Genomic DNA, 57,183 nt, shown 5'->3' with positions numbered 1-57,183 from the left:
TCTTCGCGGTGTTTTTCAACATGGCCGAGTTCGAGACGGCGCTGGGCGCTCTCGGCCCCGGCCGCTACCGCCCGCAGGCGCTGATATCAGGCCGGATCGGCTTCAGCGACGTGCCCGAAACCTTCGAGGGCCTCAAGCGCCGGACCACGCAATGCAAGGTGCTTATCGCCGCCGATGCGGCCTGATCGATTGTACGAGGAGGATAACTCTATGGAATTTGAAACCCTGACCCATGACATCGACGGCGTACGTACGGTGGTGAAGGCGATTGGGCGTGGTCCCGCCGTGCTTGCGCTTCACGGCGCAGCGACGATCGAGGGCTATGACTGGGCGCGCGGCCTGGCAGATCGCTTTCGCGTCTATCTGCCTTTCCATCCCGGCTTCGGTGAAAGCGCGGAGGCGCCTCACATCACCGGGATGCAGGACTTGGTGGTCCACAACCTCCGTCTCATCAAGACGCTGGGCCTCGACCGGCCGCATCTCGTGGGTCACTCCATGGGCGGCTGGATGGCGGCCGAGATCGCCGCTGTCGCCGGCGAGCAATTCGCGAAACTGGTGCTGAACGCGCCGGCCGGCCTCAATCATCCCGATCATGTTGGCGCCGATCTCAGCAGGATCCCGCCGGAAGAGTTTCCCGCCTATCTCGCTCACAATGTCGGCGTCGCGGCGCGCTATTTCCCCGGCGGTTCGGAATGCCCTTCCGTGGAGGCCTTCGTGGCGGCGCGTGAGAAGGAAGGTCCGGCGCTCGGCAACATTCTCAAGGTGCACGGCATGGGCCACCCCAATCTCGGCCGCTGGCTGAGCCGGATCCCCAACGAGACACTCATCGTCTGGGGCGACAAGGACCGCATGATGCCGGCTTCGCAGGCGCCTGTCTGGCAGGAGCGCATTCCGAACGCCAAGACGCTGATCGTGAAGGACGTCGGCCACTTCGCGATGCAGGAAGATCCACACACTGTTACCGCCATCGGCGACTTCCTCGCCAAGTAAAACCACGCGCGGCGCCCACAGGCGAGCCGCATGACCAGGACTATCAAGGAGGAATTGTCATGAACGCACCAATCAAACACGCAGCAGGCTACTGGGGTACGAAGACGGACTTCGCGTCCCTCATGGCCCATGTCGAGAAGATCGGCCCGATCCTCGACAAGAATTCCGAGGACAATGAGAAGCTCGGCCGCCTCAACGAGGAGACGTTCGAAGCGCTCAAGCCGCTCAGGATGAGCCATGTCTTCGCCGGCGAGGATATCGGCGGCGCGCAGCTTTCACCGACGCAAGGGCTGCAGCTCATCGAGGCAATCACCTATCACAGCGGTGCCGCCGGCTGGATCTCGATGGTCCATACCTGCATCGGCGCGATGTCAGCGGCCTTCCTGCCGGACACCGCGATCGGCCGGCTGTTCGACGGCACGACCGACAATCGATTCTCCGGCCAGGGCACCCCGACCGGCATGCTGAAGAAGGTCGACGGTGGCTATCGCCTGAACGGCAAGTGGTCCTATGCCAGTGGCATCTACCACGCGACCTACACACACACCGCTGCCCTGCTCGACGACGGCAACGGCCAGCCGGCGAAGGACGAGAAGGGCGACGTGATCGTGCTCTGTGCCCATGCGCCGGTCGGCGACCACGAACTGCTCGGCAACTGGAACGTCCTCGGCCTCCAGGCCACCGGCAGCATCGACTATGCCGCCAACGATGTCTTCATCCCCGACGACATGGTGTTCCCGATCCTGACCGCCGAGCCGCAGCGCATGAAGGAATTCTTCAGCCTCGGCGTCGTCGGACTTGCCGCCATCGGCCATTCCGGCTGGGCGATCGGCGCATCGCGCCGCATGCTCGACGAAGCCGCGAAATATGCCAGGACCAAGACCGGCCGCGCCGGCCTGCTCGGCGAAAGCGACAAGTTCTGGTACGATTTCGGCCGGGCGGAAGCCCGCGTCCGTGCCGCCCGCGCCTTTCTATTCGAGGTGTGGCGAGAGGTCGAAGCCTCGATCGAGGCCGGCAACCGCATGACGACCCGTCAGATCAGCCTTGTGCATCTCGCCAAGTCGGAAGTGCACGAAGCCGGCGTCGACGCTTGCCATTTCGTCTATCGCGCGGTCGGTGGGGTCTCGCTGCGCTACGGCGTGATGCAGCGGATCTATCGCGAGATGCTGACGGCGGCCAACCATTTCACCATCAATCCGAACATCGTCGCTGCCGCGGGCCGCGACATTGCCGGTCTGTGGAATGATCGAGTCTGGCAGTTCTACGACCTGATCGAGAAGAAATGAGCGCGCTGGCAAAAGGCATGCCGGACAAGGTGGCGGCACCAGAAACGGGTGCCGCGGCCGGGGGCTCTGGTGTCACGGACGCCTTTCTCGCGGCGTTCCGACACCATCCCTCGGGTGTGGCAATCATCACGGCGGATGTCGGCGAAGGCCCTGTGGCGCTGACCGTGAGTTCGCTGATCTCAATCAGTGCGACGCCGCCTATGGTTGCCGTCTCGCTCTCGGCCTCATCCTCGAGCGCCCGGGTGGTGGAGCGCGCCCGGTCGGTCGTCATCCACTTCGTCCGCCGTGCCGACATGCAACTCGCCCGTCTCTGCGCGACATCAGGCAGTGATCGTTTCGGACCGGATGTGCGATGGGGACGCCTCGAAAGCGGCGAACCCTATTATCCGCAGGTGGACCTCTGGTTCCGGGCGGAGCTCCGCGGCCGGCTGGAAACGCCGGGCGCCTGTCTGGTCACGGCGGAACTGACATCCGTATCGCCTGGCGCCCATGCGACGCGGCAGGCGGAAGCCCTGGTCTATTCCAACCGCGCCTGGCACGGCCTCGGTCCTGTCGTCGATACGGTCTCGGCGCCGGTGATGCTCTGGCCGGACGATTCGGCGACCTTCTGACATTGGTCCGGCGGCGCCGCCGCCGGCCGCGAACTTACATTCCCCAGACCACGGATTGCTCGTGGCGCTTGATCAGATGTCTCAGGTTCTCAAAACTCTTGCGAATATGTGCCGAGAACGCCTCGATAGCCGGTGCGCCCAGGTCTCCTGTGCGTCGCAAAAGACCGAGCGCTCGCTCAGGATGGGGGATGTTCACCGGCAATGCGGTGATCGCCTTGTCATTGCGATAGGCGAAGACCACGCTGTGGGGCAGGATGGTCAGCGCATCGCTTTCCTTCATGTAATTGATCGCGCTCGTCAGGGAGCCGCCTGCGTAACGGATCTTGGTCTCCGTCGCGCCGAGCGACAGCACGAGGCTTCTCAGGTCGGCAAGCAGTGGACTGCCGGGCGGCGGTGCTATCCACGGATATTCGAGCAGGTCCGGCCCGTTCAGCTTGCGCTTGAGCAACAGCGGATGGGTAAGGCGACAGGCCACCACGTTCCGGCCCGGCAGCAATTCCTGGAAATGCATCCCCGATCCCTCGTCGAGCATGTCGATCGGGCAGATCGCGAGATCAATGCGGTCGGCGACGATGGCCGCGCGCAATTCGGCAAGATAGCCATAGCTTTGTTCGATGCGGACTTCGGGAAATGCGTTCTGGAAACCAGCGATCATGCCGGCGATCAACGCATCCATGAAGAACGGCGTGCCGCCAACGCGCACGAGCCCTGTCCGGCCGTGCCGGAAGCCTTCGACCAGAGCGGAGGCTTTGCGCGACGCCGTGAGCATTGCCTGCCCGTGGTCGGCCAGCGCGCGGCCGAGCGGTGTCGGCTGCAGTGGCCTTCGGCCCTTGATGAAAAGCGGCTCCCCGAGCCGCTTTTCCAGCATTGCAAGAGTACGGGACACCCCCGGCTGGCTAAGCCCCAGCAGCGTCGCGCCTTCGGTCACGCCCCCCGCTTGGACGACCGCCGCCAGCTGCACCAGATGTCGTTCGTCGATCTTCATAACAAATACGCATACAAATCGCGAAAAAAATTATCAAGCACTCAGTTTCGGCCTGCTAAGTTATCGTCATGGGAGGAGTCATGCCTGATATAACGTTCAGCGAGCGCAATTCTGCGCAGCTTGTGGCCGAGCGGCTCGACAAGCATGCAGAGGGGCCTTTGCAGTCCTTCATGGTTTCTTTCATAGAACACCTGCACAAGCTGATCCGCGAGACGCGTCCGACCCATGCGGACTGGCGGCGGACGATGGAGTTCCTCACCGAGGTCGGTCACGCCAGTGACGGCCGGCGGCAGGAATGGGTGCTGCTTTCGGATCTCCTGGGCGTGACCGCGCTTATCGAGGAGATCAATACCCGCCGGCCAAAGGGCGCGACACCCAACACAGTTCGCGGCCCCTTCTACCGGGCGGACGCGCCGCGCTTAGCGCTCGACGCCAATATCTCGCTCGATGGCGTCGGCCCCGCACTCGCGGTGACCGGCCATGTGCGGGATCTCGACGGGCAGCCTGTCCCGGGCGCCACGATCGAAACCTGGCAGGCCAACAACGAAGGCTTTTATGAGAACCAGCAGCCGGACCAGCAGCCCGAATTCAACCTTCGCGGCGTGTTCACTGCCGATGCCAAGGGCGATTTTCGCTACCGGACGGTGCGGCCGGGTGGCTATGCCGTGCCTTGCGACGGGCCGGTCGGCCAGATGCTCGGTGGCCTTGGTTTTCCGCTCAGGCGCCCGGCGCATCTCCACTTTCTGATCAAGGCCGATGGCTTCGAGACGATCAGCACACATGTCTATGATAGCGGCGATCCCGATCTCGGCCAGGACGCGCTGTTCGGCGTCAAGGAAGAACTGATCGGCGAGTTCAAGACATCGGGCAAGGGAGAGAGCTCGATGCTCGAGTTCACCTTCGTGATGGTGAGGGCCAAGAAGGGGCGCGCGTCGTCATGACACTGTCGTTCAGCTATCAGGGGAGCCCAGCGCGCATCGTCTTCGGCAACGGAGCGAGCGCAGATGTCGGCAAATGGGTCGAGGAACTGCAATGCCGGCGCGCCCTGGTGCTCTCGACCTCGCACCAAGCGGCGGATGCCCAAGACCTGTCGGCGCGGCTCGGATCCCTCTCGGTCGGCACCTTCACCGATGCGGCCATGCACACGCCGGTCGAGGTGACGGAGCGCGCTGTCGCCCGCGCCGCCGAGCTTGGCGCGGATTGCGTGGTGTCGCTCGGCGGCGGCTCGACCACCGGGCTCGGCAAGGCCATGGCCTATCGCACCGACATCCAGCAGATCGTCGTGCCCACGACTTATGCCGGTTCCGAAGTGACGCCGATCCTTGGCCAGACGGAGAATGGTGCCAAGACCACGGTGCGCAGCCCGAAGATCACGCCTGAAATCGTCATCTACGATCCGGAGCTCACGCTCGGCCTGCCTGTCGGCATGAGCATTACCAGCGGCCTGAACGCGATTGCGCATGCGGCGGAGGGGCTCTATGCGCCCGACCGCAATCCGATCGCCACGATGATGGCGATAGATGGGATGCGGGCGCTCAAGGACGCGTTGCCCGTTATCATCGAAAGCCCCCGCGCCAGTTCGGCCCGAGAGAAGGCACTTTATGGCGCTTGGCTTTGCGGCACCGTGCTCGGCCAGATCTCGATGTCGCTGCATCACAAGATCTGTCACACGCTGGGCGGCAGCTTCGACACGCCGCATGCGGAGACACATTCGATCATGCTGCCGCACACTGTCGGATTCAACGCATCCGCGGTGCCGGAGCTGATGACGCCGATCTCGGACATTTTCGGTGGCGGCACGCCTGGACAGGCGCTTTACGATTTCGCGAAGTCGATCGGCTCGCCGATGGCACTCAAGGACTTCGGCCTCAATGAGGCCGACCTCGACCGGGCCGCCGAGATCGCGACCAGGAATCCCTACTCGAACCCGCGGCCGATCGATCACGCATCGATCCGCGCGCTCTTGCAGGACGCATGGAGCGGTCAGCGACCGCAATATTGAATTCTTTGGGAGGAGGAAGGCATATGATTACGAGACGTGAACTGCTTAAGTCCGCAGCCGCCACAGGAGCCGTGGCAGCGACCTCAGGCCTGGCCATGCCGGCCATCGCGCAAGGCGCCCCGATCAAGCTGGGCTATGTCAGCCCGCAATCCGGTCCGCTCGCCGCTTTCGCGGAGGCCGACAAGTTCATCATCGACGGCTTCATGGCGGCCACCAAGGCGGCCGGACTGAACTACGAAGTCGTGGTGAAGGACAGCCAGTCCAACCCGAACCGGGCGGCAGAAGTCGCCAAGGAACTGATCGTCAACGACGAAGTCAACGCGGTGCTGGTCGCCTCGACGCCCGAGACGACCAATCCGGTGGCGACGACCTGCGAGGCAGAGGAAGTGCCCTGCATCTCAACCATGGCGCCGTGGCAGCCCTGGTTTATCGGCCAGCAGGCAAATCCTGGCGACCCGGCGTCGTGGAAACCGTTCAACAGCGCCTTCCACTTCTTCTGGGGTCTGGAAGACGTCATCGCTGTCTTCACCAACATGTGGGGCCAGCTGGAAACCAACAAGAAGGTCGGCGGCCTGTTCCCCAATGACGGTGACGGCAATGCCTGGGGCGACAAGGCAGTTGGCTTTCCACCTGTCCTGGACAAGCTTGGCTACACGATCAACGATCCGGGTCGCTACCAGAACCTGACCGACGATTTCTCGGCGCAGATCAACGCATTCAAGTCGGGCAGCTGCGAAATCATCACCGGCGTGATGATCCCACCGGATTTCACGACATTCTGGAATCAGGCACAGCAGCAGGGCTTCAAGCCGAAAATTGCTTCCATGGGCAAGGCGATCCTGTTTCCTCAGGCCGTCGAGGCGCTTGGCAAGAACGGTCACAACCTTTCCTCGGAAGTCTGGTGGTCGCCAAGCCATCCGTTCAAATCGTCGCTGACCGGCCAGGGCTCCAAGGACCTCGCCGACGGCTTTACGACGGCGACCGGCCGGCCCTGGACCCAGCCGATCGGCTTCATCCATGCGTTGTTCGAAGTCGCAGCCGATGTGATGAAGCGCGCCGATCCGACGGACAGCGCAGCCGTTATCTCCGCCATATCAGCCACGAACCTCGAGACAATCGTCGGCAAGGTGGCCTGGGACGGCGCCAATGTACCGCCCTTCGCGACCAAGAACATCGCCAAGACCCCGCTCGTCGGCGGCCAGTGGCGTCTAAAGGATGGCGGCGGCTACGATCTCGTCATCGTCGACAACCAGACCGCGCCGAACATCCCGACATCAGGCAAGATGGAAGCCATCGCCTGAGCCGCGGACGAACCGCGCGATATCGGCCCGGGGCTCGGCCCCGCGCCGTCCCTGCGGCCGACGCCCTAATACCGAGATCCTGATGCCCGTACTCGCCCTCAACCAGCTATCGAAGAGCTTCGGCGCCCTGATGGTGGCCGACAAGGTCTCGTTTGGGCTGGAACAGGGCGAGGCGCTCGGCGTGATCGGTCCCAACGGGGCCGGCAAGTCGACGCTCTTCAACCTGATCACTGGCAATATCCGGGCCGACGCCGGCTCCATCCAGTTCGATGGCGTCGACGTGACGCGGCAGCCGCCGATGGCGCGCTGTCTCGCCGGCATCGGCCGGACGTTCCAGATCCCGCAACCCTTCGAGAAGCTGACGGTGTTCGAGAACCTGCTCGTCGCTGCGGCCTTCGGCTCCAGCAAGACCGAGCGTGACGTCAGCGACCGGTGTGCGGACATTCTCGTCGAGACCGGGCTTTATCCGAAGGCAAACCAGTTGGCGGGAAGTCTCGGGCTTCTCCAGCGCAAACGCCTCGAGCTCGCCCGTGCGCTCGCCACCGATCCCAAGATCCTGCTGCTCGACGAGATCGCGGGCGGACTCATCGAGGGCGAATGCAGCGAGCTGGTGGAGACAATCCGCGCGATCCACCGGCGCGGTGTCTCGATCATCTGGGTCGAGCATGTGCTGCACGCGCTGACCTCGGTCGTCAGCCGCCTCGTCGTGCTGCATTTCGGCCGGGTGATCGGCATCGGCGATCCCGATACGATCATGGCCTCGAAGGAAGTGCGCGAAATCTATCTCGGGATCGAGGTCTGATGGCGCTGCTCGAGATACAGGGCCTGACAGCCTTCTATGGCGACTTCCAGGCGCTGTTCGGCGTCGATCTCGTGCTGAACGAGGGCGAGACGGTCGCCGTGATCGGCGCCAACGGGGCTGGCAAATCGACGCTGTTGCGCTCGATCTCCGGCCTCATCCGCAATGCGCCCGGGCATATCCGCTACGACAATGCCGAGATCGGCGCCCTGCCCGCCCCCGATGTGGTGCGACTCGGGATCGCCATGGTGCCCGAGGGCCGCCGACTGTTTCCGTCCCTGTCAGTCGAGGAGAATCTGCTGATCGGCAAATATGGGCGCACCGGCAACGGCACCTGGTCGCTTGATGCGATCTACGATCTCTTCCCCGTACTCAAGGAACGCCGTCACGGTCCCGGCACTGCCCTTTCCGGTGGCCAGCAACAGATGGTGGCAATCGGCCGGGGCCTGATGTCCAATCCGCGCGTCCTGCTGTGCGACGAGATCAGCCTCGGGCTGGCGCCCGTCGTGGTGAAGGACATCTACGCCGCCTTCCCGAAAATCCGCGCGACCGGTGCTGCAATCGTCATCGTCGAGCAGGATATCGGCCAGGCGCTGAAAGTGGCCGACAGGGTCTATTGCATGATGGAAGGACGGATAACGCTGACGGGCACGCCGGCGACGCTCAGCCGCGAGGACATACACGCCGCGTATTTCGGAGCGCACACGCGATGAGCTGGCTCGATACGATCATTCAGGGCATCCTGCTCGGCGGTCTCTACGCCCTGTTCGCGGCGGGGTTGAGCCTCGTCTTCGGCATCATGCGGCTGGTCAATCTCGCACATGGCGACCTGATCGTGCTCGCCGCCTTCCTGGTGCTGCTTCTCGTCTCGGCGCTCGGCCTCAATCCTTTCTTGGCAGCTGTGATCGCCCTGCCGGTCATGTTCGTTCTCGGCTGGGGGCTGCAATATGTCGTGCTCAACCGCACGCTGGGCGACGATATCCTGCCGCCACTGCTGGTAACCTTCGGTCTCTCGGTCGTCATCCAGAACGGCCTGCTCGAAGGGTTTTCAGCCGACAGCCGCCGCATCTCGGCCGGCGCACTGGAGACGGCGTCGCTGCAGATCGGTCCGATCAGCATCGGCACGATGCCGCTGCTTACCTTCGTTTCGGCGGTCGGCGTCATTGTCGCGCTCAACCTGCTGTTCTACCGCACCTCGCTCGGCCGGGCCTTCCGCGCCACGTCCGATGACAGCGCCACTGCCGGACTTATGGGGATTCGCGCTGAACGCATCTTCGCGACGGCCACGGGGATTGCCATGATGGTGGTGACGATCGCCGCGCTCTATCTCGGCACCCGCGCCAATTTCGATCCGACCATGGGGCCGGCGCGGCTGATCTATGCCTTCGAGGCTGTCATCATCGGCGGTCTGGGCTCGTTCTGGGGGACGCTGGCCGGCGGCATCATCATCGGCGTGGCGCAGACAATGGGTGCGGCGATCAATCCGGAATGGCAGATCCTGGCCGGCCACATCGCCTTCCTTCTGGTGCTGATCGTCAGGCCGCGCGGCCTCTTCCCTCGGGCGGTGGATTGAGATGACGGATCACGTTTCACCCAACTGGACCGTCTCGACCCGCGCCCGCGGTTCCTCCGTGTCGATCCTGCTGATCCTCGCGGTGGTCGTGGTCGCCATCGCCACGCCGCTTTTCGCATCGCGGGCGATCATCCAGGACCTGTTCTTCATCCTGACCATGCTGGTGCTGGCCCAGTGCTGGAACCTGCTAGCGGGTTATGCCGGCCTCGTCTCGGTCGGCCAGCAGGCTTTTGTCGGTTTCGGCGCCTATGCGATGTTCGCCGGTGTGAGCCTGCTCGGGCTCGACCCCCTCGCGGCCATCGCGCTGGGCGGGCTGGCGGCCCTGGCGCTGTCAGTGCCGACGGCCTTCTTCGTCTTCCGGCTACAGGGCGCCTATTTCGCGATCGGCACCTGGGTCATCGCCGAGGTCGTGCGGCTGTCGCTCGCGCAATGGAAGGCGCTGGGCGGCGGCACCGGCACGTCGCTGCCCTCGGGCGCCACCCGCGACATGGTCGGCGTCCGCCTCGTCGCCGACATGCTCGGGGTCCGCGGACCACAGGCCACCGACATCGTCTGCTATTGGCTGGCGTTGCTGCTGGCCGTCGTCACGATCGGGTCGATCTACAAGCTGCTGCGCTCGAAGCAGGGCCTCGGGCTGGCCGCCGTGCGCGACAACCGCGAGGCCGCCCGCTCGGTCGGCGTCGATCCGACCTGGACCAAGTCCTTCGTCTATCTGGTCGCGGCGCTGGCGACGGGCCTCACCGGTGCGCTGATTTATGTGCAGAAAGCCCGCATCTCGCCCGACGCGGCCTTCTCCGTTCCCGACTGGACGGCTTATGTTATCTTCATCGTTGTCATCGGTGGCATCGGCACGATCGAAGGACCGATCGTCGGCGTGATCGTGTTCTACATCCTGCAGAACCTGCTGGCCGACTTCGGCTCCTGGTATCTCCTGATCCTCGGGCTATCAGGCATTCTCATCATGCTGTTTGCGCCGCGGGGCCTCTGGGGCCTGTTCACCGACCGCACCGGAATCCAGCTTTTTCCCGTCCGCCGCATTTTGGCGGCCCAACCCACGACAAAGCCGACCGAAGGAGTGCCGCATGGCTGACATCGAAACCGACGTACTGATCATTGGCACCGGCCCGGCGGGCGCGGCCACAGCCGCACTGCTCGCGACCTACGGCGTCGAGAACATGGCGATCAACCGCTATCGCTGGCTTGCCAACACGCCACGCGCCCACATCACCAACCAGCGCACTATGGAAGTGCTGCGCGACCTCGGCGAAGAGATCGAGGCCGAGGCCTATCTCTATGCCAGCCCGCAGGAGATCATGGGCGAGAACGTGTTCTGCACCTCGCTATCAGGTGAGGAGCTCGGCCGCCTCAAAACCTGGGGCAACCATCCGAAATCGAAGGCGGAACATCTCCTGTCCTCGCCGACAGAGATGAACGACCTGCCGCAGACCTTCATGGAGCCGCTGCTGTTCAAAACCGCCTGCTCGCGCGGCACGCAGGCCCGCATGTCGACGGAATATGTCAGCCACGAGCAGGATGCCGAGGGCGTGACGACGACCTGCCGCGACCGGCTGACCGGCAAGGACATCACCATCCGCTCGAAATATCTAGTAGGCGCCGATGGCGGCAATTCGCTGGTGGCGCAGCATATCGACCTGCCTTTCGAGGGCAAGATGGGCGTCGCCGGCTCGATGAACATCCTCTTCAAGGCCGACCTCTCTCGCTATGTCGCCCATCGCCCCTCGGTGCTCTACTGGGTGCTACAACCGGGATCGAATGTCGGCGGCATCGGTATGGGTCTGGTGCGAATGATCCGGCCGTGGAACGAGTGGCTGATCAACTGGGGTTACGACATCGCCCAAGGCGTGCCCGATGTCGATAATGCCTTCGCCGAAGGTGTGGCGCGCGACCTGATTGGCGATCCCGATATCGACATCGAGGTGACCTCGGTCTCGACCTGGACGGTCAACAACTGTTACGCGGCGCGCGCCCACAAGGGCCGGGTTTTCTGCATGGGCGATGCCATCCACCGCCATCCCCCGTCGAACGGGCTCGGTTCCAATACCTCGATCCAGGACGGCTTCAACCTCGCCTGGAAGCTGGCCATGGTCGTCAAGGGCCAGGCGGGCGCAGGGCTGCTCGAAACCTATACCGAGGAGCGTGCGCCCATCGCCAAGCAGATCGTCACCCGCGCCAACCAGTCGATCGAGGAATTCGGCCCGATCTTCGGCGCGCTCGGCCTGCTCGATTCCATCGACCCGGTAAAGATGCAGGAAAACATGGACCGCCGCTGCGACGACTCGCCGGGCGCCGAAAGCCAGCGCGCGGCGTTGCGCGAGGCGATCGCCTTCAAGGTCTACGAGTTCGACGCGCATGGTGTGGAGATGAACCACCGCTACCAATCGTCAGCAGTCGCCACCGATGGCCGGCCCGAGCCCGCCTTCGCGCAGGATCGGGAACTGCATTTCGAGCAAACGACCTGGCCCGGAGCACGCCTGCCGCATGCCTGGCTGTTCGATGACGGCAACAGGAAGGTATCGACGCTCGATCTCTGCGGCCACGGCACGTTCACCATCCTGACCGGTATCGGCGGACGGGCCTGGGTCGATGCAGCGCGGGCCTTGTCCGCTGAATTCGGCCTGCCGATCGCAACCCATGTCATCGGGCCGCGTCAGCCGTGGCAGGACCATTATGGCGATTGGGCGCGCGCAAGGGAGGTCGGCGATGCCGGCGTCATCCTGGTGCGGCCCGACCATCATGTCGCCTGGCGTTCGGAAGGCCTGGCGGCCGATCCCGCCGGCGAATTGCGGCGCGTGCTAAAATCAATCCTGGACCGGTGAGGCAACAATGGAAGCGCACGAAAAAGGCTATTTCACCGAGGCGAACTCGGTCGAGGTCGTGACCGGCCGCAATGCCGGCGCCAAGGACGAACGGCTGAAGCAGGTGATGGAGGTCATCACCCGCAAGCTGCACGAGGCTGTGAAGGAACTGGAGCCGACGCAGGATGAATGGATGCAGGCCATCCTGTTCCTGACCCGCACCGGCCAGATGTGCAACGAATGGCGGCAGGAATTCATCCTGCTCTCCGACGTGCTCGGCGTGTCCATGCTGGTCGACGCGATAAACAATCGCAAGCCGTCTGGAGCATCCGAGAGCACGGTGCTTGGGCCCTTCCACGTCGCTGATGCGCCGGAACTGCCGATGGGCGCCAATATCTGCCTCGACAGCAAGGGCGAGGATATGGTGATCGAAGGCCGCATCCTCGACACCGAGGGCAAGCCGATCGCGGGTGCCGTGATCGACGTCTGGCAGGCCAATGACGAGGGCTTCTACGACGTGCAGCAGAAAGGCATCCAGCCCGACTTCAACCTGCGCGGCATCTTCAAGACCGGCCCTGATGGGCACTACTGGTTCCGCGCGGTGAAGCCGAAATACTATCCGATCCCCGACGACGGCCCCGTGGGCCAGCTGCTCGGCAATCTCGGCCGCCATCCCTACCGTCCGGCGCATTTGCACTACATCATTAGCGCAGCAGGCTTCGAGACGCTGACGACGCATATCTTCGACCCCGATGACCCCTATATCCACTCGGATGCGGTGTTCGGCGTCAAGGAAAGCCTGCTTGCGAAGTTCGACAAGGTGAACGATCTGGCGCGTGCCGAGAGTTACGAATTCGCCGGCGACTTCTGGGACGTGACACACGATTTCGTGCTGGCGCGGCGCAAGACCTGAGGGCCGGTTCGGTTTCCCATCGGGAGAACTCCGAAAGGAGAGTGCGGCAGCCGCATCCTCCTTCCTCATTCCAGGGGATTCGGTTGTGCTTCACTCCGCCGCGGCCTTGCGCTCGCGCTCACCCATGAACGGTCCCTGGACCCAGTGGATCGTCTTCTCCTGCTTCTCGACCGCGCGGCGAAGCTCCGAAAACTCCCGCCGCAGATGGCCGAGAAACTTGCGCCCGGCCGGGTTCGAATAGGGCTTCTTCCGGGTCATGATGCCCAGCACCCGTTCCGGCTGCGGGATGTCGAGTGGAATGATGGTGATCTTGCTCTCGCCTCGAAAGGCATAGGCCACGGAATGCGGCAGGATGGCCAGTGCGTCGGTCCCCGCAAGATAGTTCACGACACTGAGCAGCGAGCCGCCGGCATAGCGCAGGCTGACTTCCTCGAGCCCGAGCGTGAGCAGGATATTGTGCAGGTCAAGCACCAGCGGCGATCCTGGCAGTGGTGCCACCCAGGGATAGTTGACGATGTCTTCCGTCGCGAAACTATGCTTTCTCGCCAGCGGATGGCCCGCACCACAGGCGAGCACGTTGCGGGCCGGCAGGATCGACTCGAAATGAAGGTCGGCGCGAAGATCCACCGAACCGGTCGGCGTCACCGCGAGATCGATCTGACCCGAATCCAGTTCGGCAACGAGATCGGGATAATTGCCATAAGACTGGTGCACCATGATGCCGTGCTCGCCACGCTGGAACGAGGCGATCATCGGCGACACGACCGCATCCATGAAGAAGGGTACGCCACCGATGCGGACACGGCCCGAAGACCCCGATTTGAAGCTGCGGATAATCTCCATCGCCTTGCGTGACGAGGTGAGGATCGACTTGCCCTGCTGGCCGAGCTGCTCGCCGAGCGGCGTCGGCTGCATCGGCCGGCGGCCGGAGACAAAGAGCGGCTCACCGATGCGCTTTTCCAGGATGGAAATGGTGCGTGAGACGGCCGACTGCGTCATGCCGAGCATTGCGGCAGCTTCAGTCACGCCGCCGGTTTCGATGACGGCGGCGAGCTGAACGAGATGTGCTTCCACGATCTTCATAGCAATTTGCTATAGCCTGTATGAATAATGTCAATCAACAGGCAATTGTATCGGCTATAGTCATGATGATCACGACGCGCGGCTCAACTTGCCGGCAAGCGTGGCTCCGGATGAATGCGGGGGAGGATCCGCGTCCGGAACTGGAGACTGTTTTCGGAGGAGGAAAACATGGCCCTTATCAGCGGCTATCATCACTTGACGCTTTGCACCGACGGCGCGCAGGAAGATTACGACTTCTACACCAAGGTGCTTGGACTCTATTCGGTCAAGCGCACCGTGCTGTTCGACGGCACTATCCCGGTCTACCACCTCTATTATGGCTCGCGAAACGGCGATGCCTCGACCATCATCACCACGTTCCCGTTCAGGAAGCCCGGCGTTTTCGGCCGACGCGGCACCAACCAGTCCAAGATTATCCAGATGGCCATACCCGTCGGCTCCGCCGACTACTGGATCGATCGGCTGAACGGCAAAGGCGTCGAGGCGAGCAAGATTTCGCGCTTCGGCATCACCCGCGTCGCCTTCAAGCATCCCTGCGGCATTCCGCACGAACTGGTCGAGAGCCCTGCGGATAACCGGGCATCGATCGTCAACGAGGCGCAGGGCGTTGTCGCTGCGCATGGCATCAAGGGCATCTACGGCGCAGCGATCGCCGTCTTCGATCGCACGGCGATGGACGACTTTCTCGGTGTCGGCATGTCGATGACGAAGGAAGCCGATAGCGACGAAGGCCTGATGTTCTCCGTGCCGAACCCCGGCGGGCCGAACAGCATGGTTGAAGTGCTGCAGGAATCCACCGGCCCGCAGGGCACCTGGACGTTGGCCGGTGGCACGATCCATCATCTCGCGCTCAACACCGGCAACGAGGAAAACCAGCTCAAGCTCAAGGCGCATATCGAAGGTCTCGGCTTTACCGACGTGTCGGACCAGAAGGACCGCAACTATTTCAAGTCCTGCTATGTCCGTTCGCCGGGCGGCGCGCTGTTCGAAATCGCATGGTCGGTTGAAGGCGGCTGGGCGCTGGATGAGCCTGCGGACAAGATCGGCACCACGCTGGTCTTCCCGCCTTGGTTCGAAGACCGCAAGCAGGAGCTCATCGCCGGCCTGGAACCGGCGAATTTCTGAGCCGGATCGATGTCAACACACGACACGCCCCTTCTCCTCGGCGCTACGCCCGAGGAGGCCCTTGTCCATTGCGTGTTCATCCACGGGCGGACCCAGTCGCCCGAGGACATGCAGGAGCAGGTCATCTCCAGGCTGAGAACGGCGGGCGTCGCCTACCTGTTGCCGCGCGCACTCGGCAACAGCTGGTACAGCGCGCGCGCCACGGATGCGCTGACGGATGCGACGCGGCAGCAGCTCGAACAGTCCGTCAATCACATCCGGAGACTGGTCAGCGGCTTTTCCCTCGGGCGAATCCATCCGAAACCCCTCGTTATCGGCGGCTTCAGCCAGGGCGCTTGCCTGGCTATTGAATATGCGATGCGACACGGGCCGTGGGGTGGCGCCATGGTCAATCTGACTGGCTGCCGTGTAGGGACACCGCAATGCCAGAAGCCGTTTGCCGATCTCGATGGACTGCCCGTCTACCTGACTGGCTCGGACAAGGATACGTGGATTCCCACCGGCGCCATGGCGAGTGCAGCGGAGGCCCTGGCACGGGCGCGGGCCCGGCTCCGCTGCGACATCGTGCCGGACCGTGCGCATGAAGTGTCCAACCACGAAATCACGATCTTCGACTCGATGCTCTCGGGCATGGCAAAGCGGAATTGGTGGTAGGCATTGGTTACTGGCGATCATTTAGCGCGGAGAATCACTGCATTGCCTGACCAAGCGAAACGTGCAGCATAAGCCCGACTTGCAATGTACGGTTCAAATGGGCAAGCGCCTCGAACACGCATTATGCAGCAATCCGCCTCTTTCACTCTCGGTCGAATCACCGTCTTCACTGCCGCCAAGAAAACTCACGCGTCGCCGCTGGATAGAGTGAAAATTCGATGATCTCCGCTCCACCGACCTCGCCGATGGAGCCAGACGGTTAGAGACGAGGCGCTTCCACATTTGTCGCATTCTCGTTTGCCATAGCCTCAACCGTCCTTAGTACCTTGTAGCGAAGTTGGGCATCGGCGATCGAATGAAACATCTTTAGCAGCGCAAGACCCTGCTTTGTCGCAATTTGCAGCGGCGTCAGATTGTCGTTTTCCGGCTCCGATTTGGCAAAAGCATTGAAGAAGGTTGATACCGAGACTCCCAGCGCACCAGCGATTTCGGTGAGTTGCACTATGCTGACCCGACTGGTTCCGCGCTCATATCGCCGCATCTGCCTGAACGTCACTCCGATGCGATCTGCTAGAACTTCTTCCGTTAGATCCCTACTGATACGCAGGCTGCGAATCTGACTACCGATCTTAGCATCGACTGGATTCGGCATGAGGCGGTTGCCCTGTGGTTGATTGAGGTCGAACACCTACAATTTCTGGCAAAAGGTTCGGCTGCCGTCAACGCCGGAATGCGTCCAATCGGTGATAGAGTCGAGGCCATGCAACCTATTCCCGATAGGCAACGAGGCATTGAATGGGAACGACGTCGAAATCCATCAACCGAATAGTCACGTATAAACTTATATATATATCATAAGTAGTAAATACTTTTATGTATTTTCATACTTTTTCTAATGTAGATCATAATATTAAATGCGGATTTGTTGAGATTTACATGTTTTAATTTCGAAAGAATTCGAATATCTCCAAGTACTAGCCTATTTTGGCTACGCATGGAGCTGTAATGACCTCTCATGGCATGCAAATTCGGAAGAATTTCAGATCCGAATCTATGAAGCGACACCAGAAAGGGACACTGCTTGGTGCTTCGCTGATCATTTCCAGCCAGATCGCCTGGGGAACGCTAGCAGCAGCGGCATCCTTTGCAGCATTCCAGACCACGGCCTGGATTTCGGCGCCCGCCTACATTGCGGCGGCGTTCTTCATTGGAACGCGCTTCCGGGCGTTATCCAACCTCATGCATGAATGCTCTCATTATGCCCTGACGACCGATCGTGAGTGGAACAACACTCTTGGCAAATTGCTTTCCATTCCTCTCCTGACCTCATTCGACCGCTTTCGTACCACGCACTTTTCCCACCACCAGCACACCGGCGACAGCGCGCTTGACCTCGATTTTCTGGGCTACGAGAGCTTCCGGTTCGATGAGCCGCTGACAAGATCTGCGATCATTCGGCATCTGCTGGTGACGCTAACGCTGCGCCACGTCCCGTCTTTCATCGGCAAGACATTTTTCGTGCGTTCCGAGCCGTATGTCTACAATGTTCTGCGCCTCGCCTATGCCGCCGGGATTCTTGCGCACTTGGCATTCTACGGCCCGCTCTCGATCAAAGGGCTCATCGTGATCGGGTATCTGATCATTCCTTATGCCGTGACGTTCCAGATCATCAATTACTGGACAGATGTGATCGATCATGCCGGCCTGTTCGACAATGTCGATGAGCTTTATCAGACGCGAAATGCCGTTATCAGAAACCCTGTCCTCAGGGCGGTGCTGTTCCCGCGGCAGGATTGCTTTCATCTGGTCCATCACCTGTTTCCGCAGGTGCCGGTGACCCACCTCCCGAGATTCCATGAAAAGCTGATGGGTATCGCGAGCTATGCAGCGCTCGACCATAGCCTCGCGGGTCGCCTTCTTTCAAAGCCAATCATGGCCGGTACGCACATTCAACCTGTTGAGGAGTCTGACCATGCTTGACCTCGTGAGAGACATTGATGTCCTGTCCACGTTTGAAGTGCACCTCATGCAGGTCTCGCGGCTAAGACGTACTGAACGTCACAACCCGCAACGCGCTTCACGGCTGGCCATGAATATCGCAGCCGAGGGCAAGTGGACGAACCCGATATGGGTCGAGTCCAACGATTTGCTGATCATGGACGGGCATCATCGTCTGGAGGCTGCGATATTGCTCGGACTGGTTCGGCTGCCTTGCGCGCTTCTCTCCTACCACATTCCGGAACTGTCCGTGGTTTCCTGGAACGGCAACGCCCAGTTTCCCATTGCGGATATTTTCGCCGCAGGTCGAACCCAGTCGCTGCTGCCATACAAGACAACGCGCCACATCCTCACCTGTGCGATGCCGGAAGCGTCGTACGATCTGGCTGACCTGCGATGAACAATCGGCCGTGCCTCGCGCCTCTTGTCTCAACGGAAGTGAGAGACATTTTGCAAACAAGGGGCCTGCTTGCTTCATGGGCGAGCGCATCAGGCTCTCCCTTGCACGTGATCCTGCCGGCAACTGCCATGCGCAATGCCCAAGAATGGTTGGCGACCATCTCAGCGCGAGACATGGCTTGTGAGATTCGCTTCGCGCTGAAGAGCTGCAAAAGCAAGGCCGTGGTGAAGGCCTTCGGACTCGCCGAAATCGGCGCAGATGTATCGAGCGTCGGCGAAATTCGCCGAGCCATCGAAGGCTACATTCCGACGTCGAGGATCTCTTACACTGGCCCGCAGAAACCAGACCATGACCTGATGATCTGCCTCAGTGCCGGCATTGCTGTACACATGGACAGTCCTTCCGAGGCAGACCGCCTGATCGCACTTGCAAGGAGGACGAGAACCACCCCACGGGTCATGCTGCGGCTGAAGCCTGATGTGGTAGGCTCCTCGCGGTTCGGAATGAACGCCAACTCGCTTTATCAGTGTGCCCTTGCGCTCAAGGCTGCCGACGTGACCATCGAAGGCATCTCCTTTCACCTCGGGGGATACAGCGTCGGAGACCGTGTCGGCGCCGCGACCGAATGCCTTGCCATAGCAGGTTCGCTTGAAGAACACGGCATACACTGCCGCGCTATCGATATCGGTGGTGGATTTCCCATGCGCTACCTGGAATGGGACGAGGATAACGCGCTACTTGACGCCTTGCCGCGCTGGGGCAAGGCCAGCATGAGGGGCGACTACCCGTACCATTCTCCCATCAAGGGGCGAGAAGCTGCGGCAGAAATCCTCGACGGCATCATGGCGCAGGATCGCAATCGCACCATCCTGAAGCGCCTCGATATGGCTGTTATCATGGAGCCCGGCCGGGCACTCCTCGATCAATGTGGGCTGAGCGTCTTCAAGGTGATCGGCAGAAAAGACACTGAGAGCGGCATGCCTTTATTGATCCTCGATGGCATGAATTTTTCGCTGTCGGAAACCTGGTTCGGGGCGGACTTTCTGCCAGCGCCGTTTCTCGTAAATCGCCAGGGGTGCTTTCCGTGCACTGGAGCGCGCTTTGCCCTCGCGGGACGGTCCTGCATGGAGTCGGATTTCATCCGCAGGACTGGAGTTGATTTCCCTGTCGAGCCCGAGGCAGGCGACCTGATCGTGTTCATCAATACCGCAGGCTATCAGATGGACTCCAACGAAAGCGGGTTCCACGAGCATCCTCTGCCCAAGAAAGTTGCCGCCATCCAAACCCGGCAGGGCTGGCAGGCCATTCACGACGAAATCTATTCCATCGAGGAGTTCTACAATGATCATCTCATGCATCAGTGATGCCATCGGCTCGACACCGCTTCTGCACATACCGATGAATGCGGGCCGAAGCGACCTCTACATCAAGCTGGAACATCTCAACCCGTGTGGATCGATGAAGGATCGCATGGCGCGCAGCATGCTCGATGATCTCTTGATGAACCATACATTGCCGCCGGACGCGCTCATCGTGGAATCGTCCTCCGGCAACACGGCGGGCGCCTTGGCAATGCTCTGCGCCGAGAAGGGTATGACCTTCAGAGCCATCGTCGATCATCATGCCGCTCGTGACAAAATCCGGACAATCGAGGCTTATGGCGCCAGCGTCGAATATGTCGACGATGCCGGCGGCGGCCTGTCTACGGCTATTCGCGACCGGCGCGCTGCAGAGATTTCCACCACGCAAAACAATTGCTTCTGGACAGAACAGCACAACAATCCCGCCAACGCAGCCGGCTATGTCGGACTGGCCAACGAGCTTTTCGAAGAAATGGAAGGGAAGATCGACGTCTTCATATCGGCGATCGGCACAGGAGGATCGCTGTGTGGCACGTCTCGCGCACTCAAGAAGCGCATTCCATCGCTCTACACAATAGGCGTCGAGCCGGAGGGCAGCATCATCTTCGGGGGCGAAGGCGCAGCCTATTATCAGTCGGGAACGGGTACGCCAGATGGTGCGGAAGTCGGGCTGGTCATCGACTATGACGAGATAGATGAAGGCCGCAAGGTCGGCGACACAGAGGCATTTGCGATGTGTCGTGTCCTGGCGCGTCGCTTCGGCCTGTTGGTCGGTGGCTCCACGGGCGGTGCAATCCTCGAAGCAGCAAAGCTTGCCCACAATTCCTCCAACCGTTCCAGGATCGTGACGCTCGCCTGCGACTCCGGCAGCAAATATCTGGACACTATTTTCGACCGCCGCTGGCTTGAAGATCGTGCCCTGCACAGCCCCGAAATCGAACAGGAAATCGAAAGCTGGTTTCCCAGGCCCGCTATGGCAAGCGATTTGCGCGCCGCCTGACATGACGAACCTTAAGGAGAATGGCCATGCTGTTTGAACAGGTAGACATGCTGAAACTGGGCCTGCGGTCGGCCGGTGTGCCCGAGACCGAGGTCGAGGAGGTCGAGCATATCGCCGCCGGCGATCTGGCCCGTTTGAGGCGCTTGTTGGAACGTAAGCGATTTGGAGAACCCAATGCCTATCTCCGCGGCAGCGTCACGCGTTTTGGTCGCGAATTTCTGATCGATCGCCGCACCTATATTCCCGATACCTGCCCCGAGTTGCTGATCCGCGTGTTGATCGATGAATTGCCGTTCGGTGCATCAATCCTGGAGGTCGGTACCGGCTGTGGCTGGATTGCCATCACACTGGCTTGCGAACGGCCTGACCTGAAGATCATGGCTAGCGATATCGATCCGGCCGCCCTCCAGCTGGCCAGGAGCAATGCCGCTCGTCATGGCGTCGACATCGAGTATTTCGAGAGCCATTTCGTTGACGACGTCCCCATCGAACCCGGCTATGTTGTAGCAGTGCTGCCCTATGGTGGCGACGCCACGGACTACAGCTGGCGCGAACTGGAAGAGCGGCCGCAGATGCCTGCAATCTCGATATTCGATCCTGAAGGGCCGCTCGCACCACAGGTTGGATTTGCACGATCAATCATTCGAAAGGGCTGGCATAGCCGGGCCTTCGTCGAAACCGGATATCTAAGCCCAGCGCGCGTCAAGGATGCGCTCGATGGTGTGGTCGAAAGATTCGATACCCGGACAATCGAGCAGTACACTTACGCGATCATCGATTTTGGCTGACAGCATAGCCACAGTCTTTTACCGCGCCTTGCAGCCAATTGATAAAGGCCCCAACCTCAGGGCGGCTCTTCGCTTCCTCGGTCGTCACGATGTCGTAGCCGTAGCCGTTGCGGTGGCTCCTGCCAAATGCATCGATAAGCACCCCCTCCTGCAGGGCGTCATGAACCAAAGGCCTGCTCGCAAGCGTAATCCCGTGGCCGGCAAAAGCTGACTGGAGCGTCATGTAGTAGTCAGAATGCCTCAGACCACCCTGAGGCACATCGATCGCGATATCGGTCGCCTTTAGCCAGCTGCGCCAGTCCAGCTGCACACCATAACCTGTCGGACTTTCGTAATGGATGAAAGGCAGCGAAGGCCGGATCACGTCCAATTCCGCTCCACTGAGCAGGCTGGCAGCGAACACTGCGATCGTCTCGTCCTCGAACATGCGCCAGGACTCGTATTGATCATTGACCGGCAATCGGTAGCGCAAGGCGATATCCGCATCATGCCTGTCGAGATCGGCCTTGCGAAGCGAGGCGTCTATAAACACGCCAATCCCCGGATGCTTGGCCTGAAAATCCGCGATGCGTTTCATGAGCCACGCGGTTGCGAAGGATGGCTCCACGGACACCTTCACGCCTTTCGGGCTGGCATAGGACCGCATTTCATCGACTGCTTCTGCGAGCTTGCTGAAGCCTTGGTGGAGTGCCGGCATCGCCACTCGTGCGACCTCGGTCAAGTTCAGCTTCCGCTTCTGGCTTTCGATGAGTGGATGGCCAATCGCCTGCTCCAGCGCCCGCACAAGCTGTTGCACTGCGGGCGAGGTGACGTGCAGCTCTTCTGCGGCTCTTTGATAGCTGCCAAGCCGTCCGACCGCCTCCAGTGCGCGCAAGGCGTTGAGCGATGGCATCCACAGCGGGCTCTGCCTCATAGGATCTAACTCCCAACATTAGATTTATTGTTTGGTCAATAGCACCTATTGCGTCTATTGAATATTGAAATAGTTGCGAATCTCGCAACTTTGGTGAGGAGTAAGCCTGTCGATCAGTTAGGATTTCTAATTTTACTACCAGGAGCAGAATCTCTTTGCTTCGGCGTTCGAGAGTGGAGTTATGACGACAGATCCCAACATTCTGTATCAGATCGAAGCCAGACTGATAGAAGTCATGGACATTGCGCAATTGTCTGGTGATGGCTTTCTGATGCACTTGATCTCGGTAGCACTTCTCGACGCTCAGGAAAAACTCGGCAGCAACGCCACTGGCGCAACAAGATGGAACGCTCAGATATTTGATTTCACCAGTGAGCGCCTTTCCAGACAAAGACCAGGGAGCGTGGACGGCGACGCGTTAGAAGCCAGCGTTGATACCTCCCCAAAGACCTGACTGTTGCTGGTATCCAAGAGAAGATCGTCCAACGAATTTCGTTCTGGGACCATTGTGTATGGCTGGCATTCTTACAGGCTTGTTTGCGAGGGTCCACCCTGCAGTGACCTTGCCCCGGTCGAAAGAATTCGATGACGGAGCATGGATATATGGCGACGATACCCTCTTCCTGGAGTATGTGAAGGGCATCACCTAAGGGTGCAGTACCTATTCCGACAATCGACTAAAATGTGCGTTGCGAGACAAGGGTGCTGACAGAGATCCTCTGCTCGAGAATGCTCTCCAAAATCCCTTCGTAGGCGAGACCGCTTAGGCGAAGGGCGCCGCTCCTGGCGATGTGCGGGTCCCGCTGGTTACTCATGGAGTACGTCCCCGCTTTTGGCTGATTCCAACTCAAAGCGCGGGACGTTCGTGACCTTGCTTCCGTGAAGGAAGTTGAGCCGGCCATAGCCTGATATCTCAATCATCAAGTATGATCCGGCCCCGGGTCTGCAATAAATGCGCGTGACGATGTCCCTTCCATCTGCTCAGCGGTATCTGATCTGGTTCCAGCGATGGCCAAGCAGGGACAGGATGATAATCAGCCCGTAGAAGAACTGAACGTAGAAGCCCGACAGCCCGACCCCGACGACACCCGTTTGTATGAACGACACAGTGATGGCGCCAATCGCGCTGCCGACAACCGTGCCGATACCACCCCAGGGCGCGGTTCCGCCGACAAAGACCGATGCGAGCCCTGGAAGGAGATAGCTGTCGCCAGACGTCGGCCACCAAGTGTAGTTGATGAATACGGCAAACACTCCCGCGAATGAGGCGCCGAGCCCGACAAAGGCAAACGTTTGGAGCCTCACCTTCCTGACGTCGATCCCCATCTGCTGCGCTGCGTCGGGATTGTCCCCAACGATGTGCACGCGCAGGCCAAACCGATGTCTGTTATAGAGCAGCGAGCTGACCACCACGAAGATCAACACCCAGAAGACGCTCGCCGGAATGCCGAGGTAATGGGCGGCGAACAGCTTGAAGGCAACGCTCTCCTGCAGACCGGGGAGAGCAATTGATCGTCCTTCCGTCCTGATCTGGATCAGGCCGCGCAGCATGAAATTCATGCCGAGTGTCGCAATGAGCGACGACAGGTTTGCATAGACGACGAGCCATCCGACGCAGAGGCCGAGGAACAGGCCCGTGGCGATGGCGGCAAGCAACCCGATAAATGGGTCGAAGCCCGCCTGGACCACCAGGGCGAACACCCATCCCGTCATTCCGATCGTGGCCGGGAAAGACAAGTCGATCTCGCCGACCGTGACCACGAAGACGAGTGGCACCACAACGAACATTACGACGGGCAGGCCGATAAGGACAGCGCGGTAGATGTTCCAGTTCGAAAAGACGTCGATATTGCCGGACATGAAGAACGAGATCATGACGACGAGGACGAGGAACGAGCCGATCGCAGGGCGGTTTTTAGTTATGAAGCGTCGCACAGTCGACTGATCTGCATGCCGGCCCTCTGCGAGGCGACGCACCTTGTTGGCATCGAGCGACAGCGCATGAGTTTGCTCAGCGTCGTTGGCCGTTTCCATATTCATGCCGTCATTCCTTCCAAGTTGCCGCTCCCGCCGATCGGATTGGGATGTGCCAGCTCTTCCATGAATTTGATCAGCCTCTCCGCCGACCCGAGTTCCGACTTGGAAATCTGCATCGCCACTCGCCCGCGATCGAGCAGGACGAAACGATCGGAAATGTCAAAGACGTGGTGGATATTGTGACCGATGAAGAGAATGGAGCGGCCGGCCGCACGCACCTGCTCGACGAAATGGAAAACCTTTGCGGTCTCGGTCAGCGACAAGGCTGTGGTCGGCTCGTCGAGAATGATCAATTCGCTCTGGTTGTAAATGGCGCGGGCGATTGCCACGCCCTGGCGTTCCCCACCCGAGAGCTGGCCGACGATCGAGTCCGGTCCGAAAACCCTGGAAGTGAAGCCGATCTCCCGCATCAGCCGTCCGGCTTCCAGGCGCTGCTTTTCCGCGCGGAGGAAGCCGAGTGGTCCGGTTATTTCTCGCCCCATGAAGATGTTCCAGGTGATCGTCTGCTGCACCGCCAGTGCCCGATCCTGGAAAACCGTTTCGATCCCCGCGTCACGCGACATGGCCGCGTTCCAGTGCGGTATGCGCTTACCGCGGACCAGTATTTCCCCGCTCGTCGGGCGCACCGCTCCGGCAAGAATCTTGATGAGCGTTGACTTGCCGGCGCCATTGTCTCCGACCAGGCCGACGACCTCGCCCTTGTCGACATGGAGGTCCACGCCGCCCAGGGCGTAAACTTGCCCATACGACTTCTTGATGTCCTTCAGTTCTATGATCCGATCGCCCATGACGTCCCCGTTGCTGAGAAATTGGGCCCGGCGGTGGATGCCACCTCCGGGCCGGGGAGAAGGCTTAACGCAAGCCCTCGTTCGCCAGCGTCGCGACCGCCTCATAGTTGTCCGGCGTCACGAAGCCGGCACCTGTATCGACATTGATCGCACCAAGGCCGTAGACGACCTGCTGGCACAGGCTCAGCACAGGCATGTAGCCCTGCAGGAAAGGCTGCTGGTCCGAGGTCAGATGGACCCAGCCGCCCTTGAAGGCTTCGACAATCTGAGGGCTGGTATCGAACCCGATGTTGATGATGTCACCGGGCTTCTTGCCAGCGGCTTCCATATAGGTCTGCGCATTGCCGAGCGGCTGGCCGCCGGGATAGGCAATCAGCTTGACGTCAGGATTGGCGGTGATCGCCGCTGTGATGACAGGGATGCCCGAATTCGGATCGGTTCCCAGCTCCTGCGGCGCCTGGAGCTTGACGACCTTCAGGCCATGCGCCTCGAAAGCCTGGATCGTGCCCAGTTCGCGCTGCGATCGCTCTTCCTGAGACCAGTCGCTGAGGACAATCGCGACGTCACCGGCCTTGAGACCAAAGCGGCGTACCGCCTCTTCACCAAGGGCGCGACCCTGCGGGTTTTGCTGGGCTCCGACATAGCCGCCGCCGAACTTGGCGACCGCTTCATCGACGGGCACGTTCTGGTACATCATCTTGATTCCAGCCTTGTTGGCCTCCTCCGCAAGCGGCAGGATCGCCGCATTCCCGGGATGGCCCATCATGGCGATGCCCTTTGGAGCGGCGGCGACGGCTTCACGCAGCTGCTGCACCATTTTCTCCGAGCTCCAGCCGGAGAAGATGTAGTCGACATCGGCGCCCGTATCGGCCGCCGCCTGGACGGCACCGTTATAGACGATCGACGCAAACGCGTCGCCCTCCGCACCACCGACAAAAAAGCGGATCTTCACGCCGCTGCACCACTTGTCGCGCAGCGCTTCGGCACTTGCAGTGGAATGCACAGCCACCACGCTTGCCGCCGCCATGGCAACGACCGACACTAGCTTCCCTAGAATTTTGTAACGCATTTCCAGTCCTCCCAAACTTTGCGTAAAATGGCCCGGAGCCGGACATGCCCACATGCCGGTCGCGCCTACTCTCTGATACTCACCTCCGCGACGCGCCTCCCAGCGGTCGTTACGCGTCCTTCACATGTGCATCTCCCCTCCCGTCTCGAACAGACGCCGAAGCCAGGCGATTCCTCTCTCCGCGATGCACGTCCGTAAGCGCTTACGAAAACCTCGAAGAAAGGCGATCGAAAATGCGCAGACTATCGTTCATTCTGCAAAAAATGCCTCCGTAAGCGCTTACGATGCTAGCCTTGATGGTTTATTCATGTCAAGTGCTGCCGAACACAGGAGAGGATTGCATGCGTGGCATTGCCCGACTGGCGAAGGAGCTGGGTATATCAACGGGCACCGTATCTCGTGCGCTGAACGGCAAGCCCGATGTCAGCCCCGAAACGAAAAATCGCGTGCTCGAAGCCGCAAAACAAATGGGATACGCGCCAAACCAGGCTGCGCGCGCGCTCGCGCAAGGAGAGACGCGGTCCGTGGGCTTCATGATCGATTTGGATCAGGAGACCGCGGCAAGCAGCGACTACTTTTTTATGGGCGTGTTCGATGGCGTACAAAGCGTCATCGACGAACAGGGCCTGGATCTCCTCGTGTTGCCGTGCCCATCAGCAAAGGATCGCTACGCCTATCTCGAACGTTTTGTGCAACGTGGTGTCGTCGACGCGATGATCCTTGCGGCGGTACAATATCACGATCCCCGCATTGAATTGCTGCAGAAGAACGGAATTCCCTTTGTGACGCTTGGACGCAGTTCTTTGCCGATCCGCCACGCCTGGATCGACCTTGACTTCGAGGGTGCGGCGGAAGTCGCTCTGTCGAGGCTGATCGACAAGGGACATCATCGCATCGCCACAACGCTGCCGCACGGTGACGTGAACTTCAAGCATGTCTTTCTGGAGGCCTATAAGAATGTTCTGGCGCGACATTCTTTGCCCTTTGATCCGGACCTTGTTTTCATAACCAGGCGGAACGAGGGCGCGGGCTATGACGTCGTTGACAAGATGCTCACGCTCTCCGACCCGCCGACAGCAATCTTCCTAATCTATGAAGTCACGGCGATCGGCATGTATCGTCGCCTTCGGGAACGCGGGCTGACACCTGGGCGAGACGTCGCCATCGTCGGCTTCCGCGATGAGCCAACGACGCGGTTCCTGTCTCCTTCGCTCACTTGCTTCAGTCTGTCCCTGACCGATCTTGGCATCTCTGTTGGACGAGCGATGCTGGCCCAGATCCCACGTTTCCAGAAGCGCTTTCCGCACGGTGTCGTGCAAACTCGTCAGACCCTGGAACTCCGTGTCGGTGAGAGCGACGCCAATTCCGGACATCCTGACTAAGCAAGGCCGATTTCCGTCGATCGATTGGCTGACAGGCTGTTCCTGGTCACTCCACCAGCCGCACCATCTTGCCGGCGCTCGATCCGCCGCCGTCGTAAGGCTCGATGCGCCAGTTGGCGGAGTTGAAGATGATCTGATTGACGACCATGGAGATATTGGCCGTCACATTGGTGGTCGAGTTGTAGGTGACGTTGCGGTTGGGCAGGTAGATGATGCCTTCCAGCGTTTCGCCGTTCGAGCCGTTGAAGATGTACTGCGTCTTGTTGGAATTGTTGGCGGCATCAGACGTCTTCTCGAACATCAGTATGCCCTTGTAAGTGCCCGAGGTTGGCGCCTTGCCGGTGAAGGTGAGCGAGCCATTGGCGCGGATTTCGCTATTGGTGTCCGGAAAATAGAAGGTGACGCCATTGGCGATGACGGTCGCGCCCGAATTGATGATCATCCGACCCTTGATGATATGCAGCCCTGGCTGGAACGTGATCGTCGGCGAGCCGTTGAAGCCCACGTCGCAATGCATACCGGGAGCAAGCGAGAAGGTCGTGCCGTTGGGATATCCCGATGTTGTGCAGGTCGAGGGTAAGGTGGGCTCGGGTAGCGTGCCGGCATAAGGGTCGGACTGGGTGGCGCAACCGGTTTCGAGATTGGCGAGCGTGCCGCCGTTCTTAATGTAATTGGTACCCTTGACGCAGAATTTCGTGAACTTCAGCGTCGATCCGCTATTCATGATGAAGGCAGGATTGGCGGTCGAGGCGACATCCATGCGGCATTGGGTGGACTGGATATTGGCGCCGGAATTGACCAGCACGTCCTGGCCGGAACTGCCAAGCGCCCAGAGACAGGTACCTGTCGAGGTCGAGCCTTCGGCAATCGCTGTCGACTTCACGCGGATGGTGACAGACTGTCGTCCGGCGATGCGCATGAAGCTGGTTTCGACACTGTCTCCGAGCGTCGCGGTGACGCTGCCATCGCCGTTCTTGACGACAGAGAGGTTGGCGTCGAAATCGAAGTCCGCGCTGATGAGGTCGCTGCCTTCGAGATTGGCGATTAGGACATTCTCGATCACCTCACGCTGCTCGGTGAGTGTCGACTTATTCATGGCAGCGAGAAGGCCGGCATCGAGCGCCTGTTGCAGGTGGTCACGGTCGGCCACCGCGCGGCTGTAGTCGATCGACATGCCGATGCCGAGTGTGAGGCCGATCGCAGCCAGCGCCGCCAACATTCCGAAGTTGCCGGATTTGTCGCGAAACAGAGCAGTCATATGTCGCATGGTGGTACTCGCTTACCGAGATATTGTCGGACAATCAGTCCATTACGCAACAAGACAATGAAGAGCGAGTTAAAGGAGGCTGGAGTGTGAGTGATGATCATCTTTATAATTAATGATGTATTTGGCCCAGTTGGCGGACAAAACGGGTGGTGATGCTGTTGGACAGCTGCAATCTTTGCCAAGTTCGCAACTGGGGACAGGAGAACCCGGACCCATTGTTGCCCGGTAGCTGGCATGCCCGCATGAGTTGGCAAAGGCGGTCAAGCAAGCATGCCGGCGACATTAAGGGGGAGAAACCTCCGATCTCAGCGTTGGCTCCGGATACAGTGACGCCACCAATGAAGCATCGAGCTGTTTGGACAGTTCATTTTGCGTGAACTATCCCCGTCTCTCGATCAGAATCTTGAGAGTTTCGGCGCGCGTTTCCGCCCAATACGGCAGCGCTTGCGCGGCGTCTTCGAATGCGAACGTCCTGGAGATAAGGCCATCCGCGCGATCCCCGAGTCTCTCCAGGCACGCGATGACATCCTGGAAGTCTTCCAGCGTCGAATTGCGGGACCCGAACATGTCGAGTTCCTTGAGATTGAAATATTTGGTGTCGTAGGACACCGGCGCCTTGCTGTAGCCGATATAGACGACCCGGCCGGAAAAGCATGCCAGTTCGACCGCCTGGACGAAGGTCTCCGGGGAACCGACGGCCTCTAGCACAACATCTGCGCCGTCGCCGTCCGTCAGCTCGTCGAGGCGCGCCGAAACGTCCTCCCGCCTGGAATGGATTGTGTGAGCGGCACCAAACCGGCGGGCGATCTCCAGTTTTTGGTCGCTTATGTCGATGGCGGTTATCGTGGCGCCGACAGCGGCGGCGGCCAGAATGACACCCATCCCGATCATACCGCAGCCGATGACCGCTACGCGATCTTCAGCGCTGACCCGCCCTCGCCTCACGGCGTGGAACCCGACCGAAAGCGGCTCGACCAGCGCCAGATGATGTGGAGGCAGGGTGTCGTTCAAGATCACTTTCGTGGCTGGCAGAGCAATCATGTCGGCCAGACCACCGTCCTGCTGGACGCCGAGGGTCCTGTTGTATCGACACGCATTCACCCGGCCTTTGCGGCACGACGAGCATTGGCCGCATGAGGTATACGGCAACACCGTAACCCGTCGCCCGGATTGAAATGCCTCGGGCACGCCCGGACCCGTGGCGATAATCTCTCCTCCGATTTCATGACCGGGAATTCGTGGCAGTTCGACAAGGGGGTTCATCCCGGTGAAGGTCGCCAGGTCAGAGCCGCAAAGGCCGATGTGCCGCATGGCGATAAGGACCTCGCCGGGTCCCGGCTCAGGGTCTGGTATTTCTTGCAAGCCGGATTGGCGGACGTCGTCGATTACAAGTGCGCGCATGTCGCTTGCTCCGCGTCAGCAGGATTAACGAGGGAATGATTGCAGCGGCCCGATCGTCATCGACCGAACGATAGCTTCGGATATCCTACCGCAGGCGAAATCCTGCCCGCATTCGATGGAGAGGGAGCCGGGCAGCGCCGGCTCCCTCGGTTGCTACTTGAATTTCTCCATGTTGTCTTTCGTGACCAAGGCCGCGCCCGAGTCGATCAGCGACTCGACCTTTTCGCCTTTGATCGACTTGACCAGTGCATCGACACCGAGCTCCGCCATTTTCGTCGGGAACTGGGCCACGGTGGCATCTTCGATACCTTCCTTGAGGGCTTCCTCCTCGCCGCAACAGAAATCGAAGCCGACCAGCACGATCTTGTCGGGGGATATGCCGGCATTCTTGATAGCACGCGACGCACCGGCGGCCGGCGGACCACAGGCAGCATAGATCGCCTTGAGATCGGGATTCTTGGTCAGAAGGTCTTCCGCGACGCTGATGCCGAGTTCCTCGGTGCAGTTCGTGCCACCCTTGCCGACAATCGTCACATTGACGCCCTTGAGGCCCTCGAGCATGCCATTGACGCGATCATCAAGTGCCGGAACCCCGGGGACCCCTTCGAGTATTCCTAGTGTGTCGCCATCCTTGAGAACCGTCTTCAGGTATTCGCCGGCGATCTTGCCAGCATTGAAGTTGTCGGTGGTGGCAAGTGCGGTCTTGCCATTCCAGTCCGGAATGTTGTTGTCCATGAGGACGATCTTGACGCCGGCAGCGATGGCCTTGTCGAGCGCCGTTGCGACGGTCGGGTCGACGGGCGTGATCGCAATGCCCTGTACACCATTTGTCACCATGGATTCGATGAGCGCGATCTGCCCTTCGATATCGGTGGCGGAGGTTCCCTGCCCGTAGGTGATCTCGACTCCCGGATGTGCCTCGGCATAGGCCTTTGCCGCATTCTCCATCGTTGCAAAGAACGGCACTGGAAATTTCGTGATAAATCCGAGCTTTATCTTATCCTGAGCCAAACCCGGCCAGGCACTCGCGGTAAGGAGCGCAACAGCGCTCAGCAGTAGTTTCAGTTTCATTTTCTCTCTCCCAGTTTGATCGCCTCGACGAGGCGATATTCACTACGCCGTCACGATGACGACGACCTCCCTCAGCCCTCCGCGCCGACGATCATCGCCACAAGCTCGTGCTTGTTGGCTTCGCTCGGCTTGAGCTCCCCCACCTTGCGACCCTGGCGCAGAACGACCGCTCGGTCGGCGAGCTCGACGACATGCTCCATGTTGTGGGTAATCAGAATGACTGCATTGCCCTCAGCCCGGAGCTGTCCGATGAGATCCAGCACCTTGCGCGACTCTCTCAGGCCGAGCGCCGCGGTCGGTTCATCGAGGATGACGAGATTTCGCGCAAAAACAGTCGCCCGGGCGACTGCGATCGCCTGCCGCTGCCCTCCCGACATCAGTGCCACCGGAGCGTCGAACCGCGGGAGCTTGACCTTCAACCGATCGATCACGGTCGCGGCCTCGCGGCTCATCGCCCGGCTATTGAGGAAGCGCAGAGGCTTCGGAAGCCAGCTCGGAAAATCGATTTCCCGGCCGCAGTAGAAATTCTGGGCGGGCGTCAGGTTATCGAACAGCGCCAGATCCTGGTACACGGTCTCGATGCCAGCGTGGCGCGCGGCGGCGGGCGAATGGATCGGTGCGCGTTCGCCATCGAGCAGAATCTCGCCTTCGTCGAGCGAATGAATGCCGCTGATACACTTGATTAGCGTCGATTTGCCGGCGCCATTGTCGCCGAGAAGCGCCAGCACTTCCCCACGATAGGCCTCGAGGCTGACGCCCTTGAGTGCATGGATGGCGCCAAACCGTTTGTGTGCGTGACGGACGGAGAGGGCCGGTGTGGTTGCGCTGTTCATTGTGTCCGTCCTGCCTGGAGGACACGGGCGCGGGCCTCGAGATGGTTGCGCAGAACATCCGCCTCCACCGCGACCACGATGACCAGACCAATGACGATCATCTGCCAGAAGACATCGACGCCTAGGAGGTTGAGGGCGTTGCGGATGACCCCGATCAGCACCGCGCCGATCAAGGCATGGCCGAGATGTCCGCGACCGCCGAGGAAGCTCGCTCCGCCAATGATCACGGCTGCGATGGTGTCCAGCTCAAGCAGATTTCCGTAGAGCGGCGATGCGGCCGCGGTGCGCCCCGACAACACGACGGCCCCCAAGCCTGCACAAGCCCCTGAGACTATGTAGGCGGCAAGGAGAACCTTCTTGACCGGAATGCCCATGTTCTTGGCTGCGTCGGGAGAGCCGCCGACGGCATAGATCCAGCGCCCTGCCACCATGAATTTGGCCATCACGAAAAGCAGAAGCGCGACTCCGAGCACGACATAGAAGGAACTCGGCAAGCCGAAGGTCCAAGTCGAGCCGAGCGCGGCGACAGCATCTGGCATGCCGCGCATCGTGGTGTGGCCCGGCGCAAGTTCGAGTGCGAGGCCGCGGCAGATGCTAAGCGTGGCAAGCGTGATGATGAATGGGTGCGGGAGACGCCCGTAGACATACACCGACCCATTGATCGCGCCGATGAGCGCTCCCGTTGCTATCATGGCAAGGATTACCAGGATGGCGGAATCGACCTGCTGGAAGACTAGTCCGCCGATCACCGTGGAAAGCGCGAGGTTCGACCCTACGGAAAGATCGATCCCCCGGGTCAGGATGACCAGTTGCTGGCCCATCGCCACGATGGCGATGACAGCCGTCTGGGAGAGGATATTCCCGAGATTGACGGGTTTCAAAAAGTTTGGCGTCACCAGGCCGATCACGACAATCAGCAGAAGCAATATGAGCAATGGACCGAAGCCGAGCAGGGTGAGTCCGATCTTGACGCCGCTCCAATTTTCATGCGCGCCCTGATCAACGGCTGTTGCCGGCCCCCGCAGACTCGAACGGTCGTCTCCTGACGTCAATTTTGCCTCCCGGTTTTATATGTATAAGAAGCATCCTTGATTTTCTCAGACAAGTTGTTTTTTATGTATTAAAATACCAGGAGGGTTTTGCGCCATGAAGACCGATACAACTTACAAAAAGGCCTTCAACGACGCTCTGGATTTGCTGGCCAGGGTCGATCCCGGACAGCATCTGCCGACGGAAAACGAACTGGCCGTCCAACTGGAGATTAGCCGTACGACCGTGCGCAAGGTCCTGAACGCATTCAGGGAGAGGAGGCTAATCTCCGCCGGCCTTCCTCGGATCAAACTCCCTTCGCCACAAGACGGAACAGAACGCTACCCGATAGCAGAGACCGTCCCGATCTCAGCGCAGGTGGAGCGGAACTTCATGCAATGGATATTGACGGACGATCCGCGGCCCGGAACTCTCATCAACGAGTTGGAACTTGCGCGCAAATTCGGGATCGCCACGACGATCATTCGCGAGTTTCTGAATCGGTTTCAGAGATTTGGCCTGATCGAAAAGCGAAGGAACGCGGGCTGGATATTCAAGGGCTTCACGACCAGCTTCGCGCTGGAACTGTTTGAAATACGTGAACTGTATGAACTACGATCGGCGACAGCCTTTAGCGAACTGCCTGAAACTTCCCCATTGTGGACGCAACTGGAAGTACTGCGGGACGCACATCTGGAACTGCTGAAAGATATTGATCGGCGCTATCACGACTTTTCCGAGCTCGACAGCCAGTTCCATCGACTTGTGGCAAGGGCCGCGCCCAACCGCTTCGTCGATAGCTTCTACGACATCATCACGCTGGTCTTTCACTACCATTACCAGTGGAGAAAGCACGACGAGCGGCAAAGAAATGAGGTCGCCATCGGCGAACACCTGCACTACATGGAAGCACTTTTCAGCCGCAGCGAAACTGCGATTCAAGAGGCTTGTCGTATCCATCTGAATTCCGCTCGATCATCGTTGCTAAAATCCACGACAGAGTAATTCCTCAAGAGGCTAAAGGGGTGATGCATGTCAGGATGGCGCCCGCTCGCATACGCCGTCCACGAGCGCGATAGCTGGAACTTTGATCTCAGACCAAAGCGGGCCCGTACATTACTTGCCGACTGCCGCAATCATGTCTACCATCCGTCTGGCCGAGCCTAGTGCAAGCGTCCATCCCAGCATGCCATGGCCAGCATTGACGTAGACGCCGCGCAGGCGCCGGGACGGGGTGATAATCGGACGCGACGACGGCGTCATCGGCCGCTCGCCCGACCAGCGCATCAGATCGTCGGCGCCACTAAAGACATCCGGCAGAACCGCCGCCGCGCTCGATCGCAAGGTCTCGAAGCGCGTGGGGTCGAAGCCTGCACCCGGCGGGTCGATATCTGCGAGACCTGCGACCCGGAACCGGTTGCCGATCGAAGCGAAGGCAAGTTTGCGGCCGACGTCAGTGAGGCTGATCGACGGCGCTGCGCCGGATCCTGGCGTGGTGAGCGAATAGCCGCGCACCGGGCGGATCGATCTAACCTCCGGCACATCAGGCGCGAACATGCGAACCTTTGGCCCGGCAGCGATGACGGCGACATCAACAGGCAACTCGTTCCGATCATCGAATTTGAGCGCACTGAGCCGCTCGCCCTTCTCGACAAAGCCCGAAACCTGCCGGCCGAACAGCGTCGAAAGCTGATAGTACTCGACCATATGGCGTGTCAGCTGGCGGCAATAACTGGCCGCGTCTCCGACTGCATCGCCATGATCTTGGTCCGCTTCTCGGTCCAGCCCATCGTGCCCAGCATGACGTCGACACGGCCCGCCTGGACGGAGGCGATCGTGCCAGACCATTCCATCAGCGCCGGTTGAACCTTGAGACCCAGCTCGTCGGCGATACGCTGCATGATCTCGCCGTCATAGCCGATCAGCTTTCCGTCCTGCCAGCCGGAGCCCGGCATGTCCCCGGTAAAGGCGACCGTGAGCTTGCCCTGTTCGGCGAGCTCGAAAGCGCCGGCGAGCGACGAAAATGCCGTCAAGCCAGCTGCGACGAGCGCGCGCATCGCCGTCCTTCTCAAGAGAGAAAGTGCCATTGTTCTGTTCCTTGATTTGACTTTGTTCCCCAATCCGGTGGGTTCAGGTCCCCGGATGTCTGTTCGATGACGGAGAACTTGGCACCAAAAGGCGGCGCGGAATTTCATAAATCAGACATTTTCTTTGAAAATCCGACATCATCGCCCTATTGTCCGTCTCCATGACGATGGAAGACGCAGCTCAAACGGTGACAGTCACTGAGCCGGACTATGTCCGCTGGCTCGATGGCCTGTGGGCCGAGCGGCTTCTCGCGGCCCGCGACCGCAAGGCGGATCTGTCCATCGGCATCCTGCTTTGGCCGACATTCCCGATGATGTCACTGACGGGAATCATCGAGCCGCTGAGGCACGCCGCTGACTTCGCCGACAATTCAAGGCCCCTGCATTGCCGCTGGTCGATCATGGGCGCCCCTGGCCAGGCAGCCGTCGCGAGTTGCGGCATCAGGGTTCAGGCGGACGCACCCTACATCAACCCGACCGATTTCGACTATATCGCAGTGATCGGCGGCCTGCTGCCGCATCTCCGCGCCGAGCCGAGCAAACACCGCGACTATCTCAGGGTCGCAGCATCAGCGGGCGTTCCCGTGATCGGCATCTGCACCGGCGTGTTCGTGCTCGCGCAAGAGGGTTTGCTCGCCGGACGCAAGGCCTCCGTTCATCCTTTCCACGCCGAGGACTTCCGCCTCGCCTTTCCCCGCCAGGCCTTCTCCACTCGTGACGACTTCCTGATAGAGAACGACCGCATTACTGTGCCCGGCGGCGTATCCATCCTATCCCTCATGACCGAGTTGATCCGGACCCATTGCGGACCGGACCGGGCTGCAAAAGCCGTCCACCAGTTGTCGCTGACTGAACACAAGGGACTGAGCGCCTTCGATCACGAACGCGTCTCGACCTTCCGCCATGTCGAAGATTCCCGAATCCAGCGCGCCGTCGTGCTGATCGAAAGCCGCAAGGGCCAAGGCGTCTCCCCCGAGCACGCGGCCGAGATGGCCGGACTGTCACCCCGGCAGTTCGGGCGTCTCTTCCGCGAGAGCATCGGCATGACGCCCAAACGCTTCATCGTCGAAACTCGCCTGCGCTACGCCCGCTTCCTGGTGGAGAATGGTACGCTTTCAATGACCGAGATCGCCTATGAAACCGGCTTCTCGGATGCCGCCCACTTCACGACGGCCTTCCGAAAGAGGTACGGCAAGCCCCCGGGGCAATTCAGGTGAACGTGACCAGAGTACCTTGATGGCCGATGAGACCAAGGAGTGACACCACAAACCTCGATCCGCACCGAGCCACAATGTGGTCGGCGAAACTGGCGTAGGCGCTTCTCAATTGTCTGGAATGGGAATTTCTCCGGTGATCCTCAAGAAGGGAAAATTACATGGTCCATCTCGAAATAGCGGCGTTCTGGCCGTCCCCATCGTGAGAGACGCAGGTGGAGGCGCCACGACCGCAAACTTGGTTTGGTGCCAAGCTCAAGACATGATTAATCCGCCGTCGACGTTGATCGTTTGCCCCGTGATGTAAGCCGCATCATCCGACGCCAGGAACACGACGAGGGCGGCAACTTCGGCGGGCGTGCCCGCCCGGCCCATCGGGATGCCTCGTACCCATTCGGCCATGAGTTCGCCCGGACCATAGTCGCCGAGCATCTGGCCCCAGACGCGGTCGTTGTAGTCCCACATCTCCGTGTGGATGATCCCGGGGCAGATCGCGTTGGCAGTGATGCCTTCCCGGGCCAGTTCCTTGGCAAGACTTTGCGTCAATCCGACCACCCCGAATTTCGAGGCAGCATAGTGCGGGGTGTAGATGAAGCCTTGGCGCGCCTGACCGGAAGCAGTGTTGATCAACCTACCCTTGGTGCCGCTGGCGCGGAAGCGGCGGATCGCCTCCTGGCAGCATAGAAAAACACCTTTGGTGTTGACGTCCAGATTAAGATCCCATTCGCGTTCCGACAGGTCCTCGACCTTGGCGATTGTAATGACACCCGCGTTCTGGACCGACACCGAAATGGCTCCCAGCTCAGCCTCGGCCTCGCCGTAGGCTTCCCGCACGGCCTTGGCGTCGGTCACATCCAGTGTAAGTCCGATGACCTGCGTACCGGTGTCCTTGCCGAGCGCCGCGGCGGCCTCGGCCGTGTTGCTATCGATTGCGGCTATGGCGACCTTGGCTCCCTCTTCGGCGAAGCGCTTGGCAATGCCGTGGCCGATGCCCTTGTTGCCCCCGGTGACAAAGACTGTCTGGCCTGCGAAACGGTTCATGGTCTTTCCTCCCCAATGCGCAGCAGACCAAGACCAATCGGAAAAGAGGTCAGGCCGTCAGTCTCGCTGCAGTGAACTTGTCGGTAACAAGCACATCGATGACGCCGAGCTTCAGAGCGCCGGCAATGGCCTGGGTTTTTGATTCTCCGCCTGCCAACGCCATGACGCGATTGGCCTTCCTAAGGTCTTCCAGTGAAATGCCGATAACCCGTTCGTTGAGCGGCGATTCGACCGGCTTTCCGTCCTTGTCGTAAAACCGGTAGGAAATCTCGCCCACTGCGCCAGACTCGTTCAGCATCGCCATCTCCTGGCGGGAGAAGACGTTGCCGGAGCGGGCGAGAAGCTCAGACGGTTCCACCGCGCCAATACCGATGATCGCCAGGCTCAGGCGGCCAAACAGATCCATCGTTTCGCGCACGACCGGGTCAGCCAGCATGACGAGTTTTGCTTCGCGGGACGACGTGATGCCCTGAACTAGAAGCAGTCGCGGTTCGCCACCGGTCAGCCGGGCGAGGCGGGCCGTGAGTTGCGTGGCGTGGGTCTGCACCGACGCATCGCCCATGCCGCCGAGAATCTGTACGATGTATTTAGCCTTGGCGTTCTTGAAGGGATGGATATTGTCCACCATGCGCAGGATGGTCTGGCTCCAACTGGAAACGCCTACGATCTCGTCCTGTTGAAGGGTGACTTCAAGAAAATGCGCCGCGGCCTCACCGATGCGAGCCATGATTGCACCGTCCCGGTCTTCGGAACAGTCGATGACAATGGCTTCGGTCAAGCTGTAGCGCTCACGCAGTGCGGTTTCGAGCTCGGCAAAGGTCCCAGGAGGCGGAATAACGGTCGTGCGGACGATGTCCTCTTGCTCGGCCCGTTTCAGCATGCGCGAAACGGTTGCCTGCGACATATGCATGATCTCGGCAATTTCTGCCTGCCGTTTGCTCTCGACATGATACATCTGAGCAACTCTGGCTATCAATCGCAGCTCGTTGAGCCGTCCCATAGTTTCCTCCAAGTGTGAATTTTTATTCACTCATAGTTGAAGGATTCGGAAGGGTCGAGCGGTAGATTGCGTCCCGCCAAGTCAGAAGCCGTTCCGCCGCATCTGAAGCTCGAGGGCGCAGCAGCTTGCCGGCGCGCGGTAGCGCGGCGATGGCGGCAAGATCGGGCCAAACGCCCAGCGAAAGGCCTGCCAAATACGCGGCACCAAGCGCGGAAGCTTCAGGCGCATCACATTGGATGATTGTGTGGTTCAGCATGTCGGCCACGCATTGCATCAGGAAAGTGTTCTTGCTTGGCCCGCCGTCGGCGTAGAGACGTCCGAGGGGTGCCGGTGACTGTGCGGACATCACCTTGAAGACGTCATGAACCTGGAATGCCATCGAATCTGTCACGGCACGAGCCATCTGGGCGCGCGTCGTATTGAAGGTGATGCCGGAAAACAGAGCCCTCGCATCGGCCTGCCAGTAGGGAGCCCCAAGGCCCACAAAAGCCGGCACGAAGCCCGGCCCGCCCGGCTCGGCTGCGGCGGCGAGATCGGTGAGCGCCTGCACATCCGACAGACCGAGCATCTCCGTCATCCAGGGCAGAGCCGCCGCCGAAACGAGGATGTTGCCCTCGAAGGCATAGGTCGGCCGGCCATCGATCGACCAGGCGATCGTTGTCGTGATGCCTTGCTGCGGCGCTATAAAGTGTGGCAGGGTCGTCATGACGGACGAGCCGGTTCCGAAGGTCACCTTGCCGTCGCCTGGATGGAAGGCGCCGTGTCCGAAGAGTGCGGCATGGCTGTCGCCGATGGCCGAGGAGATTGGAATGCCGTCGGGCAGTCCGAGCACGTTCCTGGTCACTCCGAAGCGGGCAGCGCTATCGCGCACTTCGGGCAGGGCGGATTTCGGAACGCCGAATAGATCGCAAAGCTCGTCGCTCCAGACCTGCCGGGTGAGGTCGTAGAGCTGGCTGCGAGCTGCATTGGAAGCATCGCATGCATGCGTCGCCCCACCGGTCAGGCAATGGATCAACCAGGCGTCGATGGTGCCGAGCCGCGCCACCCGTCCGGTAGGCACGCGATCCAGAAGCCACTTCATCTTCGGACCGGGAAACATCGGGTCGATGGGCAGGCCGGTCAGTGTCTGAACCCGCGGCGCGTGACCGGCAGCGATCAAGCTCGCGCAGTCCGGGGCGGTCCGGCGGCACTGCCAGCTCACGACCGGGCCGAGAGGTTCGCCCGTGGCTGCATCCCAAACGGCGACAGACTCGCGCTGGTTGGAGATCGCGAGTCCCAGTATGTCCGCCGCCGATCCAGCGCGCAGGCAGGCTGTGATCGCTTCCTGCACCGATTGCCAGATGCGAAGTGGGCTCTGTTGCACCCAGCCGGGTTGCGGGTGTTCGATACCGACGGGCGCCGCGCCGCGCGCGAGTATCTCTCCCGACGTCGAAACGAGGACGGCCTTGGAATTTGTCGTGCCCTGATCAATGGCGAGAATTGCGGTTGTCATGGCACCTCCAGCAGGCGACAATTGTAGGCGCGGCGGAAGGGAGGCTTCGCCGCGCCCGGCACGTCATCCAGTTGCGCATAACACGCGCATCAGGGCTTCCGTGCAATAAGTGCAGTGGCCGCCTCGGCAATAGCGGCAGGCGACATGCCAAACTCGTCAAGCAGGAATTCAGCCGAACCGGTGGGTGGAAAAATACCGGGAACGCCGAGAATCTTCATCGGCACGGGCGCTTCGGACACCACGACTTCGGCGATCGCCGAACCGAGGCCGCCAAAGATGGAGTGCTCTTCCGCCGTCAGTATGGCACCGGTTTGCCGGGCCGCCGCCACAATTGCGTCGATGTCGAGTGGCCGGACGGTCGCCATGTTGAGCACGCGCGCGGCAATTCCCTTGTCAGCCAGAATATCGGCCGCCTTCAAGATGCGATGGGTCAGTGTGCCGTTGGCAATCAGGGTGATCGCATCGCCATCGCGCAGCAAGTTGGCCTTGCCCAATTCGAAGTGGTGGCCGGCCGGCAGTAGGTCCGGCACGCCAACCCGCGAAAGGCGCAGGAAAACAGGCCCCTCGTAGCTGGCTGCCCATTCCACGGCTGCAGCCGTTTCGATCGAATCGCAGGGTGCGATCACCGGGAGGTTCGGAAGGACTCGCGTCCAGGCAAAATCCTCGATGGAATGGTGGGTTGGACCGAGCTCGCCATAGGCCATGCCGGACGAGATGCCAATGAGTTTGACGTTGGCGTTGGAATAGGCAATGTCGGCTTTGACTTGTTCGAGAGATCGGCCGGTCAGGAAGCAGGCGGCGCCGCAGACGAAAGGCAGGAGCCCTCCATTCGCGAGACCCGCACCAACGCCCACCATATTCTGTTCGGCGATACCCACATTCACCAGCCGTTCCGGCCATTTGGACTTGAACCCTCCCAGCTTCGACGAGCCGACCGAGTCATTGCAGACTGCCACGATCCTGGAATTGTCCGCGCTCAGGCGTTCCAGCGTGGACACGAAAGCGTCGCGGCAGTCATGCAGCTTGGCGGATGATGTCAGTGCATTCATCACAGGGCCTCCGAAAGCTCGCTCATCGCGATCTTGTATTGCTCGGCATTCGGCACCTTGTGATGCCATTCGACTTTGTCCTGCATGAACGAGATGCCATAGCCTTTGTCGGTATGTGCGACGATGCAACGCGGTCGGTTGCTACGCCCTTCCAGCGCTGGAACGATCTCGTCCATGCTGTTGCCGTTGATCTCGGTCACATCCCAGCCAAAGGCTTCGAGTTTGGCCGGGAAGGGGGCGAGATTGTTGGTATCCCTCAAGGTGGCACCCTGCTGGAGCCGGTTGTGGTCGATGATCAGCGTCAGATTGTCCAGGCCGAACTGCGCGGCGCAGGAGATGGCCTCCCAATTTGATCCTTCCTGCATCTCGCCATCGCCAGTCATGACATAAGTGCGATAGCTGGCGCCGGTGAGCTTCGCGGCCTTGGCCATTCCCACCGCAACCGGCAGGCCGTGGCCGAGAGGGCCAGTATTGGTCTCGACGCCGGGAACCTTGTTGCAGTTCGGATGTCCGTTCAGACGCGAATACGGCTTCAGGAATGTGCTGATTTCTTCCTCGGGCAGAAATCCGCGCTTGGCCAGCGTCACATAGAGCGCGAGCGCGACATGACCTTTCGAGAGCACGAAACGATCGCGATCCGGATGCTTCGGCTGATCCGGCCAGACGCGCAGCACGCGGAAGTAGAGCGCGGTGAGAATGTCGATCGCGGACATCTCTCCGCCGATATGGCCGGCGCCAGCTTCGAAGACCGCCTGAAGATCGCGGAGTCGGATCTGTCGAGCGATGCGGTCGAGATCGTTCAGCTGCATGAAATCCTCATTTTGCATAAATATACAGTCGCACATATATTTGCAGAAGAGCGGGGCAAGTCAAGCGGAAACGGCACGGATAGCGCCAATTGTGTCGACATAAAGAGATTGACACTCTGCCGAATGATCATGTACGAATTTACACACGGACTTGAATAATTATGCTGACTGCTGCTGATGGGGAGCGGAGTGGCGGGAGGAGAGCGCGATGCTTGCGACAACGAAGGAGAATGAAGCGGTCGGGCGGTGGATGCTTCCGTCGATGCGAGGGGCCACAGGCCCATTGATCGGTCTCATCCTGCTGTGCCTCTTCCTCACTTTCGCGACCGACAAATTTCTCTCGGTGAGGAACTTCCTCAACATATTGGATCAAATCACCGTGCTTGGCGTGATGGCCGTCGGCATGACACTTGTCATTCTGATCGGCGGCATCGATCTCGCAGTCGGCTCGGTCATGGCGCTGGCAATGATGGTGCTCGGCTACCTGAACGTGGTCGCCGGAGTGCCGATGGGGCTCGCCATCCTCCTTGCCTTGTTCGTCGCTTCGCTCAATGGCTTGATAGCGGGCCTGCTCATCACGCGTTTCAACGTGCCTGCATTCATCGCGACACTCGCCATGATGTCGATCGCGCGCGGTGTCGCGAACATGATCACCGATGGGCAGCAGATCATCGGTTTCCCGGCCTGGTTTAACACGATGGCGATCGTTCGGTTTGGTGGCTTTCTGACGCTGACGGTCGCGGTGATGCTCGTGGTGTTTGTCGTCGGGCTTCTCTATCAGCGATACCGTCATGGTGGCCGAATTTTGTACGCCATAGGCGGAAACGCCGAAGTGGCGCGGCTCGCCGGAATCAATGTTCAGCGCGCCACCGTCCTCGTCTACGTCGTCTGTAGCTTCCTGGCGGGACTGTCCGGCATGGTCCTGGCGGCCCGGCTGGATTCGGTCCAGCCTTCGTCCGGCGTCTCCTATGAACTCGATGCCATCGCCGCAGTCGTGATCGGGGGCACTTCGCTTTCCGGCGGCACAGGCGGCATTGGCGGCACCATTATCGGCGTGCTGATTATCGGCGTCCTGCGCAACGGGCTCAATCTGTTGAGCGTCTCACCATTCATGCAGCAGGTGATCATCGGCGCCGTCATCGTTCTGGCGGTCACGGCGGAGACCTATCGCAAGCGAAAGTAAGGAATCTTCATCCTGTTGGCGCGGGCGCTACGGGGTGCTGGAGACGGTCAGCAATGGTGCGGGCCGGCAAAAGGGAGCTGGTGGTCCTGCTTGGCAGGAAGATCCACCGGGTAAATCGGAGGAGTAACCATGAAATTGTCAAAACTGCTGATGGCGGCCACCGCCGCCGCGGTCCTGATGTCTCCCCTCGGCGCATCTGCGGCGGAGGTCAAGAAGATCGGTCTCGCCGTGCCGAATCTTCAGGCGGACTTTTTCAACCAGATCAAACTGGGTGTTGAAAAATACGCGAAGAGCAAGGGAATCGAAGTCGTCGTCGTCGATGCGAAGAATGACACTGCCACGCAGGTCAGCCAGGTGCAGGATCTGATGACCCAGGGCATCGATGCATTCATCTACATTCCCGCGGGCGCGGCCGCGGCGGCCGTTCCGACGCGTCTTGCACGCGAAGCCGGCATTCCGGTGATCAATGTCGATCGCGTCCCGGACAACGCGCCGGGCGACACCTTCATCGCCGGTGAAAGTGTCGAGTCAGCCTATGCCGTCTGCAAGCACATTATCGAGAAGGCCGGGGGCAAGGGCAAGATGGCGATCATCCATGGCCAAAAGGGTACCACGCCAGAAGTCGATCGTTTTGCCGGCTGCAAGCGTGCCATCGACGAGAATCCGGGGGTGCAACTGGTCGATCAGCAATGGAGCAACATGTGGTCGGCCGACGAGGGATTCTCGATCGCTCAGAACATGCTGCAAGCAAACCCCGACATCACGATGATCTTCGGACAGGCCGACGGTCTTGCGATGGGTGCGGCGAAGGCAATCGATGTAGCCAACCTTTCCGACAAGGTCATCATCGGCGGCTATGACGGCGACGTCTCGGCGCTTGAATATCTCGCCAAGTGCAAGGGCCCGTTCATCGTCACGGCAACGCAGAGCACGCAGAAGATGGGCGTTCTCGCCGTCGAAGCCGCGCTGGCCGTCGCCGCAGGCCAGAAGGTCGAGGAGCGTCAAACCCCCAATGCGGTGCTGACGACCTGCGAGAATGCTCCGGAGTTCGTGAAGAACCATCCGTAACTTGACTTGACATCCGAAAAGGCAGCAGCGTCATGACCAGCTCTCCCATCCTGTCGCTCCGTGGAATTGAGAAATCCTACGGCCCGATCAAGGTGGTGCATGGTGTCGATATCGATATCCATCCCGGAGAAGTCGTGGCGCTGCTCGGCGAAAACGGTGCGGGGAAATCGACGCTTTCCAACGTCATTTCCGGCGCCGTTCAGCCGTCCGCCGGCGAAATGACCTGGCTGGGCGCGGCCTATGCCCCTGCCAATCCACGCGCCGCGATGGACGAGGGTGTCGGCATGATACAGCAGGAATTGAAACTGCTCCCGAAGCTATCCATCGCGGAGAATATCTTCCTTGGCCGCTATCCGATGAAGTCCGGCAGGATCGATCGAAAGGCCATGGAGGATCGTGCAGGCAGTGGCCTCAAGCGGCTGGGTCTTGATATCTCACCGGACCGGCTCGTCGAAGGGCTTTCGACCGGAAAGCAGCAACTGATCGAAATTGCCAAGGCACTAACGCTCAATGCCCGCCTGCTAATCCTGGACGAGCCGACTGCTGCATTGGGCGGCGAGGAGACCCAACTCCTGTTCCAGCAGATCGAACGTCTCAAGTCTGAAGGCGTGGGCATCATCTACATTTCGCACCGTCTGGAGGAGATTCGGCAGATTGCCGACCGGATCGTCGTCATGCGCGACGGCGCCAAGGTGCAGGAATTCGACAGCGGCAAGGTTCCGGTTCGTACAATTGTCGAAGCGATGGTTGGCCGCTCTCTGGAGCGGATGTTCCCGGCAATTCCGGCGCCATCCGACGAGGTGACGCTGGAGGTCAGAAACCTGACCTCGCCAACCGGCGCATTCCGGAATATCAGCTTTTCGGTCGGCAAAGGCGAGGTCTTCGGCATAGCGGGCCTCATGGGCGCCGGGCGCACCGAACTTGTGCGCGCCATCACCGGTGCCGATCCCATCTCTGCTGGCGAGGTTTTCCTGCATGGTAGGGCCGTTACGCCTCGTTCGCCCATCGACTCTATCCGCCATGGCATCGTTCTCGTGCCGGAGGATCGAAAACTTCAGGGCGTGGTGCTCGATCACTCGATTGCCGAGAATATCGCCTATGCCAACCTCGGCGATATTGCGCCGAAGGGCTGGATTTCCTCTAGCCGGCTTCATCAATTTGCTGATGACTATATCAAGAAATTCGGCGTGAAGGGTCGCGGCCGCCAAAAAGCTGGCGAACTTTCCGGTGGCAACCAGCAGAAGGTGGTGCTGGCCAAATGGCTTGCGCGCAAGCCGCAGGTCGTCGTTCTGGATGAGCCGACGCGTGGCATCGACGTCGGTGCCCGCTCGTCGATCTATGATCTCATCATGGATTTGGCGCGCCAAGGTGTCGCGGTAATCGTGGTCAGCTCGGATCTGGAAGAGGTCCTTGGGGTTTCAAGCCGCATCATGGTCATGTCGCATGGCAAGCAAGCAGGCATCCTGAATCGGGAAGATGCCAACGATGTCTCGATCATGGAACTAGCGACCAGCTAAAGCAGGAGAATTTCATCGTGTCCGACATCGCGCTCAACGCACCCAAACTATTCGAACTTTCCGGGAATGTCGCACTTGTGACGGGTGCTGGCAGTGGCATCGGTCAAAGGATCGCCATGGGGCTGGCGCAGTGCGGGGCAGACGTTGCGCTCCTCGACCGCCGCACGGATGACGGATTGGCGCGGACGGCCGAGTTCATCAGTAGGACGGGGCGTCGCAGCATTCAGATCGCCGCCGATGTGACCAGTGGTGGCGCCTTGAATGAGGCGGTTGCCCGCACCGAGGCGGAGCTTGGCCCGCTCACGCTAGCCCTCAACGCCGCCGGCATCGCCAATGCCAATCCGGCCGAGGACATGGAGGAAAGTCAGTTTCAGACCATGATCGACATCAATTTGAAGGGTGTCTTTCTTTCTTGCCAGGCAGAAGCCCGCGCGATGTTGAAGAACGGTCGCGGATCGATCGTCAACATTGCTTCGATGTCGGGAGTGATCGTCAATCGGGGTCTCAATCAGTGCCACTACAACGCCTCGAAGGCCGGCGTTATCCACATGTCGAAGTCGATGGCAATGGAATGGGTCGGCCGCGGGATTCGCGTGAACACCATTAGTCCGGGCTACACGGCGACACCCATGAACACCCGCCCGGAAATGGTGCATCAGACAAAGCTGTTCGAGGAGCAGACCCCGATGCAGCGCATGGCCACGGTGGACGAGATGGTCGGTCCCGCTGTTTTTCTGCTTTCGGGGGCAGCAAGCTTTGTCACCGGCGTGGACCTCCTGGTCGATGGCGGTTTCTGCTGCTGGTAAAATATCATGAGATCTCTTGCATTCTTTTGCAGGAACTCTTTATTTAGATGTGTTCTCAGGGCGGGGTGAAAGTCCCCACCGGCGGTATCTGGAGAAATCCAGGAGCCCGCGAGCGCTTCCACTCAAGTGGAGGGTCAGCAGACCCGGTGCGATGCCGGGGCCGACGGTCATAGTCCGGATGAAAGAGGACAACGTCTGCATAACCGCTCCTTACCGGAGCGGCGCGGGCTTGTTCGCCCAAGGGATGAATAGCGGCTGTGAAGTCGCGGTTTTACGCCGATATCGGCAACCCTTGAAAGGCTATGGAATGAAAATCTCGAAAATTGAAGACGCAATCGCGGTGCTTGCCCGGGGTGGCATGATTGTGGCCGTGGATGATGAAGACCGGGAGAACGAAGGCGATATCATTGTCGCCTCGGATTCGGTGACGTCGGAAACGATCGCCTTCATGATGAAACACGCGCGCGGCCTGATATGCGTTGCGATGGAAGGAGAGCGCCTCGACGCGCTCGACATCCCGCTGATGGTTCCCCGTAACACCGAGTTTCACAAAACGGCATTCACCGTGTCCGTCGATTATCTTTCGGGAACGACGACCGGCATCTCGGCTGATGATCGGGCTGCGACGGTGCGAGCCTTGGTGGATTCAGGCTCGCGGCCAGAGGATTTTGCCAGACCGGGGCACATCTTTCCGCTGCGGGCACATCCAGCGGGTGTGCGCGGCCGGCCAGGCCATACCGAAGCAGCGGTGGATCTCGCGCGCCTCGCCGGCAAGTCTGCTTCAGGGGTGATTTGCGAGGTTGCCAACGACGATGGAACGATGGCGCGCCTTCCTGAACTGCTGGTGTTCGCTGACATACACCAGCTTCCGCTGATCACCATCAAGGACCTGATTGCCTTTGTCGAGGCGCAGGCAGCGGTCGGCGCAGCGCAGGCTGCTTGACCAATTCACTTTCGTTTTGGCAGAGATGCGCGCGTGAGCCTGCGTATCTCTGCGATCCGGGAGATCTCAACCAGACCGTCGAGCGAAAGACCGTAACGCTGAAGGTCACGTGTTCCGACTTTCAGACGATTACCCGCAGCCTTCTCTGCACTGATCGCACCCCGATCGATCAAGCGAACGAGACATTGCCGAGATACGCCCAAAATCTCTGCTGCATCCCGGGTCGGCACGCACACTCGGCAATTCCACCGACTCGCCATTGACGAGGACGACTTGTACGGACTCTGCCTGCGTGGTCGACCGGGAGACGAGCATATTCGCGAGGCGCGCAGCGGCGGTCCTCTCCATAGGGAGAACTGCGCCGCGCCTGCTCGATATCCCCGCCGGCCCCCTCGCCGCGATGTCGCGGACGAGTGACTCGGCCTTCTCTATCAGAGCGGTCATGTCCGCATCGGCGGTGGTCCGCAACGTTGCGAACTAAGGGCACACAACAAGCGTGTGCACATGAGGGATCCATGGCTACGCTTGGCAGGCCGGCTGGAAATGCTGGCTGAGATCGCAGTGATCGACCTCGCAATCCAGACAGACTTTAGAGCAGAAAGTGGCTCTCGCTAAGGTTAGCCGCGTTCGAAAGGTGAATAGCGAAATCGGCATCACCATCGCCGTCGACGTCGGCCGAGATGTCTACGATGCTTCCCGCCTTTTCGACGCGAAGCTCGCCGGCCTTGCCGGAGAAGTCGCTCTCGCCGATGAAGGTGAAGCTCTGGTTGCCTGCGCTGGTCGTGTCGGCGTCGATGCCTTTGAGATTGAGCCGGTCGCCCTTCCCGCCGCTGAAATCGGCAATCGTATCGAAGTCGCCCGGCCCGGAATCGGCGACGGATTTGAAAATGAACTGATCCTTGCCAGCACCGCCTGTAAGCGCATCCGCCCCGATGCCGCCGGCCAACTTGTCATTGCCTTTTCCGCCGGCCAGCGTGTCGCTCCCGCCGCTGCCGCTAAGGGCGTCTGCCTTGGAACCGCCAATATAGGTATCGTCGCCGGCACCGCCAGTGAACTTGACGGACGACTTTGCCAGCAACTTCACGAACTCCGCTCCGTCGCCGGTCATCATGCCGTAAAGAATGTCGCTGACATTGTCGCCTTTATCGCTGTCCAGCGCGAGCTTGGAGAAGGTCACGACCGCTTCCCGAACGCTCATCGTTTTGGTGGTGAGATACATGCCCTGCTCAACGCCATCCAGGCCTTCACCAAGAGCTAGCGAATTGAGCTTGCCGTCAACGACGTGCGTTTGCAGCGAATAGCTGAGGCTGCCCCCCGCAATCAGAGTCGCGCCGCCGGTATAAGCGCCCGTGCTGCCCTCGACTGTTTGAGCGACGCCATACTGCGGTGAATCCTCAAGCGAGTCCTTGAAGTAACCAAGGTTTTTCGAGGAGTCGAACATTCCCGGCAATGTTGCAAGATAGCTCGATCCGCCTTGATTGATGTTCACGCCGTCGCCAGATTGGACGTTGATGGTGATTGTCATGTTCTTTCCTTTTGTTGCCGACTTTGGCCTGCCGGCCGGTCAAAGAAGCAAGGGGGCTTGGTCGCAAGACCGCATTGCCCCCGCTGCCACGGTTCCGCCGGCGCGGATCGATGTCCACGCCGATGTTCGCTGTCCACTGATGGACCGCGTCTCAGAGGATCAGGAAGTCTTCCTTGATGTTGATGCTGCCGAGGAGATGGAGGATGAAATCCGCATTGCCGTCGCCATCGACATCGCCCTCGACAATGGTCCGGCCATGGGACTTCTCGAAGCGCAGTTCGCCGGCCCTGCCAGTGAAATCGTCGCGGCCGATGAAGTCGAAACTCTGGTTGCCTTCCCTCGTCTTGTTGGCGTCGATGCCTGAGAGATCGATAATATCGCCCTGGCGTGGCTTGAGGTCGGTAATGGTATCGAAGGCTTTTGGCTTGGAGTGGTTGACGGTGTCGAAGACGAACGTGTCGGCGCCTCCGCCTCCGATAAGCCGATCCCCGCCGGCGCCACCGATAAGAGTGTCATCGCCGCCGCCCGCTCGGATGGTGTCCGAGGTCCTGCCGCCGGTCAGCGTCTCGCCGCCGCCGCCGCCTTCGATCACATCTGCCGTATCGAGCACGGCAATGGTGAAGGTCTGTTGCGCCGACAGGTCGCCGTCCGATGCGGTGAGCGTCACTTCGTAGGAACTGCGGGTCTCATAGTCGAGCGCTCCATTCACCACCAGCTGGGTAACGCCGTTGACCGTTGCCAAGGCAAATTTGCCACCACCGCCGGAGAGCGACCAGGTGATGTCATCGCCTTGCGCGTCTGTTGCCGAAAGCTGGCCCACGGCGGTGCCGAGGGGGACGCTCTCAGCCACACTGGTGCTGGAGAGATCAAGACCGGTCGGCGCGGTGTTGGCCTCGTTGGGAACATCTTCCACCGCAATGGTGAAGACCTTGCTGGTCAGGCCGCCCTTGCTATCACTGACCTGAATCGTGACGGAATGGCTGGTTGCGGTCTCGTAGTCGACGGCAGCCGCCAGCACGAGCTGGGTGACGCCACCCGACGTCACCAGCTTGAAGCGGCCCTGCGCATCACCGGTCAAGGCATAGGTCAGTGGATCGCCATCCTCGTCGGTGGCCGAAAGCGTCCCGATGACGGTGTTGAGGTCAGCATCTTCGGACACGGTGGCGGAGGACAGGCGAAGACCGGTCGGCGCCTTGTTGTCACTGTCGATCAGTTGGACGATGCCGTCGCTGAAGCTCGCGCTTTCGACATTCGTCAGCGTTGAGACGGCGGCGGTTGCCGTATGCGTGATCGTCACCGCCCCGTTGGCCGCTGTGGCCACGACATAATTCGCCTTGGCGCCGGTGAAGAAGATCACGTCATCGCCGGCGCCGCCGTCGAACGTGTCGTTGCCTCCCTTGCCGGTGATCGTGTCGTCGAACCGGGTGCCGACATAGGCGTCATTGCCGGAAGAGCCGACGAAGTTCTGCGCATAGGCGTCGAGCGCCTCGATATACTTGCTCAGGCGTGAGAGGTCGCCTGAAGCACCGTACATGTGCGCGACGGCGAAGTTGTGGATCGGGCCGGTCGCCTCGATCGTGGCTTCCTCCGTCGCATTGGTCGGGATGGCGTTGGAAAGATTGAGCCCGGAGATCCGCAGTTCCACATTGCCGCCCACGAAGTGGCCGCTTGCGTTGAAGCTGCCTGATCCACGCGTGCCATATTCGACGACATTGGCCGAACCGCCGACGGTATGGGTGGCGAAGTGGTATTGCAGGCTGCCGTCCATCAGCACATATTTGCTGGATGCGCTCGCACCATAGCCGATGAACATCTCGCTGCCGGTGAAGGAGCCGCCATTGTCGAATACCGGCATGCCGCTGCCTGTCGTGCCGGCCAGGAATTGTCCAGCGATATAGGCGTCGAGATTGATGCCGTTCGATCCCGATGCATCGAGTGTGATCGTCCCCACCGGCACGTCCTCGACCACGTTGGTCACGCCGATGGCAAAGGTCTGGACGACCTCCCCACCCTTGCCATCGGAGACCTGGACGCTCACCTGATGGCCCGTCGCGGTCTCGTAATCGAGCGCGCCGTTGACCACCAGGCTGGTAACACCGTTCGCCGTCACCAGCGCGAATTTGCCGTTCGCGTTGTTGGTCAGCGTGTAGGTCAGCGCGTCGCCGTCAGCATCGGTTGCGGCTAGCGTGCCAACCAACGTGCCGTTGGCGGAATTCTCCGCCACCGTTCTGGCTGAAAGGGTCGGTGCCGTCGGCGCACGATTGTCGGCAATATCCGTCACGTTGATCGTGAAGTTCTTGCTGACCTCGTTGACGCCATCGGAGACCTTGACCGTCAACTGGTGGCTGGTGGCCGTCTCATAATCCAGCGCGCCCGCGACCACGAGCTTGACCACGGCATTGGCACCCGTTCCCTCGGTGATCAGGCTGAACTTGCCGCCCGCATTGTTGCTCAGGGTGTAGGTCAGCGGCTGGCCTTCAGGATCCGTCGCAGAGAAGCTGCCGACGACCGTATTGGTTATCGCATTCTCGGCAACGCTGTTGGCTGACAGAACAGGCTCGCTCGGCGACTGGTTGGCTGGGTTCGAGAGCGTGACGGTCTCATCGGCGAATTGCAGCTTCTCGACATTCTTGATCGTGTCGGCACCATCATCAATCGATCCGGTCCTGGAATCAGTGACCGACCAGGTGCCGTCCAGATTCTGTGTGATGGTGTAGGACGACCTGTTGCCGGTGTAGACCGCGATGTCCTCGCCGGTGCCGCCGTCGATCACGTCATCGCCAGCACCGCCGGCGAGCATGTCCCCACCTCCGTTGCCGTTGATCGCATCGTCGAATCGGCCGCCGGCGAACGTGTCGCCACCCGCCGATCCGACGAAATTCTGCTCATATTCGTCGAGCGCATCCGCAAATTTATCGAGCCGGCTGAGATCCCCCACCGCACCATACATATGTGCGGTGGCGAAGTTGTGGATCGGGCCGTTGGCCTCGATCGTCGCTTCTTCATTGGCATTCGTCGGAACGGCATTGAAGAGGTTGAGGCCGGTGATAGTCAGTTCGGCATTGCCGCCGACGAAATAGCCGTTCGTGTCATAGCTGCCGCTACCCGTCGTGCCATACTGCACCGTGTTGGCCGTGCCGGCGACCGTATGCGTGACAAAATTGTAAGCCAGATCGCCATGCATGAATACGTATTTGGATGTGGCGTCAGAACCATAGCCGATGAACATCTCCTCGCCTGTGAACACACCGAACTGGTTGTCGAACACCGGCATGCCGCTGCCCGTCGTTCCGGTCAGAAAGCTGCCGCGGATATAGCTTTCGAAATCGATGCCGGCGGAGCCGGATGCGTCGATGGTGATCGTGCCGGCGGGCGTTTCCGGAGCGGCTTCCTCAACATCGGTCACGTTGACCGCGAAGGTCTGGCTGGTCTCGCCGCCTCTGCCGTCCGAGACCTTCACCGTCACGGAGTGGCTGGTGGTGGTCTCGTAATCGAGCGTGCCGTTGACCACCAAGCTGGTAACGCCGCTCGCCGTCACCAGCGCGAAGTTGCCATTGGCATTGCTGGTCAGCGTGTATGTCAGCGCATCACCATTTGCATCGGCCGCGGACAGCGTGCCGACGACCGTTCCGACGACCGCATCCTCGGCGACGGTACTGGCCGAGAGCACAAGGCCGGTGGGAGCATCGTTGCTCGCATAGTCCGAGAGGTCGAGCGTCTTGCCGACGACCGTCTGCACGCCGCCGACGGTCGTGCGCCACGTCACAACGACGCTGTCACCTTCGAGCACGGACACGGTCGGCACCGCCGCCGTCGTGCCCCGGGCGTCGCTGACCACGAAATCATTGCCGATGGCCGCGCCGTCCGCTTCGAACACGCGGCCGCGAATGACCGGCGGCGTGCTCTCGGCAGACGACCAGACCATGAAGATGCGTCCGTCATCGAGCACCGTGACGTCAGGCCCCAGCTGGCTGCCGGTGAGAGTGTTGTTGACGACGAAGTCGTCGCCAACCGGCGTTCCGTCGGCCTGGAAAACACGCGCGCGGATATCGCCGCTCGACGCCCAGGTAACGACGTAGCCACCATCGTCGAGGGCCGCAACATCCGGGATGGTTTGTGCACCGGCAGCGGTGCTGTTGACCTCGAAATCGGCCGTGCCGACAACATTGCCGGCGGCGTCGAATTGCGTCGCGCGGATCAGGCCACTCTCCTTGTCGGTGCCTTGATTGTCGCCCGACGCCCAAGTGATCACGTATCCACCATCGTTCAGCGCAGTGACGGTCGGAGTCAGCTGGGCAGTCGCAGAGACGGTGTTGACCACCGCGTCCGTTGCGCCGCCGGGCACGCTGCCGTCGGCGTTCAGGACGACCATGCGAATACCGTTGCTGTCGGTGTCGCTGCCCTGGCCGTCGGCCGAACTCCACGTGAGCACAATGCGTCCATCAGCGAGCACAGTGCCGACCGGAGCGGACTGCGTGGCAGAGATGCTGGTATTGACGACAAAGTCATTGCCGGCCGGCGTGCCGTCGGCGGAGAAGACCCGCCCGCGGATGCCGGTTTGCTGATCATCCAAGCCCTGCCTGTCGTCCGATTGCCAGACGGCCATGAAGCCGCCGTTGGAAAGGGCGATCAGGGACGGAGCGCTCTGGGTTCCCGTCGATGTCGATTCGACCGCGAATTCGCCCGAGACAGGCGTTCCATTAGCATCGTAAATCCGCGCAGCGACACCGGTGGCACCAACCTGCCAAGCGACGACGAAATTGCCGTTGGCGAGCGTGGTGACATCGGGGGTCGTGGACGCATCGCTGCCGGAGATGACGAAGTCGGATTTCGGCGTTCCTTCGCCGATATCGCCGACCTTGACGGTGAAGTTCGCGCTGGTTTCACCGCCCTGGCTGTCCGTGACCTTAACCGTCACCAAGTGGCTCTTCGCAGTTTCGTAGTCGAGCGCGCCGTTGACGACGAGCTTCGTCACGCCGTTGTCGGTTATCAGCGAGAACCGGTCGCCGGCGTCCTCCGTCAGTGCGTAGGTCAGCGTCTGGCCTTCCGGGTCGGTCGCCGAGAATGTGCCGACCACGGTGCCGATGACGGCATTTTCCGCAACGTTGGTGGCCGAGAGCGTCGGCGCGGTCGGCGGCTGGTTCGCGGCACCGCCGATATTCATGATCTGATCGGCAAACTGGAGCTTCTCGATATTCTCGACGGTATCGACGCCGTCGGCGTGGCCGCTGGTTCGGTTGTCGGTCACCGTCCAGTTGCCGTTGCCATTGTCCGTCACGGTATAGTCGGACCTGTCGCCGGAGAAGAATGCCGTGTCGATGCCGTCGCCGCCGTCGATATCATCGTTGCCGCCGCCGCCGGCCAGGGCGTCGAGCCCTCCATTGCCGGCGATCGTGTCGCCGAAGACGGTGCCCGTATAGGTGTCGCTGCCGACTGAACCCTGGAAGTTCTGGGCATACTCCCCAAGCAACGCCTTGACCGTTTCGATCTCTGTGGGATTGGGGCCGTTCGCGCCATGCATCCATGCCGAGGCCATGGCATTGGTTTCGCCATAGATCCGGTCCAGCAGACCGGATCCGCTCGATAGGTCGAGGCCGGTAATGGAGATTTCAGGGTTGGTGATCGATCCGCTGACGACTGCGGCGCTGTTGTTGCCGAATACCAGAGAATTGACGTTGCCCCCGACGACGTGCACGTCCTCGCCGCTGACCGGATCACTCCACCAATAGGCAAGGTCGCTGCCCTTGAGGGAGATCAATCCCTGTCCATTGTCATAGGTATAGAGGTATTCCGAGGCGGTCTGCGGCGCAAAAGTGACGCCGCTCGGCAGGCTCTCGCTCACCTTCGCATAGGCCGTATCGAGGTAGCTGTCCCAATTGACGCCGCCATTCGCCCCGGCCAATGCCGTATTGGCATCGATGGTGATGGTGCCGCGCGCCGTGTCGCCCGCTTCGGCGGCATCGAGCACATGCACCTCGATGGTCTTTTCGTATTCGATGCCATTGACGCCTTCCGCGCGGATCGTGACCGAGTGGAGGTCGTCGCTCTCATGATCGAGCGGGCCGTTGGTGACAAGATATTGTTTCGTGACGCCACCGACCGTCCGGGTCTCCAGCGCGAAAAGGCCGCCGGCATCATCGACCAGCGTCGCATCGAGCGGCGTCGAGCGGTCGTCGAAATCGACGATCGCACCGATTGCAGTTCCGGATGCCACGTTTTCGACGATGCTCGTGTAATTCTTGCCTGTCGGTGTCGAGGTCAGCCAGATGCCTTCGTCGGTCGACTGCACCGCGATCGTCTCGGTTATCTCGGTGCCATCGGTAGCCGTAGCCTTGACGACGAGGTCATAGACGCCTTCGACCGCCCTCGTTCCTTCGAAGTCGAGCGGCGTCTTCAGGACGACGCTGATGGTCCCGTCGGTGTTGGTCCGCAGGTCGAAGTAGCTGTCATTGTCACCCTGGCCCGAGACCAGCGACCAGGTGGCCGCCCCCGGGACACCGTCGAGCGATAGCACTCCGACGACCGAACCGGCGCGGTTGCCTTCCGACACGGAGGTGCTGGAGAGGACAATGTCCGGCGCGCTTTCGGTCACGTCGGTCACGCCGATCGAAAAGGTCTCGGTCGCCTCGCCGCCATTTCCGTCGGAGACCTTGACGGTCACGCTGTGGGATGTCGCCGTCTCGTAGTCGAGCGCACCATTGACGACGAGCCTAGTTACGCCTGCATCCGTGGTGAGGTTGAACCTGCCGCCGGCATCATCGGTCACCCCATAGGTGAGAGGATCGTTTTCGGAATCGGTAGCGGACAGGGTTCCGACGACAGTGCCGTTCGACGAGTTTTCCGCGACGGTGGCAGCGGAAAGAGCCAGATCGGTCGGGGCCGCGTTGCCCTGGCTGGAAAAGTCGACGACGGTTCCAAATATCTTGGCGACGCCATCAACGCCGCGCCAGGTGAAGGCAACCTGGTCATTTGGCAACACGGAAATCTCCGGAAGAGTCAGGGGATTGCCGACCGTGGTATTGATCTGGATAGCGTCGCCTTTCTCCGTGCCATCTTCGGAGAAGTGTCGGGCGAAAACGCCTGGCGGCTCCGCAGTTGCCCAGGCGACGATGAAATCGCCGTTGCCGAGGACGGCGGCGCGCGGCGGGGTGCCAACGGAATTGTTGTTGCTTACGAGGACATCGCCCCCTGATTGGTTGCCATCAGCAGCATGGATCCGCAAATGGACGCCGCTGGCATCAACCCAAGAGATGCCGAACTTTCCAGCGTCGAGTGCCTGCACGTCCGCCAGCACAGCAGAAGCGGAGATAATCCGGTCGGCGGCACCGACGACATTGCCCGATGCGTCGAACTGTGTGAAGCTGCTGCCGCCTGTTAGCTGCTGCCAGAGTATCACATATCCGCCGTCGGCAAGTGCTGCGACCTGGGGGGTCGTCTGGCTGCCCGTCGTGGCGGCGTTGATCACGAAATCGGAGCCGGACGGTGTGCCGTCGGCGTTCAGGAAAGTGGCGCGAATGTCATTGTTGGTCGATGAACTTGTATCTTCGTCAGCCTGCCAAGTGACTAGAATGCGCCCGTCAGTGAGTTCCGTGATACTCGGAGCTGACTGAGATTGCGAGACTGTCGTGTTCACGACATAATCATCGCCTGTCGGCGCGCCGTTCTCATCGAAAACACGGGCACGGATGTCGTAACCGTTCGCCCCGTCATTCGATTGCCAAGCGACAATGAAGCCTCCGTTGGCGAGCGCCGCGACTGTGGGTGTCGTTTGCGTAGCGTTCGTCGTTGTCTCGACGCTGAATTCGCTGCCGACCAGACTGCCGTCGGGAGCGTAGATCTGAGCCAGCAATCCGCCATTGCCGCTGATCGTCACATTCCAAACGACAACGAAATTGCCGTTTGAAAGTGAGCTGATTTCCGGATTGCTGAGCGCTGTGAGCGACCCAGCGACGGAATCGATGACAAAATCAGACA

The 57,183-nt window shown here is 60.5% G+C and carries 49 protein-coding genes, 2 pseudogenes and 1 riboswitch (2 of these 52 only partly in view); of the genes and pseudogenes, 29 read left to right on the top strand and 22 right to left on the bottom strand.

The genetic code is table 11. The features are described 5' to 3' along the window. The 4 genes in view from AC2YI2_RS17305 to AC2YI2_RS17290 are tightly spaced (at most 59 nt apart) and all read left to right on the top strand, a layout consistent with a single transcriptional unit that may run on beyond the window. A protein-coding gene (locus AC2YI2_RS17305; protein WP_487387734.1) for a zinc-dependent alcohol dehydrogenase crosses the window boundary here: on the top strand, positions 1–185 show its 3' portion. It extends 829 nt beyond the left edge of the window; only the last 185 of its 1,014 coding nucleotides appear in the window; its start codon lies off the left edge, out of view; it ends in the stop codon at positions 183–185. A gap of 25 nt (positions 186–210) precedes the next feature. Further along, the gene (locus tag AC2YI2_RS17300) at positions 211–990 is read left to right on the top strand and encodes an alpha/beta fold hydrolase (protein ID WP_487387733.1); all 780 of its coding nucleotides are present in this window, start codon (positions 211–213) and stop codon (positions 988–990) included. 59 nt (positions 991–1,049) lie between these two features. Continuing rightward, positions 1,050–2,276: an acyl-CoA dehydrogenase family protein gene (locus AC2YI2_RS17295; protein WP_487387732.1), complete on the top strand. Its 1,227-nt coding sequence runs from the start codon at positions 1,050–1,052 to the stop codon at positions 2,274–2,276. Further along, positions 2,273–2,887, top strand: coding sequence for a flavin reductase (locus tag AC2YI2_RS17290; RefSeq protein WP_487387731.1), 615 nt, complete (start codon positions 2,273–2,275; stop codon positions 2,885–2,887). The genes AC2YI2_RS17295 and AC2YI2_RS17290 overlap by 4 nt, the downstream gene beginning before the upstream one ends. Positions 2,888–2,921: 34 nt before the next feature. On the opposite strand, the gene AC2YI2_RS17285 is transcribed toward AC2YI2_RS17290, so the two are convergent. Further along, complete coding sequence (locus AC2YI2_RS17285) at positions 2,922–3,872, bottom strand: LysR family transcriptional regulator (RefSeq protein ID WP_487387730.1); 951 nt, start codon at positions 3,870–3,872, stop codon at positions 2,922–2,924. A gap of 80 nt (positions 3,873–3,952) precedes the next feature. Here AC2YI2_RS17285 and AC2YI2_RS17280 point away from each other — a divergent pair, with 80 nt between their 5' ends. The 9 genes from AC2YI2_RS17280 to AC2YI2_RS17240 all read left to right on the top strand — a co-directional run bounded on the left by AC2YI2_RS17280 (position 3,953) and on the right by AC2YI2_RS17240 (position 13,276). Continuing rightward, complete coding sequence (locus tag AC2YI2_RS17280; protein ID WP_487387729.1) at positions 3,953–4,813, top strand: dioxygenase family protein; 861 nt, start codon at positions 3,953–3,955, stop codon at positions 4,811–4,813. Further along, positions 4,810–5,874, top strand: a complete 1,065-nt coding sequence (locus tag AC2YI2_RS17275) for a maleylacetate reductase (protein WP_487387728.1) — start codon at positions 4,810–4,812, stop codon at positions 5,872–5,874. The genes AC2YI2_RS17280 and AC2YI2_RS17275 overlap by 4 nt, the downstream gene beginning before the upstream one ends. A 23-nt stretch (positions 5,875–5,897) precedes the next feature. Continuing rightward, on the top strand, positions 5,898–7,175 hold the full coding sequence (locus AC2YI2_RS17270) for an ABC transporter substrate-binding protein (protein ID WP_487387727.1): 1,278 nt from the start codon (positions 5,898–5,900) through the stop codon (positions 7,173–7,175). An 82-nt stretch (positions 7,176–7,257) separates the two neighbouring features. After that, positions 7,258–7,977: an ABC transporter ATP-binding protein gene (locus AC2YI2_RS17265; RefSeq protein WP_487387726.1), complete on the top strand. Its 720-nt coding sequence runs from the start codon at positions 7,258–7,260 to the stop codon at positions 7,975–7,977. After that, on the top strand, positions 7,977–8,687 hold the full coding sequence (locus AC2YI2_RS17260) for an ABC transporter ATP-binding protein (RefSeq protein ID WP_487387725.1): 711 nt from the start codon (positions 7,977–7,979) through the stop codon (positions 8,685–8,687). The genes AC2YI2_RS17265 and AC2YI2_RS17260 overlap by 1 nt, the downstream gene beginning before the upstream one ends. Continuing rightward, entirely contained in the window at positions 8,684–9,547 is an 864-nt protein-coding gene (locus AC2YI2_RS17255) for a branched-chain amino acid ABC transporter permease (RefSeq protein ID WP_487387724.1), read from the top strand. Before AC2YI2_RS17260 ends, AC2YI2_RS17255 begins: the two co-directional genes overlap by 4 nt. Position 9,548: 1 nt before the next feature. Further along, positions 9,549–10,637 (top strand): branched-chain amino acid ABC transporter permease, encoded by a 1,089-nt coding sequence (locus AC2YI2_RS17250; RefSeq protein WP_487387723.1) that lies wholly within the window; start codon positions 9,549–9,551, stop codon positions 10,635–10,637. Next, positions 10,630–12,384: an FAD-dependent oxidoreductase gene (locus AC2YI2_RS17245; RefSeq protein WP_487387722.1), complete on the top strand. Its 1,755-nt coding sequence runs from the start codon at positions 10,630–10,632 to the stop codon at positions 12,382–12,384. The genes AC2YI2_RS17250 and AC2YI2_RS17245 overlap by 8 nt, the downstream gene beginning before the upstream one ends. A gap of 7 nt (positions 12,385–12,391) precedes the next feature. Beyond that, positions 12,392–13,276 (top strand): intradiol ring-cleavage dioxygenase, encoded by an 885-nt coding sequence (locus AC2YI2_RS17240; RefSeq protein ID WP_487387721.1) that lies wholly within the window; start codon positions 12,392–12,394, stop codon positions 13,274–13,276. 90 nt (positions 13,277–13,366) lie between these two features. On the opposite strand, the gene AC2YI2_RS17235 is transcribed toward AC2YI2_RS17240, so the two are convergent. After that, positions 13,367–14,359, bottom strand: a complete 993-nt coding sequence (locus AC2YI2_RS17235) for a LysR family transcriptional regulator (protein ID WP_487387720.1) — start codon at positions 14,357–14,359, stop codon at positions 13,367–13,369. Positions 14,360–14,527: 168 nt separating this feature from the next. On the opposite strand from AC2YI2_RS17235, the gene AC2YI2_RS17230 reads away from it, so the two are divergent. Together AC2YI2_RS17230 and AC2YI2_RS17225 are read left to right on the top strand one after the other, a co-directional pair. Further along, complete coding sequence (locus AC2YI2_RS17230) at positions 14,528–15,484, top strand: VOC family protein (RefSeq protein ID WP_487387719.1); 957 nt, start codon at positions 14,528–14,530, stop codon at positions 15,482–15,484. A 9-nt stretch (positions 15,485–15,493) separates the two neighbouring features. Then, positions 15,494–16,138 carry an alpha/beta hydrolase gene (locus AC2YI2_RS17225; protein WP_487387718.1) on the top strand — a complete coding sequence of 215 codons (645 nt, stop codon included), beginning with the start codon at positions 15,494–15,496 and terminating at the stop codon, positions 16,136–16,138. A 259-nt stretch (positions 16,139–16,397) separates the two neighbouring features. On the opposite strand, the gene AC2YI2_RS17220 is transcribed toward AC2YI2_RS17225, so the two are convergent. Then, complete coding sequence (locus tag AC2YI2_RS17220; RefSeq protein WP_487387717.1) at positions 16,398–16,826, bottom strand: helix-turn-helix domain-containing protein; 429 nt, start codon at positions 16,824–16,826, stop codon at positions 16,398–16,400. Between the two features lie 317 nt (positions 16,827–17,143). Here AC2YI2_RS17220 and AC2YI2_RS17215 point away from each other — a divergent pair, with 317 nt between their 5' ends. The 5 genes from AC2YI2_RS17215 (at position 17,144) to AC2YI2_RS17195 (ending at position 21,685) form a co-directional block, all read left to right on the top strand. Continuing rightward, a complete protein-coding gene (locus tag AC2YI2_RS17215; protein WP_487387716.1) occupies positions 17,144–18,118 on the top strand; it encodes a fatty acid desaturase family protein in 975 nt (324 codons plus the stop codon). Next, positions 18,111–18,536 (top strand): ParB N-terminal domain-containing protein, encoded by a 426-nt coding sequence (locus tag AC2YI2_RS17210; protein WP_487387715.1) that lies wholly within the window; start codon positions 18,111–18,113, stop codon positions 18,534–18,536. The genes AC2YI2_RS17215 and AC2YI2_RS17210 overlap by 8 nt, the downstream gene beginning before the upstream one ends. A 128-nt stretch (positions 18,537–18,664) precedes the next feature. Next, complete coding sequence (locus tag AC2YI2_RS17205) at positions 18,665–19,900, top strand: type III PLP-dependent enzyme domain-containing protein (RefSeq protein WP_487387714.1); 1,236 nt, start codon at positions 18,665–18,667, stop codon at positions 19,898–19,900. Next, the gene (locus AC2YI2_RS17200; RefSeq protein ID WP_487387713.1) at positions 19,878–20,897 is read left to right on the top strand and encodes a PLP-dependent cysteine synthase family protein; all 1,020 of its coding nucleotides are present in this window, start codon (positions 19,878–19,880) and stop codon (positions 20,895–20,897) included. The genes AC2YI2_RS17205 and AC2YI2_RS17200 overlap by 23 nt, the downstream gene beginning before the upstream one ends. Positions 20,898–20,923: 26 nt before the next feature. After that, complete coding sequence (locus tag AC2YI2_RS17195; protein ID WP_487387712.1) at positions 20,924–21,685, top strand: methyltransferase; 762 nt, start codon at positions 20,924–20,926, stop codon at positions 21,683–21,685. Here the strand turns inward: AC2YI2_RS17195 and AC2YI2_RS17190 are convergent. Then, a complete protein-coding gene (locus tag AC2YI2_RS17190) occupies positions 21,669–22,598 on the bottom strand; it encodes a LysR substrate-binding domain-containing protein (RefSeq protein WP_487387711.1) in 930 nt (309 codons plus the stop codon). The genes AC2YI2_RS17195 and AC2YI2_RS17190 overlap by 17 nt on opposite strands. 181 nt (positions 22,599–22,779) lie before the next feature. On the opposite strand from AC2YI2_RS17190, the gene AC2YI2_RS17185 reads away from it, so the two are divergent. Beyond that, positions 22,780–23,052 carry a hypothetical protein gene (locus AC2YI2_RS17185; RefSeq protein WP_487387710.1) on the top strand — a complete coding sequence of 91 codons (273 nt, stop codon included), beginning with the start codon at positions 22,780–22,782 and terminating at the stop codon, positions 23,050–23,052. A 527-nt stretch (positions 23,053–23,579) separates the two neighbouring features. Here AC2YI2_RS17185 and AC2YI2_RS17180 read toward each other — a convergent pair. The 3 genes from AC2YI2_RS17180 to AC2YI2_RS17170 form a co-directional block, all read right to left on the bottom strand. Next, complete coding sequence (locus AC2YI2_RS17180; RefSeq protein WP_487387709.1) at positions 23,580–24,638, bottom strand: ABC transporter permease; 1,059 nt, start codon at positions 24,636–24,638, stop codon at positions 23,580–23,582. After that, positions 24,635–25,423, bottom strand: coding sequence for an ATP-binding cassette domain-containing protein (locus AC2YI2_RS17175; protein ID WP_487387708.1), 789 nt, complete (start codon positions 25,421–25,423; stop codon positions 24,635–24,637). Before AC2YI2_RS17175 ends, AC2YI2_RS17180 begins: the two co-directional genes overlap by 4 nt. Before the next feature lie 64 nt (positions 25,424–25,487). After that, complete coding sequence (locus tag AC2YI2_RS17170) at positions 25,488–26,492, bottom strand: substrate-binding domain-containing protein (protein WP_487387707.1); 1,005 nt, start codon at positions 26,490–26,492, stop codon at positions 25,488–25,490. Between the two features lie 341 nt (positions 26,493–26,833). Here AC2YI2_RS17170 and AC2YI2_RS17165 point away from each other — a divergent pair, with 341 nt between their 5' ends. Next, a complete protein-coding gene (locus AC2YI2_RS17165) occupies positions 26,834–27,874 on the top strand; it encodes a LacI family DNA-binding transcriptional regulator (RefSeq protein ID WP_487387706.1) in 1,041 nt (346 codons plus the stop codon). Between the two features lie 46 nt (positions 27,875–27,920). On the opposite strand, the gene AC2YI2_RS17160 is transcribed toward AC2YI2_RS17165, so the two are convergent. From AC2YI2_RS17160 to AC2YI2_RS17140, 5 genes are all read right to left on the bottom strand, one after another. Then, positions 27,921–29,141 carry a TadE/TadG family type IV pilus assembly protein gene (locus tag AC2YI2_RS17160; RefSeq protein WP_487387705.1) on the bottom strand — a complete coding sequence of 407 codons (1,221 nt, stop codon included), beginning with the start codon at positions 29,139–29,141 and terminating at the stop codon, positions 27,921–27,923. Between the two features lie 378 nt (positions 29,142–29,519). Beyond that, a complete protein-coding gene (locus tag AC2YI2_RS17155; protein WP_487387704.1) occupies positions 29,520–30,542 on the bottom strand; it encodes a zinc-binding alcohol dehydrogenase family protein in 1,023 nt (340 codons plus the stop codon). Between the two features lie 153 nt (positions 30,543–30,695). Beyond that, positions 30,696–31,613 (bottom strand): sugar ABC transporter substrate-binding protein, encoded by a 918-nt coding sequence (locus AC2YI2_RS17150; protein ID WP_487387703.1) that lies wholly within the window; start codon positions 31,611–31,613, stop codon positions 30,696–30,698. Between the two features lie 71 nt (positions 31,614–31,684). Further along, a complete protein-coding gene (locus AC2YI2_RS17145) occupies positions 31,685–32,446 on the bottom strand; it encodes an ATP-binding cassette domain-containing protein (RefSeq protein ID WP_487387702.1) in 762 nt (253 codons plus the stop codon). Next, positions 32,443–33,366, bottom strand: a complete 924-nt coding sequence (locus AC2YI2_RS17140) for an ABC transporter permease (protein ID WP_487387856.1) — start codon at positions 33,364–33,366, stop codon at positions 32,443–32,445. Before AC2YI2_RS17140 ends, AC2YI2_RS17145 begins: the two co-directional genes overlap by 4 nt. Positions 33,367–33,592: 226 nt before the next feature. Between AC2YI2_RS17140 and AC2YI2_RS17135 the strand changes: the two genes are divergently transcribed. Then, positions 33,593–34,480: a GntR family transcriptional regulator gene (locus AC2YI2_RS17135; protein ID WP_487387701.1), complete on the top strand. Its 888-nt coding sequence runs from the start codon at positions 33,593–33,595 to the stop codon at positions 34,478–34,480. A gap of 111 nt (positions 34,481–34,591) precedes the next feature. Here AC2YI2_RS17135 and AC2YI2_RS17130 read toward each other — a convergent pair. Then, a pseudogene (locus tag AC2YI2_RS17130) lies at positions 34,592–35,233 on the bottom strand (FAD-dependent oxidoreductase); the annotation flags it as partial. Beyond that, positions 35,227–35,562, bottom strand: a pseudogene (locus AC2YI2_RS17125) (transporter substrate-binding domain-containing protein); the annotation flags it as partial. The pseudogenes AC2YI2_RS17130 and AC2YI2_RS17125, both read right to left, overlap by 7 nt. 188 nt (positions 35,563–35,750) lie before the next feature. Here AC2YI2_RS17125 and AC2YI2_RS17120 point away from each other — a divergent pair. Beyond that, entirely contained in the window at positions 35,751–36,779 is a 1,029-nt protein-coding gene (locus tag AC2YI2_RS17120; RefSeq protein WP_487387700.1) for a GlxA family transcriptional regulator, read from the top strand. 252 nt (positions 36,780–37,031) lie between these two features. Here AC2YI2_RS17120 and AC2YI2_RS17115 read toward each other — a convergent pair whose 3' ends face one another. The 5 genes from AC2YI2_RS17115 to AC2YI2_RS17095 form a co-directional block, all read right to left on the bottom strand. Next, entirely contained in the window at positions 37,032–37,817 is a 786-nt protein-coding gene (locus tag AC2YI2_RS17115; RefSeq protein WP_487387699.1) for an SDR family oxidoreductase, read from the bottom strand. A gap of 49 nt (positions 37,818–37,866) precedes the next feature. Further along, positions 37,867–38,817 (bottom strand): sugar-binding transcriptional regulator, encoded by a 951-nt coding sequence (locus tag AC2YI2_RS17110; protein WP_487387698.1) that lies wholly within the window; start codon positions 38,815–38,817, stop codon positions 37,867–37,869. A 22-nt stretch (positions 38,818–38,839) separates the two neighbouring features. Continuing rightward, complete coding sequence (locus AC2YI2_RS17105; protein ID WP_487387697.1) at positions 38,840–40,309, bottom strand: FGGY family carbohydrate kinase; 1,470 nt, start codon at positions 40,307–40,309, stop codon at positions 38,840–38,842. Positions 40,310–40,398: 89 nt separating this feature from the next. Then, entirely contained in the window at positions 40,399–41,358 is a 960-nt protein-coding gene (locus AC2YI2_RS17100; RefSeq protein ID WP_487387696.1) for a transketolase family protein, read from the bottom strand. Then, positions 41,358–42,167, bottom strand: a complete 810-nt coding sequence (locus AC2YI2_RS17095; protein WP_487387695.1) for a transketolase — start codon at positions 42,165–42,167, stop codon at positions 41,358–41,360. The genes AC2YI2_RS17100 and AC2YI2_RS17095 overlap by 1 nt, the downstream gene beginning before the upstream one ends. Positions 42,168–42,375: 208 nt before the next feature. Here AC2YI2_RS17095 and AC2YI2_RS17090 point away from each other — a divergent pair, with 208 nt between their 5' ends. The 5 genes from AC2YI2_RS17090 (at position 42,376) to ribB (ending at position 47,684) form a co-directional block, all read left to right on the top strand. After that, the gene (locus tag AC2YI2_RS17090) at positions 42,376–43,350 is read left to right on the top strand and encodes an ABC transporter permease (RefSeq protein WP_487387694.1); all 975 of its coding nucleotides are present in this window, start codon (positions 42,376–42,378) and stop codon (positions 43,348–43,350) included. Positions 43,351–43,479: 129 nt separating this feature from the next. Continuing rightward, positions 43,480–44,418: a substrate-binding domain-containing protein gene (locus AC2YI2_RS17085; protein WP_487387693.1), complete on the top strand. Its 939-nt coding sequence runs from the start codon at positions 43,480–43,482 to the stop codon at positions 44,416–44,418. Positions 44,419–44,450: 32 nt separating this feature from the next. Beyond that, positions 44,451–45,935 carry a sugar ABC transporter ATP-binding protein gene (locus AC2YI2_RS17080; RefSeq protein ID WP_487387692.1) on the top strand — a complete coding sequence of 495 codons (1,485 nt, stop codon included), beginning with the start codon at positions 44,451–44,453 and terminating at the stop codon, positions 45,933–45,935. Between the two features lie 17 nt (positions 45,936–45,952). Continuing rightward, positions 45,953–46,741, top strand: a complete 789-nt coding sequence (locus AC2YI2_RS17075) for an SDR family oxidoreductase (RefSeq protein ID WP_487387691.1) — start codon at positions 45,953–45,955, stop codon at positions 46,739–46,741. A gap of 47 nt (positions 46,742–46,788) precedes the next feature. Next, positions 46,789–46,935: riboswitch (FMN riboswitch) on the top strand. Between the two features lie 113 nt (positions 46,936–47,048). After that, entirely contained in the window at positions 47,049–47,684 is a 636-nt protein-coding gene (gene ribB / locus AC2YI2_RS17070; RefSeq protein ID WP_487387855.1) for a 3,4-dihydroxy-2-butanone-4-phosphate synthase, read from the top strand. A 5-nt stretch (positions 47,685–47,689) separates the two neighbouring features. On the opposite strand, the gene AC2YI2_RS17065 is transcribed toward ribB, so the two are convergent. The 3 genes from AC2YI2_RS17065 to AC2YI2_RS17055 all read right to left on the bottom strand — a co-directional run. Beyond that, the gene (locus AC2YI2_RS17065) at positions 47,690–47,944 is read right to left on the bottom strand and encodes a helix-turn-helix domain-containing protein (RefSeq protein ID WP_487387690.1); all 255 of its coding nucleotides are present in this window, start codon (positions 47,942–47,944) and stop codon (positions 47,690–47,692) included. Positions 47,945–48,273: 329 nt separating this feature from the next. Continuing rightward, a complete protein-coding gene (locus tag AC2YI2_RS17060) occupies positions 48,274–49,209 on the bottom strand; it encodes a M10 family metallopeptidase C-terminal domain-containing protein (protein WP_487387689.1) in 936 nt (311 codons plus the stop codon). Between the two features lie 151 nt (positions 49,210–49,360). Continuing rightward, on the bottom strand, positions 49,361–57,183 hold the 3' portion of the coding sequence (locus AC2YI2_RS17055; protein WP_487387688.1) for a cadherin domain-containing protein. The gene runs 1 nt beyond the window's last position; 7,823 of the gene's 7,824 nt are visible here — the last part of the coding sequence; its start codon straddles the right edge of the window (only 2 of its three bases are visible, at positions 57,182–57,183); the stop codon is at positions 49,361–49,363.

This window comes from Rhizobium sp. SRI_017 (assembly GCF_057586295.1).
The sequence above is the reverse complement of the archived record's forward strand: the minus strand, read 5'-3'. Positions and strand labels throughout refer to the sequence as shown.

What these genes read in the sequence shown, in the direction of transcription:
- ribB (WP_487387855.1), top strand. Translation starts at nt 47,049, where the DNA reads ATGAAAATCTCGAAAATTGAAGACGCAATCGCGGTGCTTGCCCGGGGT.
- AC2YI2_RS17295 (WP_487387732.1), top strand. Translation starts at nt 1,050, where the DNA reads ATGAACGCACCAATCAAACACGCAGCAGGCTACTGGGGTACGAAGACG.
- AC2YI2_RS17185 (WP_487387710.1), top strand. Translation starts at nt 22,780, where the DNA reads ATGACGACAGATCCCAACATTCTGTATCAGATCGAAGCCAGACTGATA.
- AC2YI2_RS17275 (WP_487387728.1), top strand. Translation starts at nt 4,810, where the DNA reads ATGACACTGTCGTTCAGCTATCAGGGGAGCCCAGCGCGCATCGTCTTC.
- AC2YI2_RS17135 (WP_487387701.1), top strand. Translation starts at nt 33,593, where the DNA reads ATGAAGACCGATACAACTTACAAAAAGGCCTTCAACGACGCTCTGGAT.
- AC2YI2_RS17290 (WP_487387731.1), top strand. Translation starts at nt 2,273, where the DNA reads ATGAGCGCGCTGGCAAAAGGCATGCCGGACAAGGTGGCGGCACCAGAA.
- AC2YI2_RS17205 (WP_487387714.1), top strand. Translation starts at nt 18,665, where the DNA reads ATGCGCAATGCCCAAGAATGGTTGGCGACCATCTCAGCGCGAGACATG.
- AC2YI2_RS17230 (WP_487387719.1), top strand. Translation starts at nt 14,528, where the DNA reads ATGGCCCTTATCAGCGGCTATCATCACTTGACGCTTTGCACCGACGGC.
- AC2YI2_RS17210 (WP_487387715.1), top strand. Translation starts at nt 18,111, where the DNA reads ATGCTTGACCTCGTGAGAGACATTGATGTCCTGTCCACGTTTGAAGTG.
- AC2YI2_RS17270 (WP_487387727.1), top strand. Translation starts at nt 5,898, where the DNA reads ATGATTACGAGACGTGAACTGCTTAAGTCCGCAGCCGCCACAGGAGCC.
- AC2YI2_RS17195 (WP_487387712.1), top strand. Translation starts at nt 20,924, where the DNA reads ATGCTGTTTGAACAGGTAGACATGCTGAAACTGGGCCTGCGGTCGGCC.
- AC2YI2_RS17225 (WP_487387718.1), top strand. Translation starts at nt 15,494, where the DNA reads ATGTCAACACACGACACGCCCCTTCTCCTCGGCGCTACGCCCGAGGAG.
- AC2YI2_RS17060 (WP_487387689.1), bottom strand. Translation starts at nt 49,209, where the DNA reads ATGACAATCACCATCAACGTCCAATCTGGCGACGGCGTGAACATCAAT.
- AC2YI2_RS17115 (WP_487387699.1), bottom strand. Translation starts at nt 37,817, where the DNA reads ATGAACCGTTTCGCAGGCCAGACAGTCTTTGTCACCGGGGGCAACAAG.
- AC2YI2_RS17165 (WP_487387706.1), top strand. Translation starts at nt 26,834, where the DNA reads ATGCGTGGCATTGCCCGACTGGCGAAGGAGCTGGGTATATCAACGGGC.
- AC2YI2_RS17255 (WP_487387724.1), top strand. Translation starts at nt 8,684, where the DNA reads ATGAGCTGGCTCGATACGATCATTCAGGGCATCCTGCTCGGCGGTCTC.
- AC2YI2_RS17190 (WP_487387711.1), bottom strand. Translation starts at nt 22,598, where the DNA reads ATGAGGCAGAGCCCGCTGTGGATGCCATCGCTCAACGCCTTGCGCGCA.
- AC2YI2_RS17110 (WP_487387698.1), bottom strand. Translation starts at nt 38,817, where the DNA reads ATGGGACGGCTCAACGAGCTGCGATTGATAGCCAGAGTTGCTCAGATG.
- AC2YI2_RS17065 (WP_487387690.1), bottom strand. Translation starts at nt 47,944, where the DNA reads ATGGCGAGTCGGTGGAATTGCCGAGTGTGCGTGCCGACCCGGGATGCA.
- AC2YI2_RS17285 (WP_487387730.1), bottom strand. Translation starts at nt 3,872, where the DNA reads ATGAAGATCGACGAACGACATCTGGTGCAGCTGGCGGCGGTCGTCCAA.
- AC2YI2_RS17250 (WP_487387723.1), top strand. Translation starts at nt 9,549, where the DNA reads ATGACGGATCACGTTTCACCCAACTGGACCGTCTCGACCCGCGCCCGC.
- AC2YI2_RS17155 (WP_487387704.1), bottom strand. Translation starts at nt 30,542, where the DNA reads ATGCGCGCACTTGTAATCGACGACGTCCGCCAATCCGGCTTGCAAGAA.
- AC2YI2_RS17160 (WP_487387705.1), bottom strand. Translation starts at nt 29,141, where the DNA reads ATGCGACATATGACTGCTCTGTTTCGCGACAAATCCGGCAACTTCGGA.
- AC2YI2_RS17170 (WP_487387707.1), bottom strand. Translation starts at nt 26,492, where the DNA reads ATGCGTTACAAAATTCTAGGGAAGCTAGTGTCGGTCGTTGCCATGGCG.
- AC2YI2_RS17145 (WP_487387702.1), bottom strand. Translation starts at nt 32,446, where the DNA reads ATGAACAGCGCAACCACACCGGCCCTCTCCGTCCGTCACGCACACAAA.
- AC2YI2_RS17240 (WP_487387721.1), top strand. Translation starts at nt 12,392, where the DNA reads ATGGAAGCGCACGAAAAAGGCTATTTCACCGAGGCGAACTCGGTCGAG.
- AC2YI2_RS17215 (WP_487387716.1), top strand. Translation starts at nt 17,144, where the DNA reads ATGACCTCTCATGGCATGCAAATTCGGAAGAATTTCAGATCCGAATCT.
- AC2YI2_RS17180 (WP_487387709.1), bottom strand. Translation starts at nt 24,638, where the DNA reads ATGAATATGGAAACGGCCAACGACGCTGAGCAAACTCATGCGCTGTCG.
- AC2YI2_RS17245 (WP_487387722.1), top strand. Translation starts at nt 10,630, where the DNA reads ATGGCTGACATCGAAACCGACGTACTGATCATTGGCACCGGCCCGGCG.
- AC2YI2_RS17300 (WP_487387733.1), top strand. Translation starts at nt 211, where the DNA reads ATGGAATTTGAAACCCTGACCCATGACATCGACGGCGTACGTACGGTG.
- AC2YI2_RS17150 (WP_487387703.1), bottom strand. Translation starts at nt 31,613, where the DNA reads ATGAAACTGAAACTACTGCTGAGCGCTGTTGCGCTCCTTACCGCGAGT.
- AC2YI2_RS17200 (WP_487387713.1), top strand. Translation starts at nt 19,878, where the DNA reads ATGATCATCTCATGCATCAGTGATGCCATCGGCTCGACACCGCTTCTG.
- AC2YI2_RS17175 (WP_487387708.1), bottom strand. Translation starts at nt 25,423, where the DNA reads ATGGGCGATCGGATCATAGAACTGAAGGACATCAAGAAGTCGTATGGG.
- AC2YI2_RS17090 (WP_487387694.1), top strand. Translation starts at nt 42,376, where the DNA reads ATGCTTGCGACAACGAAGGAGAATGAAGCGGTCGGGCGGTGGATGCTT.
- AC2YI2_RS17085 (WP_487387693.1), top strand. Translation starts at nt 43,480, where the DNA reads ATGAAATTGTCAAAACTGCTGATGGCGGCCACCGCCGCCGCGGTCCTG.
- AC2YI2_RS17265 (WP_487387726.1), top strand. Translation starts at nt 7,258, where the DNA reads ATGCCCGTACTCGCCCTCAACCAGCTATCGAAGAGCTTCGGCGCCCTG.
- AC2YI2_RS17260 (WP_487387725.1), top strand. Translation starts at nt 7,977, where the DNA reads ATGGCGCTGCTCGAGATACAGGGCCTGACAGCCTTCTATGGCGACTTC.
- AC2YI2_RS17080 (WP_487387692.1), top strand. Translation starts at nt 44,451, where the DNA reads ATGACCAGCTCTCCCATCCTGTCGCTCCGTGGAATTGAGAAATCCTAC.
- AC2YI2_RS17095 (WP_487387695.1), bottom strand. Translation starts at nt 42,167, where the DNA reads ATGCAGCTGAACGATCTCGACCGCATCGCTCGACAGATCCGACTCCGC.
- AC2YI2_RS17105 (WP_487387697.1), bottom strand. Translation starts at nt 40,309, where the DNA reads ATGACAACCGCAATTCTCGCCATTGATCAGGGCACGACAAATTCCAAG.
- AC2YI2_RS17235 (WP_487387720.1), bottom strand. Translation starts at nt 14,359, where the DNA reads ATGAAGATCGTGGAAGCACATCTCGTTCAGCTCGCCGCCGTCATCGAA.
- AC2YI2_RS17280 (WP_487387729.1), top strand. Translation starts at nt 3,953, where the DNA reads ATGCCTGATATAACGTTCAGCGAGCGCAATTCTGCGCAGCTTGTGGCC.
- AC2YI2_RS17100 (WP_487387696.1), bottom strand. Translation starts at nt 41,358, where the DNA reads ATGAATGCACTGACATCATCCGCCAAGCTGCATGACTGCCGCGACGCT.